General features: G+C 57.9%; 58 protein-coding genes, 1 tRNA gene and 2 pseudogenes (1 of these 61 cut by a window edge). 17 read left to right on the top strand and 44 right to left on the bottom strand.

All coding sequences use genetic code 11. From position 1 onward, the window contains the following. Positions 1-389 precede the first annotated feature (389 nt). Positions 390-1448 (top strand): EAL and HDOD domain-containing protein, encoded by a 1059-nt coding sequence (locus tag DES54_RS08480; RefSeq protein ID WP_240634977.1) that lies wholly within the window; start codon positions 390-392, stop codon positions 1446-1448. Between the two features lie 68 nt (positions 1449-1516). On the opposite strand, the gene DES54_RS08485 is transcribed toward DES54_RS08480, so the two are convergent. The 4 genes from DES54_RS08485 to DES54_RS19260 form a co-directional block, all read right to left on the bottom strand. Then, a complete protein-coding gene (locus tag DES54_RS08485) occupies positions 1517-10135 on the bottom strand; it encodes a glycoside hydrolase family 94 protein (RefSeq protein ID WP_113866420.1) in 8619 nt (2872 codons plus the stop codon). Positions 10136-10412: 277 nt separating this feature from the next. After that, positions 10413-11336, bottom strand: a complete 924-nt coding sequence (gene lpxL / locus DES54_RS08490) for an LpxL/LpxP family Kdo(2)-lipid IV(A) lauroyl/palmitoleoyl acyltransferase (protein ID WP_113866422.1) — start codon at positions 11334-11336, stop codon at positions 10413-10415. A 170-nt stretch (positions 11337-11506) separates the two neighbouring features. Beyond that, complete coding sequence (locus tag DES54_RS18575) at positions 11507-11665, bottom strand: hypothetical protein (protein WP_169050448.1); 159 nt, start codon at positions 11663-11665, stop codon at positions 11507-11509. Positions 11666-11738: 73 nt separating this feature from the next. Further along, positions 11739-11900, bottom strand: a complete 162-nt coding sequence (locus DES54_RS19260; RefSeq protein WP_369126806.1) for a YnfU family zinc-binding protein — start codon at positions 11898-11900, stop codon at positions 11739-11741. A 118-nt stretch (positions 11901-12018) separates the two neighbouring features. Between DES54_RS19260 and DES54_RS08495 the strand changes: the two genes are divergently transcribed. The 4 genes from DES54_RS08495 to cmoB all read left to right on the top strand — a co-directional run bounded on the left by DES54_RS08495 (position 12019) and on the right by cmoB (position 15291). Next, on the top strand, positions 12019-12834 hold the full coding sequence (locus DES54_RS08495) for a DUF72 domain-containing protein (RefSeq protein ID WP_113866424.1): 816 nt from the start codon (positions 12019-12021) through the stop codon (positions 12832-12834). Between the two features lie 165 nt (positions 12835-12999). Further along, positions 13000-13395: an MAPEG family protein gene (locus tag DES54_RS08500; protein ID WP_113866426.1), complete on the top strand. Its 396-nt coding sequence runs from the start codon at positions 13000-13002 to the stop codon at positions 13393-13395. Positions 13396-13579: 184 nt separating this feature from the next. Next, a complete protein-coding gene (cmoA, locus tag DES54_RS08505) occupies positions 13580-14323 on the top strand; it encodes a carboxy-S-adenosyl-L-methionine synthase CmoA (RefSeq protein WP_113866428.1) in 744 nt (247 codons plus the stop codon). After that, entirely contained in the window at positions 14320-15291 is a 972-nt protein-coding gene (gene cmoB / locus DES54_RS08510; protein WP_113866430.1) for a tRNA 5-methoxyuridine(34)/uridine 5-oxyacetic acid(34) synthase CmoB, read from the top strand. The genes cmoA and cmoB overlap by 4 nt, the downstream gene beginning before the upstream one ends. A 226-nt stretch (positions 15292-15517) precedes the next feature. Here cmoB and cutC read toward each other — a convergent pair whose 3' ends face one another. Both cutC and DES54_RS08520 read right to left on the bottom strand, forming a co-directional pair. After that, complete coding sequence (gene cutC, locus DES54_RS08515; protein WP_113866528.1) at positions 15518-16279, bottom strand: copper homeostasis protein CutC; 762 nt, start codon at positions 16277-16279, stop codon at positions 15518-15520. A 207-nt stretch (positions 16280-16486) separates the two neighbouring features. After that, positions 16487-17032, bottom strand: a complete 546-nt coding sequence (locus DES54_RS08520) for a VOC family protein (protein WP_113866432.1) — start codon at positions 17030-17032, stop codon at positions 16487-16489. Between the two features lie 630 nt (positions 17033-17662). Between DES54_RS08520 and argS the strand changes: the two genes are divergently transcribed. Further along, entirely contained in the window at positions 17663-19393 is a 1731-nt protein-coding gene (gene argS / locus DES54_RS08525) for an arginine--tRNA ligase (protein WP_113866434.1), read from the top strand. 68 nt (positions 19394-19461) lie between these two features. On the opposite strand, the gene murJ is transcribed toward argS, so the two are convergent. Together murJ and rimJ are read right to left on the bottom strand one after the other, a co-directional pair. Continuing rightward, positions 19462-21000 (bottom strand): murein biosynthesis integral membrane protein MurJ, encoded by a 1539-nt coding sequence (murJ, locus tag DES54_RS08530; protein ID WP_113866435.1) that lies wholly within the window; start codon positions 20998-21000, stop codon positions 19462-19464. 253 nt (positions 21001-21253) lie between these two features. After that, a complete protein-coding gene (gene rimJ / locus DES54_RS08535) occupies positions 21254-21838 on the bottom strand; it encodes a ribosomal protein S5-alanine N-acetyltransferase (RefSeq protein ID WP_113866437.1) in 585 nt (194 codons plus the stop codon). A 312-nt stretch (positions 21839-22150) separates the two neighbouring features. Between rimJ and mdtH the strand changes: the two are divergent. From mdtH to DES54_RS08550, 3 genes and pseudogenes are all read left to right on the top strand, one after another. Beyond that, positions 22151-23356: pseudogene (mdtH, locus tag DES54_RS08540) on the top strand (multidrug efflux MFS transporter MdtH). A gap of 238 nt (positions 23357-23594) precedes the next feature. Then, a complete protein-coding gene (gene grxB, locus DES54_RS08545; protein ID WP_113866440.1) occupies positions 23595-24242 on the top strand; it encodes a glutaredoxin 2 in 648 nt (215 codons plus the stop codon). Between the two features lie 213 nt (positions 24243-24455). Then, complete coding sequence (locus DES54_RS08550) at positions 24456-25019, top strand: lipoprotein (RefSeq protein WP_113866530.1); 564 nt, start codon at positions 24456-24458, stop codon at positions 25017-25019. 59 nt (positions 25020-25078) lie between these two features. Here DES54_RS08550 and DES54_RS08555 read toward each other — a convergent pair whose 3' ends face one another. Further along, positions 25079-25654: a TorD/DmsD family molecular chaperone gene (locus DES54_RS08555; protein WP_113866442.1), complete on the bottom strand. Its 576-nt coding sequence runs from the start codon at positions 25652-25654 to the stop codon at positions 25079-25081. Between the two features lie 31 nt (positions 25655-25685). After that, positions 25686-25976, bottom strand: a pseudogene (locus tag DES54_RS08560) (phosphatase); the annotation flags it as partial. 248 nt (positions 25977-26224) lie between these two features. Between DES54_RS08560 and DES54_RS08565 the strand changes: the two are divergent. Beyond that, positions 26225-26314 (top strand) — tRNA-Ser (locus tag DES54_RS08565). On the opposite strand, the gene DES54_RS08570 is transcribed toward DES54_RS08565, so the two are convergent. The 7 genes from DES54_RS08570 to DES54_RS08605 all read right to left on the bottom strand — a co-directional run bounded on the left by DES54_RS08570 (position 26306) and on the right by DES54_RS08605 (position 30889). Next, complete coding sequence (locus DES54_RS08570) at positions 26306-27574, bottom strand: recombinase family protein (protein WP_205680196.1); 1269 nt, start codon at positions 27572-27574, stop codon at positions 26306-26308. The two genes, DES54_RS08565 and DES54_RS08570, sit on opposite strands and share 9 nt — an antisense overlap. A gap of 91 nt (positions 27575-27665) precedes the next feature. Then, positions 27666-28208 (bottom strand): DUF2285 domain-containing protein, encoded by a 543-nt coding sequence (locus DES54_RS08575; RefSeq protein ID WP_205680197.1) that lies wholly within the window; start codon positions 28206-28208, stop codon positions 27666-27668. A 40-nt stretch (positions 28209-28248) separates the two neighbouring features. After that, the gene (locus tag DES54_RS08580; RefSeq protein WP_113866446.1) at positions 28249-28452 is read right to left on the bottom strand and encodes a transcriptional regulator domain-containing protein; all 204 of its coding nucleotides are present in this window, start codon (positions 28450-28452) and stop codon (positions 28249-28251) included. Positions 28453-28588: 136 nt separating this feature from the next. Next, positions 28589-29137 carry a YbhB/YbcL family Raf kinase inhibitor-like protein gene (locus DES54_RS08585; protein ID WP_113866448.1) on the bottom strand — a complete coding sequence of 183 codons (549 nt, stop codon included), beginning with the start codon at positions 29135-29137 and terminating at the stop codon, positions 28589-28591. 98 nt (positions 29138-29235) lie between these two features. Continuing rightward, positions 29236-30060, bottom strand: coding sequence for a helix-turn-helix transcriptional regulator (locus tag DES54_RS08590; protein WP_113866450.1), 825 nt, complete (start codon positions 30058-30060; stop codon positions 29236-29238). 234 nt (positions 30061-30294) lie between these two features. Continuing rightward, complete coding sequence (locus tag DES54_RS08600; protein WP_113866454.1) at positions 30295-30561, bottom strand: conjugal transfer protein TraD; 267 nt, start codon at positions 30559-30561, stop codon at positions 30295-30297. Position 30562: 1 nt separating this feature from the next. Then, positions 30563-30889: a conjugal transfer protein TraD gene (locus DES54_RS08605; protein WP_205680198.1), complete on the bottom strand. Its 327-nt coding sequence runs from the start codon at positions 30887-30889 to the stop codon at positions 30563-30565. Between the two features lie 180 nt (positions 30890-31069). On the opposite strand from DES54_RS08605, the gene traA reads away from it, so the two are divergent. Then, entirely contained in the window at positions 31070-34069 is a 3000-nt protein-coding gene (gene traA, locus DES54_RS08610) for a Ti-type conjugative transfer relaxase TraA (protein ID WP_113866458.1), read from the top strand. Between the two features lie 180 nt (positions 34070-34249). On the opposite strand, the gene DES54_RS08615 is transcribed toward traA, so the two are convergent. Beyond that, positions 34250-34996: an SAM-dependent methyltransferase gene (locus DES54_RS08615; protein WP_113866532.1), complete on the bottom strand. Its 747-nt coding sequence runs from the start codon at positions 34994-34996 to the stop codon at positions 34250-34252. 411 nt (positions 34997-35407) lie between these two features. Here DES54_RS08615 and DES54_RS08620 point away from each other — a divergent pair, with 411 nt between their 5' ends. Continuing rightward, on the top strand, positions 35408-35626 hold the full coding sequence (locus tag DES54_RS08620; protein ID WP_113866460.1) for a helix-turn-helix transcriptional regulator: 219 nt from the start codon (positions 35408-35410) through the stop codon (positions 35624-35626). Further along, positions 35616-35870, top strand: coding sequence for a hypothetical protein (locus DES54_RS08625; protein WP_113866462.1), 255 nt, complete (start codon positions 35616-35618; stop codon positions 35868-35870). The genes DES54_RS08620 and DES54_RS08625 overlap by 11 nt, the downstream gene beginning before the upstream one ends. A gap of 2 nt (positions 35871-35872) precedes the next feature. Here the strand turns inward: DES54_RS08625 and DES54_RS08630 are convergent, their stop codons facing one another. Then, the gene (locus DES54_RS08630) at positions 35873-36124 is read right to left on the bottom strand and encodes a toxin-antitoxin system HicB family antitoxin (RefSeq protein ID WP_113866464.1); all 252 of its coding nucleotides are present in this window, start codon (positions 36122-36124) and stop codon (positions 35873-35875) included. Next, entirely contained in the window at positions 36121-36549 is a 429-nt protein-coding gene (locus DES54_RS08635; protein WP_113866466.1) for a putative toxin-antitoxin system toxin component, PIN family, read from the bottom strand. The genes DES54_RS08630 and DES54_RS08635 overlap by 4 nt, the downstream gene beginning before the upstream one ends. Positions 36550-36650: 101 nt before the next feature. Here DES54_RS08635 and DES54_RS08640 point away from each other — a divergent pair, with 101 nt between their 5' ends. After that, positions 36651-38288 carry a recombinase family protein gene (locus DES54_RS08640; RefSeq protein ID WP_113866468.1) on the top strand — a complete coding sequence of 546 codons (1638 nt, stop codon included), beginning with the start codon at positions 36651-36653 and terminating at the stop codon, positions 38286-38288. Here the strand turns inward: DES54_RS08640 and DES54_RS08645 are convergent. The 19 genes from DES54_RS08645 to DES54_RS08730 form a co-directional block, all read right to left on the bottom strand. Beyond that, positions 38260-38634, bottom strand: a complete 375-nt coding sequence (locus tag DES54_RS08645) for a recombinase family protein (RefSeq protein ID WP_205680200.1) — start codon at positions 38632-38634, stop codon at positions 38260-38262. The two genes, DES54_RS08640 and DES54_RS08645, sit on opposite strands and share 29 nt — an antisense overlap. Beyond that, positions 38631-39029, bottom strand: coding sequence for an HVO_A0114 family putative DNA-binding protein (locus tag DES54_RS08650; protein ID WP_113866470.1), 399 nt, complete (start codon positions 39027-39029; stop codon positions 38631-38633). Before DES54_RS08650 ends, DES54_RS08645 begins: the two co-directional genes overlap by 4 nt. A gap of 146 nt (positions 39030-39175) precedes the next feature. After that, positions 39176-39517: a hypothetical protein gene (locus DES54_RS08655; RefSeq protein ID WP_113866472.1), complete on the bottom strand. Its 342-nt coding sequence runs from the start codon at positions 39515-39517 to the stop codon at positions 39176-39178. Positions 39518-39607: 90 nt separating this feature from the next. Next, the gene (locus tag DES54_RS08660; RefSeq protein WP_113866474.1) at positions 39608-39850 is read right to left on the bottom strand and encodes a DUF2274 domain-containing protein; all 243 of its coding nucleotides are present in this window, start codon (positions 39848-39850) and stop codon (positions 39608-39610) included. Beyond that, complete coding sequence (locus DES54_RS18880; RefSeq protein WP_240634978.1) at positions 39847-40407, bottom strand: TraB/TrbI/VirB10 family type IV secretion system protein; 561 nt, start codon at positions 40405-40407, stop codon at positions 39847-39849. Before DES54_RS18880 ends, DES54_RS08660 begins: the two co-directional genes overlap by 4 nt. Further along, entirely contained in the window at positions 40371-41021 is a 651-nt protein-coding gene (locus DES54_RS18885; RefSeq protein WP_240634979.1) for a hypothetical protein, read from the bottom strand. Before DES54_RS18885 ends, DES54_RS18880 begins: the two co-directional genes overlap by 37 nt. Beyond that, positions 41018-42094, bottom strand: coding sequence for a P-type conjugative transfer protein TrbG (gene trbG, locus DES54_RS08670; RefSeq protein WP_113866477.1), 1077 nt, complete (start codon positions 42092-42094; stop codon positions 41018-41020). Before trbG ends, DES54_RS18885 begins: the two co-directional genes overlap by 4 nt. Next, the gene (gene trbF, locus DES54_RS08675; RefSeq protein ID WP_240634980.1) at positions 42091-42618 is read right to left on the bottom strand and encodes a conjugal transfer protein TrbF; all 528 of its coding nucleotides are present in this window, start codon (positions 42616-42618) and stop codon (positions 42091-42093) included. The genes trbG and trbF overlap by 4 nt, the downstream gene beginning before the upstream one ends. Positions 42619-43031: 413 nt before the next feature. Beyond that, positions 43032-43868, bottom strand: a complete 837-nt coding sequence (locus DES54_RS08680; RefSeq protein WP_205680202.1) for a lytic transglycosylase domain-containing protein — start codon at positions 43866-43868, stop codon at positions 43032-43034. A 4-nt stretch (positions 43869-43872) separates the two neighbouring features. Further along, complete coding sequence (locus tag DES54_RS08685) at positions 43873-44208, bottom strand: DUF736 domain-containing protein (RefSeq protein WP_113866481.1); 336 nt, start codon at positions 44206-44208, stop codon at positions 43873-43875. 44 nt (positions 44209-44252) lie between these two features. Next, entirely contained in the window at positions 44253-45080 is an 828-nt protein-coding gene (locus DES54_RS19365; RefSeq protein ID WP_113866483.1) for a DUF2840 domain-containing protein, read from the bottom strand. Next, on the bottom strand, positions 45077-45331 hold the full coding sequence (locus DES54_RS08695) for a hypothetical protein (protein WP_113866485.1): 255 nt from the start codon (positions 45329-45331) through the stop codon (positions 45077-45079). The genes DES54_RS19365 and DES54_RS08695 overlap by 4 nt, the downstream gene beginning before the upstream one ends. Further along, the gene (gene parA / locus DES54_RS08700; RefSeq protein WP_113866487.1) at positions 45328-45966 is read right to left on the bottom strand and encodes a ParA family partition ATPase; all 639 of its coding nucleotides are present in this window, start codon (positions 45964-45966) and stop codon (positions 45328-45330) included. The genes DES54_RS08695 and parA overlap by 4 nt, the downstream gene beginning before the upstream one ends. Beyond that, the gene (locus DES54_RS08705; protein ID WP_113866489.1) at positions 45963-47057 is read right to left on the bottom strand and encodes a replication initiator protein A; all 1095 of its coding nucleotides are present in this window, start codon (positions 47055-47057) and stop codon (positions 45963-45965) included. The genes parA and DES54_RS08705 overlap by 4 nt, the downstream gene beginning before the upstream one ends. Further along, complete coding sequence (locus DES54_RS08710) at positions 47058-47327, bottom strand: helix-turn-helix transcriptional regulator (RefSeq protein ID WP_113866491.1); 270 nt, start codon at positions 47325-47327, stop codon at positions 47058-47060. It lies immediately after the preceding gene. A gap of 191 nt (positions 47328-47518) precedes the next feature. After that, a complete protein-coding gene (locus tag DES54_RS08715; RefSeq protein ID WP_113866493.1) occupies positions 47519-48010 on the bottom strand; it encodes a DUF2285 domain-containing protein in 492 nt (163 codons plus the stop codon). A 46-nt stretch (positions 48011-48056) separates the two neighbouring features. Beyond that, entirely contained in the window at positions 48057-48311 is a 255-nt protein-coding gene (locus DES54_RS19275) for a transcriptional regulator domain-containing protein (protein WP_113866495.1), read from the bottom strand. A gap of 299 nt (positions 48312-48610) precedes the next feature. Next, positions 48611-49453 (bottom strand): DUF932 domain-containing protein, encoded by an 843-nt coding sequence (locus DES54_RS08725; RefSeq protein ID WP_113866496.1) that lies wholly within the window; start codon positions 49451-49453, stop codon positions 48611-48613. Positions 49454-49845: 392 nt separating this feature from the next. Further along, positions 49846-50169: a DUF736 domain-containing protein gene (locus DES54_RS08730; protein WP_113866498.1), complete on the bottom strand. Its 324-nt coding sequence runs from the start codon at positions 50167-50169 to the stop codon at positions 49846-49848. Here DES54_RS08730 and DES54_RS08735 point away from each other — a divergent pair. Continuing rightward, positions 50169-50363: a hypothetical protein gene (locus DES54_RS08735; protein WP_113866500.1), complete on the top strand. Its 195-nt coding sequence runs from the start codon at positions 50169-50171 to the stop codon at positions 50361-50363. The genes DES54_RS08730 and DES54_RS08735 overlap by 1 nt on opposite strands. Positions 50364-50905: 542 nt before the next feature. On the opposite strand, the gene DES54_RS08740 is transcribed toward DES54_RS08735, so the two are convergent. The 5 genes from DES54_RS08740 to DES54_RS18675 all read right to left on the bottom strand — a co-directional run bounded on the left by DES54_RS08740 (position 50906) and on the right by DES54_RS18675 (position 54719). Beyond that, on the bottom strand, positions 50906-51454 hold the full coding sequence (locus DES54_RS08740) for a hypothetical protein (protein ID WP_205680203.1): 549 nt from the start codon (positions 51452-51454) through the stop codon (positions 50906-50908). A gap of 25 nt (positions 51455-51479) precedes the next feature. Then, a complete protein-coding gene (locus tag DES54_RS08745) occupies positions 51480-52028 on the bottom strand; it encodes a hypothetical protein (protein ID WP_113866504.1) in 549 nt (182 codons plus the stop codon). A 78-nt stretch (positions 52029-52106) separates the two neighbouring features. Continuing rightward, a complete protein-coding gene (locus DES54_RS08750) occupies positions 52107-52523 on the bottom strand; it encodes a hypothetical protein (RefSeq protein WP_113866506.1) in 417 nt (138 codons plus the stop codon). Between the two features lie 145 nt (positions 52524-52668). Then, on the bottom strand, positions 52669-54216 hold the full coding sequence (locus DES54_RS08755; protein ID WP_205680204.1) for a hypothetical protein: 1548 nt from the start codon (positions 54214-54216) through the stop codon (positions 52669-52671). Continuing rightward, positions 54192-54719, bottom strand: coding sequence for a ParB/RepB/Spo0J family partition protein (locus DES54_RS18675; protein ID WP_205680205.1), 528 nt, complete (start codon positions 54717-54719; stop codon positions 54192-54194). The genes DES54_RS08755 and DES54_RS18675 overlap by 25 nt, the downstream gene beginning before the upstream one ends. A 478-nt stretch (positions 54720-55197) precedes the next feature. Here DES54_RS18675 and DES54_RS08760 point away from each other — a divergent pair, with 478 nt between their 5' ends. Both DES54_RS08760 and DES54_RS18680 read left to right on the top strand, forming a co-directional pair. Further along, a complete protein-coding gene (locus tag DES54_RS08760) occupies positions 55198-55416 on the top strand; it encodes a ribbon-helix-helix protein, CopG family (protein WP_113866508.1) in 219 nt (72 codons plus the stop codon). Beyond that, a protein-coding gene (locus DES54_RS18680; RefSeq protein WP_205680206.1) for a DNA methyltransferase crosses the window boundary here: on the top strand, positions 55413-55648 show its 5' portion. It continues 172 nt past the right edge of the window; 236 of the gene's 408 nt are visible here — the first part of the coding sequence; it begins with the start codon at positions 55413-55415; its stop codon lies off the right edge, out of view. Before DES54_RS08760 ends, DES54_RS18680 begins: the two co-directional genes overlap by 4 nt.

Raw genomic sequence — 55648 nt, forward strand, 5'->3', positions numbered from 1 at the left:
TGAATGCTATGATCGGCATAACTCAGTCCGGTTGGTGATTTGTTTTGATTTGGCGATTGATCAGATCGCTCAAACCGGATTGAGTTCCCTTCAGTGATCTACTATTAGGCGCAGTTATTTAGAATTAGGATTTACGAATTTTCCCTGCACGATTACACAATGAAAGCTAACGCGTCATCACCAAGATTCACAGGAGTGGCTAATGTGAATATGATACATGGAGCCTGATTATGTATTCCTTTGTTGCCCGCCAACCCATATTAAACCAGCGTCTGCAAACCGTTGCCTATGAGCTTTTTTTTCGCATTGATATCACCAATAAATTCCCGGATGTCAGTGCTGAATTCGCCACCTCCCAACTGATAGCCGACCAGTTTTTAACCAGCCCGTTGACTAAACTGGTCGGCGAAAAACTTTGTTACGTCAATTTTCCCTATGAAATGTTGATAAGCGGTCAAGCGGAAGTATTGCCTCCCGATAAGGTGGTTATTGAGATCCTGGAAAATGCCACGCCCGATAATGAATTACTCCGGGCAATAAAGAAAATGAAAAAGAAAGGATTCATATTCGCACTTGATGATTTTACGATGAGCTCCGAATGGAACAAATTTCTGCCTTATGTTGACATCATCAAGTTTGATTTAAATCAATCGACATTCGATGAAATTGAAAGCTTCATCAATAAAACCAGGCACCATAACCTGACCTATCTTGCTGAAAAAGTAGAAAAACATGAGCAATACATTCAGAGCAAAAAGATAGGTATCTCATTGTTTCAAGGCTATTTTTTCAGTGTGCAGGAGGTGATGAAATCTAAAAGATTGATTAACAACTCAAATAGCACCATCAACCTGTTGAAAGAAATCAATCAGCCCGAACTGAACTATGCAAGAATTGAAGAATTAATCTGTGCTGATTTATCGCTATATTATAAATTAATGCGCTATGTCACCAACATTAAATATCATACTCGTTTCGGTATCACCGCCTCTGCCATGTCTTTTCGCGCCATTGCGATATTGCTGGGACAAAAGGAGCTTAAACGTTTTGTTTCTCTGGTGAGTATCACGAACTGCAATGCGAAAAAACCCAGCGAGCTTTATCGCATCAGTTTAATCCGCGCCCGATTGCTGGAATTATTACACCTCAAACTTGAAGATGAAGGTGATGCGACCGAAGCGTTCCTGTGTGGATTATTATCACTGTTGGATGCGGTGCTGGATTATCCAATGCCTTTATTACTCTCTGAGATAACGTTATCCGATAAGATAAATCAAGCGTTGTTGCATAATATCGGTGAGTTCGCTGTCTATCTGACCGTGGCTTATGAATATGAACAACAGGAATGGGTACACCTGAGTGGCTATCTGGGTTGCCTTGGAATCAATGAAACCGATTTTTTCCATATGATAATGCAGGCGACGCAGTGGGCGGATGAAATCCTATAATTTTAAGAGTCTATGTTGAGTGCTCGTCTACACGCACACTCAACATGAAGCTCAATCATTACCCTCTTTTACAACCTGAGTTGAAGATGGTGCTCCCCTTTCATTAATTCAATCTTAATCTGTTTTTGTTCGCCATTAAGCGGCATTTCCACCTCATCCAGCATGACCTGAATTATTCCCTGACAACGGTGATGATCATTCGTCACACTGATGAGATAGCGGCAATCCCCCAGAGTTACCCGCGCCTCAAAACCGGGCCAGTCATCAGGGATACAGGGACTCAGCACCAGCAGGTTGCCTTCACGACGGATCCCCAGTATCCCTTCAACGCCGGCGCGGTACATCCACCCAGCCGAACCGGTATACCAGGTCCAGCCGCCGCGTCCGCTATGCGGCGCGACGGAATACACATCGGCGGCAATGACATAAGGTTCAACGCGGTAGCGGGCCACCTGCTCCGCTGTCGAACCATGATTAATCGGGTTGAGCAAGGCAAACAGTTCAGCCGCCTTATTCCCGTCGCCCAATTGGGTAAAAGCGAGCACCGACCACATCGACGCATGGGTGTATTGACCACCATTTTCACGTAATCCCGGCGGATAGCCTTTGATATAACCGGGATCGTGCGCAGTGCGATCAAAAGGCGGCGTAAACAACAGCGCCAACCCGTCATCCCAACGAAGAAGATATTTTTCCAGCGATATCATGGCCGTCGCTGCCCGTTCACTATCCGCAGCCCCGGAGAGCACCGCCCAGGATTGCGCGATGGAATCAATGACGCATTCATCATTACTGCTGCTGCCCAGCCAGGTGCCGTCATCAAACGTCGCCCGACGATACCAGGCGCCATCCCATGCCGAGGCTTCAATAGCCGCCCTGACGGATTCGGCATGCTGCCGCCAGCGCGCCGCACGCACGGCATCATACTGCTCAGCCAATGGCGCAAAGCACGCTATGGTATGAATCAGCAACCAGCCAAGCCAGACGCTCTCGCCTTTTCCACCCTCACCGACACGATTCATGCCGTCGTTCCAGTCCCCTCCCCCGATAAGCGGTAAACCATGCTCCCCCGTCAATTGCAGGCATTGATCCAGACCGCGAGCGCAATGTTCAAATAGCGTGGCGGTTTGGGCGGATTGCATCGGTTGGAAGAACGCATCATGCTCTCCCGCGGCGACCGGCGGGCCTTCGAGAAAACCGACCTGTTCGTTAAGCACGTCATAATCCTGACTCACCTGCACATAGGTGGCGGTCGCGAACGCCAGCCACACCCGATCATCAGAGATGTGTGTTCTCACCCCGGCGCCGGAATGCGGCAGCCACCAATGCTGCACATCTCCCTCGGCGAATTGTCGGCCCGCGGCGCGTAATAAATGTTGCCGCGTCGCCTCAGGTTGCGAAAAGGTTAAGGCCATGCCGTCCTGAAGCTGGTCGCGAAAACCATAAGCGCCGCTTGCCTGATAAAATCCGCAACGGGCCTGAATACGACAAGTCAGGGTTTGATACAACAGCCACCCATTAAGCATGATATCCATCGCGCTATCGGGCGTTTTCACCCTGATCGCCCCCGTCACGGTTTCCCAGTGTGCTTCAACGTCGCGCAGAACCTGATCCAGATCGCACTGACGATATTTCCCAATCAGATCGCCGACCTGTTCAACCGAGGCTTCCTGACCGATAAACCAGACGACCTCGACCTGCTCTCCTGGCGCGATGCTGACCGTGGTCTGTAGCGCGCCACAGGGATCCCCTCCCGCCGCGGTATTTCCGGTTAACCGGCGATGTTTCACCAACGCCGCCGGCGCCCGCATGTGCCCGTTTCGCCCCAGAAACTCCGTTCTGTCTGCGGTGAACGATGACTGCGCGCCCGACAAATCTGCGAAACCGATCCGTCCGGGGAAACCGCCCGACCAGGGATTCCGTACCAATATGGCCCCGGTTTGCGCATCCACATGACTTAACAGATAAGGCGCGCTGGCGCTGCGCGAAGCGCCCAACACCCATTCCGCATAAGCCGTGATCGTCAGTTGCCGCGCCTGCGTTGAGGTATTGCGCAACCGCAAACGGGAGATTTTTATCGGGTCAGCCAGCGGAACATATTGCAGTAATTCGGACTCAATATCATTGGCCTGGTGAGTAAAACGGCTATAACCGAAACCATGACGCGCAACATAACATCCGCCGTCATTAACGGGCCACGCTGTCGGCGTCCATAACACGCCGCTCATATCGTCATGGATATAAAACGCCTCGCCGCCGGGATCAATCACCGCATCATTCCCCCAGGGCGTCAGTTGGTTTTCACGGCTATTTTCCGCCCAGGTGTAACCGCTTCCCTGCGCGGAAACCTGAAACCCAAACGTTGGATTGGCGATAACATTAATCCACGGCGCTGGCGTGGTATGTTGCGCATCTAGTACGGTGACATATTCCCGCCCTTGCCGATCAAATCCGCCAATACCGTTAAAAAACGCCAGTTCCTCTGGATATGGCGTCTGACCAGGCAGTCCCTTTGATGGCGCGGCGTTTTCCGATTGGATCTCGCGCGGCGCATGCGGAACCAATTCCAACTGATAGGAAATAGGGCCTCGGCGGGCAATCAGCGATACCCGTGCGATTGACAGCAACAACGCCCTTGATTCCGTCGACATTAAATCAGCGCGCAGCGCAAATACCTCGCCGCGCGTTGACGCGCCGCCCAAACGCGGCCTTGATTGACTGCTGCGGATGGCGGTTTCAATGGCTATCTGCAAATCCTGAATATAAGACGACGAACGCTCATTGACGATAACCAAATCCACATTCAGTAACTTCATACGCCAGTATTCGTGGGCTCTCAGTAACTGATGCACCTGCGCCATATCATCGATATCATCAATGCGCAGCAATACAATCGGCAGATCGCCGGAAATCGACATTGACCACAGCCCGGATTGCTTGCCCGCGCCATCCACGATAGACGCCGACGGCGCACGAAAACGCGGGTCGGTATAAATGATGGGCGCCGCCAAACGCTGAAAGTCCGCGGCTTCTTCTGATTTCACCCCCAGATGGCGCAATTGCACCTGAGCTTGCGTCCAGGCAAAGGTTTTGTCTCGCTCATAGGCGCTGCGATCGTGATGTTTATCAATCACATCAATCAGTGCCTCGCGCGATGCGGCGACCACGGTCCAAAATGCCACCCGCACTGTTTTACCGGCGGGAATGCGCACCTGCTGGCGTAGTGAAAAAATGGGATCGAGCACGGTGCCGGTGGTATTGGATAACGCCTGATGCCCGACAATGGCATCCGCCGTCATAACCGACTGCCCTTTGCCAATAAACCGGGCCCGGTCTGATTCATACTGCATTTTGCTGCCGACCGCCCCTTCCAACACGGCGAAATGGGCCGCCCAGACTGGGGGTTCACCCGGTGAACGAGGGCGTCGGGTCGCAATCAGAGCGGAGAACTCCGCCAGATATTCCGTTTGCACAAACAGGCGGGAAAACGCCGTATGCGCGATGTCGGCGCTGGGTGGGGCCAACACGATTTCCGCATAGGAAGTCAGTTCGATATCACGCCGCCGCCGTCCGCTATTCGTCAAGGTTACCCGACGAACTTCGCCATCGCTTTCTCCTGATACCAGCACATCAAGCGTGGTGGTCAGCGAACGTTCATGACGAATGTAAGACGCGTGATCTTCGCCAAAAACCACTTCATAACGATGTGCCGGTGCGCCGATGCTGCTGATCATGCCGGATGAAACCGGCAAATTGCCTGCCGACTCACTTAACTGGCGTTGCTCGCCCGCAGACCAGATTCGATTGCTGCGCATATCACGCAGCAGCACAAAACTGCCCCATGCATCCTGGGTGCTGTCCTCCCGCCAACGCGTAATCGCTAATTCGCGCCAGTGGCTATAGCCGGAACCGGTGGTGGTTAGCATCACCGCATAGCGGCCATTCGACAGCAAATGGGTGATTGGCGCGCCAGTGGGCGAGGAGGAGAAGCGGCGCAACATCGCCGTTTCATTACGCCTTTCACCGCCGCCAACTTTCACCTCTTCCACCTGCGGTTCGGCAAGCGCGACATGTACCGGCAGGCTTTCCTGCAACAAAAGCTCACATGACTGGATAACGGGTTCGCGGTGGAAGCGGCGGCGCATATTGCCGTTATGCAACGTGTTGGCGATAGCAACCAACGTCATTCCCTGATGGTGCGCCATAAAACTGTAAACGATAGCGAATTTTTCATTATCCGGCAGACGGGAAGGCGTGAAATCCAGCGCTTCATAGAAACCGTAGCGTCCTGACGCGCCCAGCGTCGCTAAACGCGCATAATTTCGACAGGCGGCCACCGGGTCAACCATCGTAGCTAAACCGGTGGCATAAGGCGCCACCACCAGATTATCCGCCAGCCCGCGTTTCAACCCCAAACCCGGCACACCAAAGTTTGAGTATTGATAGGTAAAATCAATATCTCGCGCATTATAAGCTGATTCTGAAATACCCCACGGCACGGATAACGCCCGACCATATGCCTGTTGTTGCGCGACGATCGCACGCGTGGTTTGTTCCAGCACGCTCCCCATCGGCGCGCGCATCACCAGCGACGGCATCAAATACTCAAACATCGATCCTGACCAGGACATTAGCGCGGCCCCTTTACCGGTGCGAACCGCTGAACGCCCCAGCCGAAACCAGTGGCGGGAACTGACATCGCCTTTCGCAATGGCAAACAGGCTGGCTAGCCGGGCTTCAGAGGCCAGCAGATCGTAACAACTGACATCAAGTTGGTTTTCTGACATTAAATAGCCGATCGACAACAGTTTGCGTTCCGGATCGATAAGAAAGGCAAAATCCATTTCCATCGCCATCTTCCGCGCACGCAACGCCAGTACTTGCAGCCGTTCAATCAGGGATGCGTTTTCAGCGGCGGAATATTGCCGCTCACGTTCATGCGCTACAAGCATCGTGTGGGTTGCATCAATCCAGAAAAATGGCTCCGCCACGCTCCCATCATCCGCGGGCGGCAATAACTTATCGGCCTGCCGCCGCAATTGTTCAAGTTGCAAAATTGCTTCCGGCAACAAGCGCTCCGCCGACAGATGACGATTCAGCGACATGCCGATTTTCGCCAACGGCCTGAATAGCGCGGTTTCGCCCCGCGTTTCTTTATGCGACAACAGCGATTCACGAATCAGTAGCAGGTGATCGGCCAGCGGTTCCCGCCAATTTTGTAAACGCTTTTCTTCCAGCCATAACTCGCAAGCATTTGCCAGGACAATCAAATTACCCGCCAGGTTGCCGCTATCAACCGAGGAAACATAAGCCGGATGCAGGGTTTGCAGATCCTGTGTATCATACCAATTAAAAAAATGGCCTTTAAAGCGCGGTAGTCGTTCCATCGTGGTCAATGTCGCGCTGAGCCGGTCGAGCATCTCAGTTAGACTTATCCAGCCGAAATCCCGCGCCGCCACGGTAGAGATCAAATACAGACCGATATTCGTCGGCGAAGTACGGTGCGCCACTACCGGTCGTGGTTGCTCCTGGAAGTTATCCGGCGGCAGGTGATGCTCTTGTTGCGTGACAAAGGTGGTGAAAAAACGCCAGGTACGACGGGCGATTAAGCGTAATGTTTGTTTATCCGCATCATCAATATTTTCCTGACGAGTCATCGTGCGCCCGCCGCTCACCCACAGCGCCAGCGCCGGGGCGGTCAACCACAACACGCCCAACGGCAACCATAGCGGCCAGTTCTGCGGCGACGCCAGCAATGCCCATCCCACAACCGCGCCCCCCAGCGCCACCCCACCGATCATCTGACGGTAAAACCCCGTCAATGTCAGACGCGGGCGGCTACCAGACTGGGCCGCCGTGGTCCATTCCAGCAGATGCCGCCGGGTAACCGTTAACCGCGCCAACGTGCGAACGAACGCATCAATGGCGCGCCAACTTTGATCGGCCAAAAAGGATAAGGTGAGGACAACCTGGAACAACGCCAGTTTGAGGTCGCTGAGCAAATGACGAAAAGGTTGGCTCTGACTAAGCGGTTGTTGTCGGGTCAAGCCGCGCAGCCCACGTGACGCGGCATCCCACACGGCGGGCAGACAGGCGGGAAACGCCAGTATCAGCAGTACGATCACCATGCCTTTCCATGCCGCGCTTAGCGGCAACGCGGCACAACATATCAGCATCAATAACAGCGTGGGCGCGAACAACGCACGCCGCAAATTGTCGATCATTTTCCAGCGGCCAACCGCGGGTAAACGTACTTTTTCACCTGACGCCGTGCGCACCAGCCCCAAAATCCAGGGCAGAAGTTGCCAGTCGCCGCGCGTCCAGCGATGTTGCCGTTTTACGATGACGTCATAGCGCGAAGGAAAGGTTTCCACCAGTTCAACATCGGAAGCCAGCCCCGCGCGCGCATAAACGCCTTCAAACAGGTCGTGACTGAGCAGTCTGTTTTCAGGAATACGCCCTTGAAGCGCACGCTCGAACGCGTCAACATCATAGATGCCTTTTCCGGTATAGGAACCTTCGCCGAACAAATCCTGATAAACATCGGACACGGCGGCTTCGTAAGGGTTGATGCCCCCCGGTGCGGAGAAAATACGCTGATAGAGCGACGTTTCATGTCCCGCCGGCAGAGAAGGGGTAATCCGGGGTTGCAGAATGGCGTAACCGGCCACTATATTCTCACCAACGCTATCCCAGCGAGGCTGGTTAAGCGGGTGAGCCATTTTACCCACCAACTTCAGGGCGGTATCGCGCGGTAAACGGGTATCGGCATCCAGCGTAATCACGTAGCGAACATCGGCAGGCACCTGGATGGGATGATCATTTATCGGCGTAAAACTGGTATCCGTCGCGCCGCGTAACAACCGGTTAAGCTCATGCAGTTTTCCCCGTTTACGCTCCCACCCCATCCATACTTTTTCACTGGGATTGAACAATCTTCTGCGGTGCAACAACAGAAATCGCTCACTGGCAGGTCCTGCCCCATAACGCTCATTAAGTTGTTGTAGCGCCAGCAATGCCTGCGTTAACAGGTGTTGATCGCCGGCCAGGATTTCCGTTTCGGCATCCACGCCGTCGGTCAACAGGGCAAAGGTCATATCCCCTTCTCCACTGGAGAGATAATGCACCTCCAATTGTTCCACCTGTTGCAGCATGTCCTGTTCGCTGGTCAACAGGGTTGGCACCACCACCAGCGTCCGGCAATGCCTCGGCACGCCATGCAACAACGCCAGCCCAGGCAGAGGCGCTGCGCCAAATAGCCAGGTGATAAGCCGGTTGACCCACGCCGTGGCGACTTCAGAAAAGGGAATGATGCTGATAACACCAATCAATAACAGCCAACCGTTCGAAACGGAGGATGCGGACAGAATGATCCCGGCGCCTGCCAGCAGGAGTGCGGTAAAAAATCCGATCATCGCGATGTAGCCTGCCATTCCAACACGCAGGGTAAATCGATTAAATCGCAGTAAAAACGCGGGACGAAAACCAATCGCGGCTTCAAGTTGCGGCCGACCTTCCGCGATCAGATAGTAGCCGGGCTCACGCTTACGTTCGCCCGGATCATCAGATAACGGGGAAACCGGCACTTGCTGCGCCAACAGCAACGCTTGTTCCGTAATATCAAGCTCAGTGCATGGCGCTTGCCGGGCGAGTTGCTCAATCGCGCTACGATATAAATTACGGGTGGAAAAATCCATCGCCGCAAACTCGCTGCCAGCGCGTAAACGCGCATCCACCAGGCTGACACTTTCAAAAAATGTCGCCCAGTCGATATCAGAAATCAATCGCATGCTGGTAATAATATTGCGCACCGTGACGTTAGAGACGCCCAGACGCTGTTGCGCATGTTGCACCACGTCTTCCATTGAGCTTCCCTGCTGTTTAAGCCGCTGTTCAAGCCAGCCCAACGCGGGTGTGGTTCTGGGATCATGATCGCGTAATCGCTTACTCAGTTGAGCGGCAAACGTCTCAGACAACGGCGCATCGTTATAAGACGCAAGGATATCGGAAGCAAGGGGATAGCTCGCCGCATCAGCGCGTATATCGCCCGTGCGCAACAGGTTATTCGCCAACCGCTCGGCCTTGGCGCGCTCCTTTCTACCCACGGTCATTTGATCGGCCAGACGTCGCAGATTTTCTATCAATACGATACGCAGAGTGATGGCGACCGCCCAGAGTTCACCTATCGTCAAAGGCTGAACTTCCTGATAGGCCATAATGAAGCGGCGTAAGGCTTCAGGATCGACATGGCTGTCAGTATGGGCGATGAACGCCCACACCAGGCCAAATACCCGCGGATAACCGGTAAAAGGCCCCTGCGACAATTTAGGCAATTGTCGGTAATAACGTGGAGGCAAATCTTCACGAATTTCACGAATTTGCGCCGCAACCAGATGATAGTTATCCAATAACCACTCGGCAGCAGGTACAACGTTACCGCCTTCCTCCAATTCGTGGGCGCTGGCGCGGTAAGCGGCCAGCAACACTTTCGCATTGTTATTTAAGCGATGGTGTAACGAGGTAACATGCGGAGGAGATAACGTGACGGGCTGGGCAGCGGCCAGAGTGCGACCATGCTGCTCCAGGCGCTCCATGCCAAACAGATCACCTCTGACAGGTCGAATATCATTCCAGGGTGACGCTTCATCTTGACGTAAGAAGGGAAATGCGCGGAAAAATATTTTCATAATCGCCTTTCAGCCTCAACGTAGAAATACGCAAGGCCACTTTGAAGGTAACGTCCAAAAGCTGGCAAACCTTATTGGCGCAGGATTGTCGGCACTTGATACAGGAAATACGTGTTCAATTTGCTCAGGCCGTGAAAAAACGACAACCGAGATCAGCGTGGCAGAAAATGAGTATAGTTGATAAATGTCAGGCCATTAAACATTGGCTCGAAACAGAAACAGGCAACAAAACCGGAGAAATCGGAACGCACAATAAACAGTATTGAAAAATAATGAATTAGGTATACAGCGGGGGATCACCTTGAGGCCGGGTTTTAAAACGCCGATGTAACCAAAGATATTGCTCTGGCGCGCGCATAATTTCATCTTCAATCGTTTTATTCAGATAATCCGCCGCCGACAGGCTGTCATCATAGGGATAATTTTCCAATACAGAAGAAATGATCAATTGATAGCCCTGTACGCCGGGTTTGCGGATCACCACCGCTGTCACTAATTCAGGTCTGGCATGCTTAACGATAATAAATGTCCCATTACTGGTGGCGGCACGATCCACCCCCAAAAAGGGGACAAATACGCTGCCCTTTATCCCCGGATCCTGATCGGGAGCAAACCACACCACCCCGCCATTTTTTAATGCATGAACCATCAAGACCAATTTTTTTCGGTCAACCAGGATATTTCCCGATCTTGAACGTCCCCATTTTTGCACCAGTTCCATGACTTTATTGTTATGAGGCCGATACATAACGATCATCGGTTTACAATGACCCAAAATACGAAAATGTAATTCCAGCGTCATGAAATGCATACCAATAACGATAACGCCGTTGCGTTTATTTTCTGCTGCGTGCAGATGCGCCAACCCCACGATATCAAACCACTTCTTGATGCGTCGATCGGACCAGAACCATGCCATACCCGTCTCCAGCAATGCGATGCCCAGAGAGGAAAAATTATCGGTTAATTTAATTTCGAGTTGCCGGGGAGTGATATCAGGAAAGCAAAGGGTTAGATTGCGTCGGGCAATCGCCGCGCGGCGCGTTAAAAAACGCATCGATTGGCGTCCCAGCCAACCGCCAAATCTGACCAGTGCGGGATAAGGTAATTGAACCAACAGAAACAACAATTCCAGACCAAACCATAATAACCAGTAGCGGGGATGAGCATAGTTAAAAAATACTTTGCAGCGGTTAATCATCATGCTTATCTCTAATTATCAGTCTGTTATCTACCGCGTGATATTTTAATGAAATAAAATTACTTCCGAATGACATTTACAATTTACGCCCGGTAATTTTTTTAATGGAAAGAAAAATCCTTTTTATTCATGTGTACATTTGTTCCGGGCAGGATGAAATAAAAATATTTTCATTCGCGTAATTTTTCGTATTCTTCCGCCAGCAATTCATAAACTTTGCTAAATCGCTGCTGAATAATCAACGGTTGCCCTTCCCTTGCCGCCAGTACGCCGGAAAGAATCACACAAGTCTGTGTAAACAAAAATACTTTCAGTTCTTCTTCTGTCATAGGAATATTCCTGTGTTGGAGGGGATTAAGCCTGTACGGTGACCGATGGAAAATGAATCAGGAGCGATATTTTTTATTTATCTCTCGGCAGGAAATACAAACCACATTTAGGACAAATAATCGTGATGTTTTCACGCAGTCGGTTTCTGTTTTGCTCAGTGACATGAGCGCATATGGGACAAGCTATTTTAACTGATCCGTTACTGAACATCCGAAGGACATTCAAAATATACATTTTTTTACCTTATGACTGTATGGATATTCAGTATACACCTTAATTTCACCAATAGCTCCTGATACATTCTTGGTATATAAAACGAGTCATGCAATTTTAGCGAAGAAGATCGAGGATTATGTTATTTGTCGGTTTACCGCAGTGGCAGCATGCGGCCTGGAGCCGTTTAGGACTGTACGATCTGGCTGATTACGCCCGCTATTTTAACTGTGTGGAAGGCAATACCACATTCTATGCCCTGCCTTCCCGCGAAGTGGTGTTGCGTTGGCGTGATATGACGCACGATGATTTTCGCTTCTGCTTTAAATTTCCCTCCAGCATCAGCCATCAGGCGGCGTTACAGCATTGTGATAACGACGTGCTGAGTTTCTATCAGTCTCTGGAACCTTTGGCCGAGCGCATCGGACAACTGTGGATCCAACTGCCTGCCGGGTTCAGCCCGCCGCAACTGCCTGTACTGTGGCAGTTTCTCGATAACTTGCCGCAGAACTTCTGCTACGCGGTGGAGGTCAGGCATCCGCTGTTTTTCGCCAAAGGCGATGAGGAGCGCCGCCTGAATCAGGGTTTGCAACAGCGCGGCGTCAATCGCGTCATTCTTGATAGCCGCCCGGTCCACCATGCGGCGCCTGACAGCCTTGCCATGCGTGAGGCCCAGCGCAAAAAGCCCCGTCTGCCGGTACATGCCGTGTTAACCGCGGTGCAACCGATCATTCGCTTTATTGGCAGTGAGAATGCCCAGGAGAATCGGCATTGGTTCCAATCGTGGCTGAATAAGCTACCGCAGTGGCAATCCGCACAACCATTTTTATTTATTCATACCCCCGATATCGGCAACGCGCCCCGACTGGCCCAGCAACTCTGGCCCTTGTTGGCTGACGTCCTGCCTGCCGTCCCCCCGATACCTGGCTGGCCCCAGCAGGCTTCGCTGTTTTAAACATGTCGTTTTCGCCTGTCGCCTCCGTAGCCGGCCATGCTATTTATCTATGGTCGGATACGTGTCATATAATTCAGATAAAAATAATTGGCTTGGCAGGCGACAGTTCTCTCAGGGAAAGCTATTATTCGGCAAACCGTTTTCGGTTAGGTTATGGAGTGAAAAATGGTAAGCGCGATCTACGTAGTGCTTGGCGCATTGTTGTTGGTAAAGCTGTCTCTTGATGTCGTAAAACTCAGAATGCAGTACCGCGTAGCCTATGGTGATGGCGGTTTTTATGAACTTCAAACGGCCATTCGCGTGCATGGTAATGCCGTGGAATACATTCCCATTGGCGCTATCTTGTTGGTTCTGATGGAAATGAATGGCGCGATGGTGGCGATGGTTCATGTCTGCGGGCTATTGCTGATTGTCGGGCGTTTATTTCACTATCACGGCTTGCGTCATCGTGAATTCCGCTGGCGGCGGGCGGGCATGATGGCCACCTATGTGTCGCTGGTATTGATGACGTTGATCAATCTCTATTATTTACCCTGGGAACTGATTTTTACCTTGTACTAATCCGCGACTCACCAGTAAATCACTCAGCGCTACGGATGAAACCGCCCTCCCTCATCCGTTTTGTGCGGGCCATTTGCCTCGCACCGTCATGACCTTTCGCATTGCCGGGACAACAGCGCATGCTTTATTGTCTCATTCTGCTAGAATACCGCTCTTCGATTATTTGCTCAGTCCTATTTCCGTCATGCCAAACCGCGATATGCTTTTTTCCGCCCCTATTGCCAATCTGGGCGACTGGACCTTCGATGAACGGGTCGCCGAGGTGTTTCCCGACATGATTCAGCGTTCTGTTCCCGGCTATTCCAACATTATCTCCATGATTGGCATGCTTGCCGAACGCTTTGTTCAGCCTGAAAGTCAGGTTTACGATCTGGGTTGCGCTTTGGGTGCGGCCACGCTGTCGATGAGACGAAACATTCGCGTGCCGGGATGCAAAATTATCGCGGTCGATAACTCGCCGGCGATGATCAGGCGTTGCCGCAACCACATTGACGCTTTCCGTTCCGCTACGCCGGTGGACATCATTGAGTCCGATATTCTGGATATCGACATAGAAAACGCCTCGATGGTAGTGCTGAACTTTACACTCCAGTTTCTGGAAAACGCCAACCGGCAATTGCTGTTGAACCGCATCTATCAGGGGCTCAATCCCGGCGGCGTGTTGGTGCTGTCGGAAAAATTCAGTTTTTCCGATGCCGAAATCGGCGAGTTGCTGTTCAACATGCATCTTGATTTCAAACGGGCAAACGGTTACAGCGAATTAGAAATCAGTCAGAAACGCAGCATGCTGGAAAATGTGATGCTGACAGATTCAGTGGAAACCCATAAAGAACGTTTAAAACTGGCCGGTTTCGAGCATCGTGAAGTCTGGTTCCAATGCTTTAATTTCGGTTCTTTATTGGCCGTTAAAACAGGGAAGTCAGCATGATCGATTTCGGCAATTTTTATCAGCAAATCGCCAAAGGACCGTTAAGTCACTGGCTGAATACGATGCCGCCGCAATTGAGCCGCTGGCAGCAAGAGTCGCTGCATGGGAAATTCAAGCTGTGGTTTAACACACTTGAGCATCTTCCCGCATTAACACCAACTTCGCTGGATCTGACGCACAGCGTCACCGCCCGCATGGAACCCGATATTTCCACCGGGCAGCGTGAAGGCATCGAAATGCTGTTACGTAATCTGATGCCCTGGCGCAAAGGCCCGTTTTCTCTTTATGGCGTAGATATCAACACCGAATGGCGCTCTGACTGGAAATGGACGCGCGTGTTGCCACACATCAGTCCGTTAAAAGATCGTCTAATCCTTGATGTCGGTTGCGGCAGCGGTTATCACCTGTGGCGCATGGTGGGAGAAGGCGCACGCATGGCGATCGGCATCGATCCCATGCAGTTATTTTTGTGTCAGTTTGAAGCGGTTCGCAAGCTGCTTGGCGAGGATCAACGCGCTCACGTATTGCCGCTTGGCATTGAGCAATTACCTGAACTGGCCGCATTTGATACCGTGCTCTCGATGGGCGTGCTCTATCACCGCCGTTCACCGCTCGACCATCTGTGGCAGTTGAAAAATCAACTGACATCGGGCGGTGAATTAGTACTGGAAACGCTGGTGGTTGAAGGTGATGAGCATCAGGTGCTGGTGCCCGGAGAACGTTATGCGCAGATGCGCAACGTCTATTTCATTCCTTCCGCTGCGGCCCTGACTAACTGGCTGGAAAAATGCGGCTTCACCGATGTGCGGGTGGTGGATGTCTGTGCCACCACCACGCAGGAACAGCGCTGCACTGATTGGATGATCACCGAATCACTGGCGGATTTTCTTGATCCCAACGATCAAACCAAGACGGTGGAAGGCTACCCGGCCCCGCTGCGCGCAGTATTGGTTGCCCGTAAACCTTAGTTATCGCGCAGGCAATAAACGTCTCAGCGTCGCTATTCTCAGGAACCTTGGTGAAATTTTGCCGTCTTTATGCTGAGGCGGGTGGAGAAAAGAAAAAAAGCCCCGGCAACACGCCGGGGCCTGGTACTCGCAAGCACACCGAATGGCATGCTGCGCGGCAAGGGATAAATGAGTGATCACGAGACAGACATTGTCAGTCTCGCTGACGCTAACTTACAGACAAACATCACGAAACGGATGAGGTTTCACGATCCGGGCTCAACGCCCGCTTCATGGCGGCTACCACGTCAGCATCCACGCTATACCGACTGAACTCATCCATATCGGTATTATCTCCACACATGGAAACGCCGATTTTTCGGTAGCGCATCGCGGATGTCGTCCACTGTCCGGCTGAACTGTGCAACTCCTGAATGCCGCTTTGCTGGAACTTTTGCAGGTTGGTGAGACGAACACCGGAACCAGCCATAATGATTGGACCACGACTAGCCTGAGTTAGTTCACGTAATAACAGCAATCCATTTTCCGCCGTCTGCTGCTGCCCCGACGTCAGGATGCGGGATACGCCCAAATCCGTTAGTTGCTCTAAAGCCAGATGCGGGTTGAGACACATATCGAAAGCACGATGAAATGTCACCGACATACCTTGCGCCAGCGACATGATTTGCTTCATTCGGGGCAAATCAATGTGACCTTCGGGGTCCAGCATCCCCACCACCAGCCCCGGAAATCCCATCGCCTTGATTTGTTCCACCTCATATTTGATCGTTGCAAATTCTGTTTCGCTATAACAGAAATCACCGCCGCGGGGCCGCACAATCGGATGAACGGGAATCGTTACCTGGTCACGGGCAAGACGCAACATGCCGTATCCGGGCGTTAATCCGCCCTCTCGTTGTCCCGCGCAAAGCTCAATACGATCCGCGCCAGATTGCGCCGCCGTTATCGCGCACTCGACGCTGTAACAACATACCTCCAGTTTTGTCATAGCCACCTCCATTTCAAACCAATGAACATCAAATATATTTCCTTAAAGGGAATAGATAACTATGACATTCAGGTTAGTTTCATGAGTAGACAAATGTCACAACGAATGTGATGCCCGGCAAAATAAATATGACATAAACCACAATTTCGTTAATGTATCCGCTTCAGTTCGTTATGATCTAAACGACCTGCAACCATTCTTTATTGCCTATTCGCCATTTTCGCTGCCGACAATATCGCGAATATCATGAGGATGAAATTTGATGGTGACTTTTCCCCTGCTAACCGCCAACGTTGGATTGGGAAGCCACTCATTCTCACCTTGCGGCGAACTGAATTTAAGCTTTATCCCTGGCGCGCGTAATGCTTCATCAGATAAACAAGCCAACGCCCGTTGATGCAATGTTGTTGCATCGCCCGGTAATACCAGCTCTATATGCTCCCACCCTTCATGGGAGTAATATTGCTTACCCGGCCAGGGTAATTCAATACAATCAATTTCCCAAGGGCCGATTTTGATGACCGCGTCTAATATGAAAAGACAGATAACGCGGCCATTAATCATCTTCTCGGATAGCAGTGTGCCGTTACCCGACAGTTCGGTTTTCCAGCGTTCCGCCGTGCTATGCTGATGACAGCGCAGAGAGAGGTGATCGGCATGAAATGACGTTAAATCAAGTTGAAGATCCTCCGCCAATGCCATGAGCTCCTGTTCAAAACGCGCCAAGTCCTGGGTTAATGTTTCAGACAGCATACAAAAAACTCCTAACTGATTTTTAACGATTTCTTATATAAATCCATACATTAATCACATCCAGATTCATAAAGTTCTTTGATGTAATCAGTAAATGATTTTTATCTTAAATCTATTTAATTAAAAAAATAAAACGTTAAATACAACAGGATAAAAAGTCCAACAGAATGATTAATAACCGAAAAAATTTATCTACCTTGGATAATTGAGATAACTCTTATCATTTTTTCTGGGAGTTATCTTAAATAAAAAGCGCCCCATTGTACGATTAAAAAAAACAAGATACTCTGATTCGAGTAATATACAGAGAGAGTGAACGATATGATTTTGTTAATTATTTCAATATTGCTGGTGATAATTGCAGCATATGCGATTTTTCGTCACTTTAAAACCAGAAATGAGCTTAAAATCGGCGCAACCCCCCGCAACCGAAAACGTTAAATAAATAATTAATTATTCTGCCGCATTCCGTTCCACACTAATAAAAATAATCCGCTTTTTACTTCCTTATCATCCATTTTCCACTTCATTGCAAGTCTGTCATTTTCTGCTGCAAATACCCCCCGTTTGCTGACTCATAAAGGCAAATATGGTATAAGCAGGGCTTGGTTTTTTATTTAAGGTAACCCGGTGAATATTCAGGCTCTTCTCTCCGAAAAAGTCAGTCAGGCATTGGCCGCGGCGGGTGCGCCGCTCAACAGCGAAGCGCAGGTCCGTCAGTCCGCAAAAGCACAGTTTGGCGATTACCAAGCGAATGGCGTTATGGCTGTGGCAAAGACACTTGGCATGCCGCCACGCCAGTTGGCGGAAAAGGTACTCCAGCATTTAACGCTGGATGGCGTTGCCGCGAAAACAGAAATCGCTGGCCCAGGTTTTATCAATATTTTTCTCGATAAACAATGGGTCGCCAGTCAGGTAGAGAACGTGCTGAACGCGCCAAAACTTGGGGTCGCCCCGATTGAGCCGCAAACCATTGTTATCGACTATTCCGCGCCCAACGTGGCCAAAGAGATGCACGTCGGTCACCTGCGCTCCACCATCATCGGTGACGTGGCTGTCCGCACATTGACGTTTCTTGGCCATAATGTGATTCGCGCCAACCATGTCGGCGACTGGGGTACGCAGTTTGGCATGTTAATCGCCTATCTTGAGAAAGTGCAGAATGAAAACGCCAGCGAGATGGATCTGTCGGATCTTGAGGCATTCTATCGTGAAGCGAAAAAACACTATGACGAAGATACCGAATTTGCCGCGCGCGCGCGCGCCTATGTGGTAAAACTTCAGGGCGGCGATGAGTATTGCCGTCAGATGTGGCGCAAGCTCGTCGATATCACCATGACCCAGAACCAGCTTAATTATGAGCGCCTCAATGTCACGTTGACCAAAGACGATGTAATGGGCGAAAGCCTGTACAACAGTATGTTGCCGGGCATTGTGGCCGATCTTAAAGCGAAAGGTCTGGCGGTTGAAAGCGAAGGCGCGACAGTCGTATTTCTTGATGAATTTAAAAACAAGGAAGGCGAAGCGATGGGCGTCATCATCCAGAAAAAAGATGGCGGCTACCTTTACACCACCACAGATATCGCCTGCGCGAAATATCGCTACGAAACGCTGCATGCCGATCGTGTGCTTTATTACATCGATTCCCGTCAGCACCAGCACTTGATGCAAGCCTGGACCATTGTGCGTAAAGCAGGTTATGTTCCAGACAGCGTCAGCCTGGAGCATCACATGTTCGGCATGATGCTGGGTAAAGACGGCAAACCATTTAAAACCCGTGCCGGCGGCACCATCAAGCTGGTCGATTTGCTGGATGAGGCCTACGAGCGGGCCTATAAGCTTATCGCCGCCAAAAATCCGGAGATGTCCGCGGATGAGTTAAGCGCATTGGCGAACGTGGTTTCCATCGGCGCCATCAAATATGCCGACCTGTCGAAAAGCCGCACCACCGATTACGTGTTTGACTGGGACAATATGCTGGCGTTTGAGGGCAACACCGCTCCTTATATGCAATACGCCTATACCCGCGTGGCATCGATCTTTAAACGCGCCAACGTGCAGGAAGCGGCGCTGACTCAGCCCGTTCGACTGACCGAGGATCGCGAATTGGCGCTGGCTACGCGTTTACTGCAATTTGAAGAAATAATCACCACCGTGGCGCGTGAGGGTACGCCGCACGTCATGTGCGCCTATCTTTACGATGTGGCGGGTCTGTTCTCCGGCTTCTATGAGCATTGTCCGATCCTGAATGCGGAAAATGAGGATGTCCGTCAGAACCGCCTGAAACTGGCGTTGCTGACCGCCAAAACGCTGAAACAAGGTCTGGATACATTGGGTATCGACACTGTCGAGAAGATGTAACGCCAGATTGTCCGGCATGAACAGCAAAAACCGTTGGCGGTGCCAATGGCTTTTGCTTATGCAGCGTTTCAGCCAGCAATATGACGGGCAAAATCCCGCGGACGAAACCCTAACAGCGCCAGCGTAACGAAGTACGCGCCGGCCCCCGCAACCACCATGACCATCAGCCGCGCGATACGATGCGTCATGTTGCCGATATCCCAGGCCGGCATCCACCACAATAGGCCGATAAGCACCAGCGCCATCACCACAACCGCCACGCACAGTTTTAGCAAAAAACGCGTCCAACCCGGCTGCGGATGAAAAATATCCTGCTTACGCAGTTGCCAGAACAGCAAGCCCGCATTGATACAAGACGCCAGCCCGATAGATAACGCCAACCCCGCGTGCTGCAACGGCCCGATGAAAATCAGGTTCATTATCTGCGTCAGAATCAATGTGACGATCGCAATTTTCACCGGCGTTTTGATATCCTGCCGTGAGTAAAATCCAGGCACCAGAACCTTGACGACGATCAACCCCATCAGCCCCACCGAATAGGCAATCAGCGCGCGCTGCGTCATCGCCGCGTCAAAGGCGTTAAATTCGCCGTACTGAAACAGCGATACAGTCAATGGCTGCGCCAAAATGCCTAACGCCACCGCACTCGGCAGCGCCAGAACGAAGCACAGCCGCAATCCCCAATCCATCAAGCGCGAATATTCATCAACGTTGCCGCTGGCAAAGCTTTTCGCCAGCGATGGCAGCAGAATGGTGCCCAACGCCACCCCAAGCACCCCGGAAGGAAACTCCATCAACCGGTCGGCGTAATACATCCATGACACCGAACCTTGAACCAGAAAGGAGGCGAAAATGGTGTTGATAATCAGTGAAATCTGGCTGACGGAGACGCCAAGAATAGCTGGCCCCATCAGCCTCATCACTCGCCAAACGCCTGGCTCGCGCCACTTGATACGCGGCAACACCAGCATGCCAATCTTTTTCAGATAGGGTAGTTGGTAGCCCAACTGGAGCAGGCCGCCAACCAGCACGGCCCACGCCAGCGCCATGACCGGCGGATTGAAATATGGCGCGGCAAACAGCGAAAAACCAATCATGCTGACATTGAGCAGCGTGGGGGCAAACGCAGGTACGGAGAAACGGTTCCAGTTATTCAGTACCGAGCCCGCCATTGAAGCCAGCGAAATCAGCAAGATATAAGGGAACGTCACGCGCAACAGCGCGGTGGTCAGTTCAAAACGCTCCGGCGTGGCGGCGAAACCGGGCGCGGTCACCATAATCACCCAGGGCGCGGCCAGCATGCCTGCGATAGTCACCAACGCCAGCACCAGCGTCAACATACCGGAGACATAGGCAAGAAAGGTGCGCGTCGCCTCTTCCCCCTGCTGGCTCTTGTACTCCGCCAGAATAGGGACAAAAGCCTGAGAAAATGCCCCTTCGGCAAAAATGCGCCGCAGCAAATTAGGCAGTTTAAATGCGATAAAGAAGGAGTCCGCCACCATGCCGGCCCCAAACACGCGGGCGATAATGGCATCACGCGCGAAACCTAAAATGCGTGACAGCATAGTCATGGCGCTGACGGCGCTCAGTGATTTAAGTAAATTCATCCGATTAATTCTGAAATGTCCGGGGACGATTATTGACCACGTTGGGATCATCCTGATTGCGGGATCCGGTTAGTCTACGCATTGCGTGTGTAATAGCTACCGAACATTGTCACCATCGCTGAATATTTCAGCTTTTTCTCAGCTTTTTTTTTCGATCGTCGGTAACGCGTTTCCCCGGCGGCGACCGCTTTTCCAACAGACAGCCAATCATACTGGCTGCTCATACACATAGCTGATATTACAGCATTATTCCTTAGCGCTGGTGTTTCCACTCATGGTTGATCAGCACGGTTAAAACATGATCCTGCCATTTGCCGTCAATCAACAGATAGTCTTTCGCGTAACCTTCGCGTTCGAACCCCAGTCGGGCCAGCAAATTACCGCTACGATGATTATGCGGCATATGGTTAGCCATGATCCTGTGCATATGCTGTTGGCGCTGCATGTAACGTAATGCGGGTTTCAGCGCCTCATACATCAGCCCCTGCCCTTGCCATTTTTCCCCCAGCGAGTAGCCAAGATAGCAGGCATGAAATGCGCCGCGCAGCACATTGCTAAAATTGGCCACGCCCATGACCTCATTTTCATTGGGATCCAGCAGCAAAAAATAGTAGGCGCTGCCCTGTTTATGCATATCGTTGATGACGCTCAAACGCGCCTGCCAGCCGGATGGGTAACAATGGCTGACATCACGCACCGGTTCCCAGGGCCTGAGAAAATCGCGATTTTCCGCATAGTACTCAGCCAGTCGCCATGCATCACGCTCATGAGCCAAACGCACTATCAGCCGGTCAGTGACTAAATGAACTTTTGCTGGCATAGAACGATAGCCAAACATTCCTTCCCCCCCAAATATCCGTTGCTTCGATAAGTAAAATTTATCGGGGTAAAAAACAAATATTTTCTGACAGCAGAAAATACCGCATATGGCCGATGATACTCACTATAACCGCATAAATTCTCTGGCGTAAAATCCCTATCGCCGAGTTATTGTCCAATCGAATCGGTAAAATTATTTTTTATACTGAAAGTGCTACTCAGATAACGTTCCGTCGATAAAAAAATATTATCTATTAACGGGCTATCCCAAAGAGGAAATAGGGTACAAAATAATCACGTCGGTTATTTTCTTTCATTTTTGTGGTGATACATGCCGCTGATGTCGCGAGCTCGGAGTCTGGGCAAATATTTTTTATTGCTGGATAATATGCTGGTGGTTCTGGGGTTTTTCGTTGTTTTTCCCCTTATTTCCATTCATTTTGTCGATTAACTTGGCTGGGCGGCATTGTTAGTCGGTATTGCGCTGGGATTACGCCAGTTGATACAACAAGGGCTGGGCATTTTCGGCGGCGCCATTTCCGACCGCTTCGGCGCCAGGCCTATGATTGCCGCCGGTATGTTGTTACGCGCCGTCAGTTTCATTTTCATGGCGATTGCCGACGAACCCTGGCTATTGTGGCTCTCCTGCCTCCTGTCTGGTTTGGGCGGAACGCTTTTCGATCCGCCACGCACCGCGTTGGTCATCAAACTGGTTCGTCCGCATGAGCGTGGCCGATTTTACTCCCTGCTGATGGTGCAGGATAGCGCGGGCGCGGTGATCGGCGCCCTGCTCGGCAGTTGGCTGCTTCAGTACGATTTCGACATCGTCTGCTGGGTGGGCGCGGTGATCTTCGTCCTGGCGGCCATAGTAAATCTGTGGTTGTTGCCCGCATACCGTATCTCGACGGTTAGAACCCCTATTCTGGAAGGCATGACACGCGTTATCCGCGATCGGCGCTTCCTGACCTATGTGCTGACCCTGACCGGTTATTATATGTTGGCGACGCAGGTGCTGTTGATGTTGCCTCTGATGGTAAATGAAATCGCCGGCGCCCCCAGCGCAGTAAAATGGATGTATGCGATTGAAGCGACGCTATCGCTTACGCTGCTCTACCCCCTCGCACGCTGGAGCGAAAAACGTTTCCGGCTGGAACAACGCCTGATGGCCGGCCTGTTTATCATGTCAATCAGCATGTTCCCGATCGGCCTGACCACCGGTCTGCAAACGTTGCTGATGCTCATCAGCTTGTTTTATCTCGGCGCCATTATTGCGGAGCCCGCGCGTGAAACGCTAAGCGCTTCACTGGCCGATGCCCGCGCCAGAGGTAGTTATATGGGATTCAGTCGTCTTGGGTTGGCGCTGGGCGGCATGATTGGCTATAGCGGCGGTGGCTGGCTGTTCGATACCGGGCATGCCCTGAATCAGCCGGAACTCCCCTGGTTTATGCTGAGCGCCATTGGTTTTCTCACGCTGGCGGCGCTTCATTGGCAGTTCAATCAACGCCGCATCGAACCGGCGATGCTGAGTGGCCGCTAAGTTGCGGCTTTACCGATGATTTGATCTCACCAATAAAGCACTTCATAATTTCCTAATACATTCAAATAATTGTTATCGCTTATTTGTGGAGTATATGCCCGGCCGCGTAGGCGGCCATTGTCTCATACCCTGCATCGTGATGTGACGTCCTGCCGGTATTCCGCGCACACCGGCCATGCGGAAACATGCCGCTACATCGCAGACAACGGGTGCATCAGTGAACCAAAGGATAACCAGTATGAAGTTATATATTTATGATCACTGCCCCTTTTGTGTAAAAGCCCGGATGATTTTCGGCCTGAAGAATATCCCTGTTGAACTGCAAATATTAGCCAATGACGATGAGGCGACGCCCAAGAAAACGATTGGCGAGAAAATGGTGCCTATCCTGCAAAAAGACGATGGCAGCTTCATGCCTGAAAGTATGGATATTGTTCATTTCATCGATAATTACGACCAGAAACCGCTCCTGACCGGCCCGACCAATCCGGCAATCGCCGCCTGGTTGCGCAAAGTGTCCGATTATACGACGCGTCTGATTATTCCGCGTTTTGCTCAGGCGGCATTCGAGGAGTTTGCAGCGGCTTCCGCCCGTCAGCACTTCATCAGCAAAAAAGAAGCCCAGATTGGCAGTTTTGCGGAACACCTTGATCATTCACCCGGTTTGATTAAAAAGCTGAACAACGACTTACAAGAACTAGAACCGCTGATCGTTCGACCTAATGGCTGCAATGGCGAACTTTCGACGGACGATATCCACCTGTTCCCGCTGCTGCGCTCTCTGTCGATTGTAGCTGGCGTCACGCCGCCGTCACGGGTTGCCGCCTACCGAGACAACATGGCCAAACAGACTCAGGTCACCTTGCTGAGCAGTCTGGCGCAATAAATCTTGACGCAATAAAATCCTGTTTTGCCGTTTCGCCATGAAGCGGCATTTTCCGTCCCACACAGGATAATGTTTACCATCGCACTGTCCACACGCGCCGGACTCGTTATTTTCAGTGCTATCTGATTGGTCTGGCCGAGGTAAACATGCACGCTGTGCTTGCATTTGAATAACTGGATTACACACCAAAAAAGCCTGATTGAGGTTAATGAAATGAAGAAGTTAGGATTAGCGGCAACGGCATTGCTACTTGCTTTTTCGCTAAGCGGTTGCAACAAACTGACGCAATACACACTGAGCGAACAGGAAGTCAATGAGTACCTGCAAAAGCACAATGATTACAAAAAACAGTTGGGCGTCCCCGGTGTGGTGGATGCCAATATCGTGCTGACCGAGTTAGCCAGTCAGATTGGCAGAGCCGAACCGGGGAAAATCACCTTGTCGGGCAACGCTAGAGTGGACATCAGCTCGCTGCTTGGCAACCAGAACGCTGACCTGAAACTGACCCTGAAAGCCCAGCCAGTGTTCGATAAAACCAAGGGCGCGATTTATCTCAAAGAGATGGAATTGGTGGATTACACCGTCCAGCCGGAAAAAATGCAGACAATGATAAAGACTATAAGTCCTTATCTGGATCAATCGCTAAAAAGTTATTTTGATCAAAAGCCAGCTTACGTTCTGAATGCGGATAACAGCGCCACCGAAGCGCTGGCGAAGAAAATGGCTAAAGGCATTGAAATCAAACCGGGACAAATTGTGATTCTTTTCACCGACTAACCGCGACCGTTCAACGGCGTTGGCGGAATGATTTTCGCCAACGCCATTTAATGTTCCTGCTATTCTGCGTCGTTATCCGCCGCGTTATTAACGTCCTCTTCCAACTCATCGCGCATGGCGTCCAGCGCCTCACGGCAAACTATCGCCAGTGTGCGATAAAATGGCGTCACGGCATGACTTTCCACCTTACCCAGAAAACGATGACTCCAGGGCAGCAAATAATCATCAAACAAGGTGATCTGTGCCGCTGTTTCATTTTCCTGCGAGTGGTCCTCCAGCCAGGATGCCGCCAGCAACAGCGCGCCAACGTGATCGATCGCTCCACTATTCAGCGGCATACCGCGCGTTTGCAAAAAGCTGCGCACATCCGTCTGTTTATCGTCAGTTTCGTAGGCAGAACGCCAGGGCGGTACGGCGCAATCGTCACCGACAAACAACGCCTCATAATCCGCTGCCATCGCAGTGAGATCGACGGCTTTTTCCAGCCTTTCCAGCAAGGCTTCCTGTTCCAGCGGCCAATGCTGCTGAAGTTGGCCCTCTTCAATGAGCGTGAGCACCGGCGCCAATACCGGATCTTGCGGCTGACGATAAAACAAGGTGCCCAATATGCGGCACACGATAGAAAACTCATTCATTCAGAAACCTGTTAATTATTAAGTGACAGTGTCATAAATCAGCTAGCTCGGCGATTGCCGGTCTGCCTCGCTGTTCGAGAAAATCCAGCACTCGTCGGGGGCTTACGTTTAAAATCCTCGCCTGCGGAAAATTCACTTGCTGCAAAATACGTTCGTAGTGGGTGAAGTCTCCCAGAGAAAAGGCAATATGGGAATCAGAACCTAAAGAAAGTACCCCGCCGGCATCACGTACGGCTTTGGCAATCGCACGACAATTCGGTTCGCTTCCCGGGCGGGAAAGCAGAGGTAAATCTACGGGATACATATTTTCTCCTGGGCCAGAATTATATCTGGAACATAGTATTTTTGGCTTTACCACACCGCCAACATACAAACAAATAACTTAAAATTAACACAATTAAAACATTATTATAAAAGGTGGTTAAACGATAAAAACAGATGAACTGGCGAGTAAAGCGACAAATTGCCTTAAGTTTAGCTAAACGCGCGCATCAGGGGCAGAAGTTTGTTGACGCTATTACACAATTTCCCTACATTAGCGCCGTTGCGGTACAACGTACCGATGACGCCGGTGAGGTGTCCGAGAGGCTTAAGGAGCACGCCTGGAAAGTGTGTATACGTGAAAACGTATCGAGGGTTCGAATCCCTCCCTTACCGCCACTTCAGTCCCAAGCTGGGCACGTCGATTCCCGCCGATTTCCCTCCGGAAACGGCGGTGAGCGTGCGCAGCAGCTCTCCCTTCGATCCCATGATGCGAACTTCGGCCTCTCCGACCTCGACCCGCTGGGCGAAGGCGCGCAGGTGATCCCGCCGATAACCGCCCCCGTCGAGCCTGATGCGCTGCCGGGCCACGTCGGCGAACCGGCGCACGGTGGCGGGCGTCACCGCCCGATTGCCGGAGCTTTCGAGCATGGCCTGCGCCCGCTCGGCATCGACCTGCGCCTGGTCGCGAAGCGCCTTCAGACCCGCGATACGGTCTTTCAGCGCGGGGTCGCTAATATCGGCCACACCTGATTCGATCGCGTCATAGAGGCGCTTGAGCCGCAGTTCGGTCTCAGCCGCCCGGCGGTTCAGTTCGGCGATATGGTCCTGCCGGCGTTCAGCGCGTTCGTGCCGGCGGTCGAGGACCGAGGCCAGTACCTCCTCCAGCCGGTCGGGCTGGAGCAGCCGATCCTCGATATGGCTGGCGACGATGGTGTCGAGCTTCTCCATCGGGATCGAGCGGCCCGAACAGCCGGTCTCGCCCTGCCGCGCCTTGATCGAGCAGGTGTAGTAGCGATAACGCCCGCCCTTGCCGGTGCGGATGGTCATGGCTCCACCGCACTTCTCGCAGAAGCAGATACCCGTCAGCAGGGTCGGGCCGCTGACCACGCGCGGCGGCGTGACCTTGGGATTGCGGGCCTTCAGATGCGCCTGAACGGCGTCGAAGGTCTCAAGGTCGATCAGCGGCGGCACGGGCACCGTGACGATCTCGCTGATGGGCTTCAGTTCCTTGGTCTTGGAGCGCTTGTTGAACTCGTGCTCGCCGATATAGGTGCGCCGCGTCAGGATGCGGTGGAGCTGGCCGATGCCCCAGCGCCCTCCGTCGCGGGTGAAGATGCGGCGCGCGTTCAGATGGGACACGATCGCCTTGACGCCCATCGGCCCGGACATGCCGTTCCCTTCCAGCGCCAGCCGGTAGATCAGCCGCACGGTGTCGGCGTGCAGCGGATCGATCTCCAGCTTCTTCTTGGTCTTGGCCCCGCGCTGCTCGGCCGCGACGATGCGGTAGCCGATCGGCGGCAGCGCGCCGTTCCAGAAGCCTTGCCGAGCGTTCTCCTTCAGGGCGCGCATGACGTGCTTGCCGTTCTCCTTGGACTGATACTCGTCGAACAGCGCCATGATCTGGCGCATCATGACGTGCATCGGATCGTCGCCCATCTCCTGCCAGATGGCACTTCCAGCATAAGTCGATCACCATTTCCGTTTGAGCAGAGGGAACACGATGAAACAGATTGGGTTCGATGCCCGTTCAGCGCCGCCCATCTGCTTTGATGGGATAGTGCAGCAGGAGACGATAACCGCCCTGCATCATCCTGATGCCGTGGGCAACGAGGCGGCGGGCCTTGTTCTTGCGCGGATCGACTTCCCAATCCTCTTTGCTGCCGCTGAAGCCGAGCAGCGCTTCGGCGATGGTGCGGTAGCTCGCGCCGTGCCTCCGTGCGTCCAAGGCTCTTAGCGACAGGATATGCCACTGGCGGAGCAGGTCGGGCATGACCCGAAACTCCGGCCCCGGTCGGCGACCCGCGACGGAGCGCCAGAAACGCCGGGCAGCATGGGATCGCAGTTCGTAGAAAGTATCCGAGGGTAAAAACGTGCCGTAGAAGGTCACAGCGTCGGGATTGCTGCGGGGCAGCCACAATTGATGCGCGATGCCATCGGCCCGCCATATGCCGTGCCAGCCATCGGCCGCGCGGCGCAGGTCGAGGCCGTCGAGTTGGGCGAGCTTGATGGTCGGACCACTGGCGTCAATTATATGCGCGACCGGCAACAGCATGAAGGCATTCGGATACACGCGCGGCGACCAGAGCGGAGCTCGCAAATCAGCTGCCGTGTCAGGGTCGCTTGGGAAACAGTAAACCCCAGCGATGCGCAAACGATCTCAGTTGTCTCGCGTCCTGTCTTCCGGTTAGCGCCAACGTCTGGCAATCGTGGCGATATTCGTCGTTGCGGCGCAGATACTCCCAAGCGAAACCGGAGGCGGCAAGCTGCCACATGTACCCGTAGGTTGCATGGTGCCACCATTCGATATCCAGCATGGCGTCACTCCTCCATGCCGCGCCTTGATTGGATGAGCGACGCGAGGGGAATGCGCGAACCCAATTGGGTCGGCACTCCCCATGGACGGTCGGTCATCGGTGCTGAATGCCGCCGTCGCCGCATTACAGATTCGCCCTAGCGGCTATAGACGGCAGTAATACGGGTGCTCTGGATCTTATTCGCACCGATCATGAACCCGACCAAGGCGTTGCTCGGGTTCTCCGGCAATTCCAACTGCTCCGTCGAAAGAGCATGCACGGTGAATATGTAGCGATGCACTTCACCCGGAGGCGGACAAGCGCCACCGAAACCCGCCGCCCCGTAGTCATTGGTGATTTCGATGGTGCCTTCCGGCATCGTTCCGTTTCCGCTCGCGCCAAGCTCGACGGAGGTTACGGATGCAGGGATGTTAACCGCATTCCAATGCCACCAGCCCGAACCCGTCGGTGCGTCCGGATCATATGCAGTGATCGCGAAGCTCCGCGTGCCGTCGGGCGCACCCGACCACGAGAGCTGCGGCGAAACATTGTCACCGTCACATCCGAAGCCTGCGAAGACATAGGTGTTCTCAAGTTGCGCGCCTTCAGCGATCGATGTGCTGGACAAGCGGAAGTCCTGCGCGCTGGCGGTTGTAGCCGTCGCCCCGGCAAGTAGCAGACCGGCAATGAGGGTTTTTTGAAGCATGATTAGGCTCCTTGGCCAAGGGGTTGAACATGCTCCAGAGATAGTCGGTCGCCGCATGTCGCGCTTCCGGCAAACATGCAAAGATTGTCGAAAAACGATCAATGTTCCGCTGACCGGATCAATTTTGGCTTGATCCCGAACCTTTTCCGAAAGGAGTCGGAAAAGTGAGAGGGTGTTTTGAACCCGCATTCCAGCGCGATCTGCGAAACAGGAACATCTGTCGTCTGCAACAGGGTGAGACCCCTTTCGAGACGTGTGTTCAGCAGAATCCGCGCGAAGCCGTGTCCCGATTTCGCAAGCCAGCGGCGCAGGCTTGCCTCGCTCATGGCAAAGTGCCCCGCCACTTCCGAGATGCGCCACGGATGGCTAAGATCGGCTTCGATCAGACGCCGCACTTTGCTAAGGGGCAGTTCTTCATCTCGGGCTGGAAGACTCACCCCGTTGTGCCGCAACCAGATCAGGGGTTCGAGAAGTCTATGCTGCCTGATCGGCGGCGGCAGGCCTTCGTTGTCGAGCGTATCCCTGATAAGATGGAGTATTTGAAACGGTCGGTGGGGAATTGCGCGCAAGACCTGGATGCCCGGCGTGCCGTTCCGTGGCCGTTGGTCGGAGAAAACGGCATCGACCAGTTCATGCGTGAAGCACACGCCATCGGCCCTGTAGCTGTCTTTCAGGATCGGGCGATTTTCCATCGTCACCACAGAACCGGGCGGAAAAATCATCAGATCTCCTGCTTCGCCGATCAGCTCCCCATTGTGTGGACAAAGAACTCTTTTGGACCCGGCTTGAACAAAAAACAAAAACGTCAGTCTGAAGTATAGTTCCGTAAACGTGGCCGTCGTAGCTTGAGTGATAGGAAGGATTGAAACGTCGGAAACCGAGATAGGAGAGTAAATGCAGCCGTTACGTCCACTATGTTCCATGCAACCCTATCCTCTGAACGAGGGCTTCGGTCTGCATGAGACTATCAGATGAGGCGTTGAAGGACACGGGTGGATTTTTCGGCGGGCCGGGTCCGGTTTGGTCTCGCCGTCCGTGGCCGTGCGGAACGGAAGAGCCTTGTTCGTTGCGCTTCGCCTCGTCGGCTTTGCGCGGCGTTGCCGCGCGATGGCGGGCTGCGCTGCGATATGTGGGGTCTCCGCGCCGCCCGCCATCGGTCATGCCCGATCCTGCGGCGGTTGAGTTCTGTCATGCGCACCTGCTGAACGTTCCTCTACGAATGCCTCTTTCCCCTTTCCGGCCCACAGTTCTTGCGCCCGCTCTCTGTCTTCACTTTTGAGCTTTTCGGCCATCCAGATGAGAGCGCCGTAGATCACGGCGCGGTCATCGCCGGTCAGGTCCACGATGCCCGCCTTGACGACGAGGCCGCCGAGTTCGATCAGATGCCGCGTTCGCTTGCGGCGCTCGACCTGCCAGCTTCGCATGTCATGCCGCACCCGTTGTGCCTGATGTCGGTTGCGCGCCGCCCGGTTGCGCTTGAGCGCCGCCATTGTCGCGGTCAGGCGTTGGCGCAGATCGCCGCGACCGACCCCGAAAGAACGCAATACCGCGCTTCGCCCACGCCTCCCTCTTTCCGGCATCGGTGGTTTCCGCCAACACGATCAGCGCGCCCGCCAGTTCCTCGGCGGTGAAGGCATCGGCCCCGGTGGCGATCACCAGTTCGCCGAGTTGCTGCACTTTACGGGTTTTCAGTTCCCGCGCCTTGTCCTCCAGCGCCTTCAGTTCCGCGTCATAGTCCCGTGGCTTGCGCATCGTCATCTCCATCGTGTCTGCAAGCTGTTGATGCAGCGATGATAGTTGCGCAGGCCGCTGAACGCAGTATTGTTGCCGGGACGGTGTGGCACGGCCCGGTTCACCCCGAGATTTTTTCGAGGGAGGGCGCGCTTATACGTCGTTCCGACGTGCGCTTCGCCGTGGCAATGCTTGATCGCAATGGCGATCTATCATCTTCACGTCAAGGTCATCGGCCGCAAGGCCGGAAGCAGTGCGGTGGCGTCCGCCGCCTACCGCTCGGCCTCGCGGATGCGCGACGAGCGCATCGACCGCGTGCAGGATTTTACCAGCAAGCGCGGCGTCGTCCATTCCCAGGTGCTTCTGCCAGAGAATGCACCGGAGGCATGGAACGACCGCGAACGGCTCTGGAACGATGTGGAGGCGTTCGAGGTCAGGAAGGATGCCCAGCTTGCCCGCGAGGTGGAGTTCGCCATTCCGCGCGAGATGACACAGGCGCCGGGCATCGAACTCGCCCGCGACTTCGCACAGGCCGAATTTGTCGATCAGGGCATGATCGCTGATCTCAACGTGCATTGGGACATCGGCGAGGACGGGATGCCAAAGCCCCATGCCCATGTCATGCTCACCATGCGCAGTGTGGACGAGAACGGGTTCGGCCAGAAGGTGCGGGACTGGAATGCTACCCAGATGGTCGAGCGCTGGCGGGAACGCTGGGCCGAGCACGTCAACGAGCGGCTAGCAGAACTCGACATTGATGCCCGGATCGACCATCGCAGCCTTGAGGCGCAGGGCATCGGGCTGGAGCCGCAAAGCCAGATCGGCGCAACGGCGCAGCGCATCGAGGGTGAAGGGATCGAAGCTGCCGACCGCGCGGACATGCACAGGGAGATCGCGCGCAACAACGGCGACAGGATCATCGCCGATCCTTCGGTGGCTCTGGACGCGATCACGCAACAGCAATCGACGTTCACGCGCCGGGACATGGCGATGTTCGCACACCGGCACAGCGACGGCCTCGACCAGTTCAACGAGGTCATGGGCGCGATGCGCAATGCGCCTGATCTGGTGGAATTGGGCAAGGACGGACGCGGCGAGGATCGGTTCACTACGCGCGACATGATCGAGGCCGAACAGCGGCTTCATCGCGCTGCCGAGATGATGGCGGAACGCGAACGACATGACATGAACGACGCCGAGAGAGAGGCAGCACTTGCGCGCGCCGAACAGCGCGGCCTTGTCCTGTCCGGTGAGCAGGTGGATGCACTGGCACATGTCACGGACGGGCGAGACCTTGGCATCGTCGTCGGCTATGCCGGGACGGGAAAGAGCGCCATGCTGGGCGTTGCGCGGGAGGCTTGGGAAGCGGCAGGCTACGAGGTGCGCGGCGTGGCGCTGTCCGGCATAGCCGCCGAGAATCTGGAAAGCGGATCGGGCATCGCGTCCCGCACCATCGCCAGCATGGAGCATGGTTGGGCGCAGGGCCGCGATATGCTCACATCCAGCGATGTTCTGGTTATTGACGAGGCGGGCATGGTTGGCACCCGCCAGTTGGAGCGTGTGCTGTCCCATGCCGCCGACGCCGGAGCCAAGGTCGTGCTGGTCGGCGATCCGCAGCAGTTGCAATCCATCGAGGCGGGTGCGGCCTTCCGATCTAGCCACGAGCGTCATGGCGGCGTGGAAATCCATGAAGTGCGCCGCCAGCGTGAGGACTGGCAGCGTGACGCCACCCGCGACTTGGCGACCGGCAGAACCGGCGATGCGATCAGCGCCTATGACCGTCACGGCATGGTGCATTCCGCTGAAACACGCGAGCAGGCGCGCGGCGATCTGATCGAGAATTGGGATCGCGACCGGCAGGCAGCACCGGACAGCAGTCGCATCATCCTCACCCACACCAATGCCGAGGTGCGAGAACTCAACGAGGCGGCGCGCGAGCGGATGCGGGAGGCGGGCGATCTGGGCGAGGACGTGCGCGTGACGGTCGAGCGGGGCGCACGCAGCTTCGCCAGCGGGGATCGCGTCATGTTCCTGCAAAACGAGCGCGGGCTGGGCGTAAAGAACGGCACGCTCGGCACCATCGAGGAAGTCAGCACGCAGAGCATGACGGTGCGCACCGATGACGGGCGCGGCGTCAGCTTCGATTTGAAGGATTACGACCGCATCGACCACGGTTATGCCGCGACCATCCACAAGGCGCAGGGCATGACCGTAGACCGGACGCATATGCTGGCAACGCCCGGCATGGACGCCCACGGCAGCTATGTGGCTCTGTCGCGTCACCGCGACGGCATGGACCTGCATTACGGTCGCGACGACTTCGCCAGTCAGGACAAGCTCATCAACACCCTGTCGCGCGACCGGGCCAAGGACATGGCGACCGACTACGAGCAGATCGACCCGGCACAGGACTACGCGGCGCGGCGCGGCATCACCTTCCGCGCCCGTGTCGCCGAGATCATGCGCAAGCTGGTGCCCGAACGACTGCGCGATGCCGTCGATGGCATGCTGGACGGATTGCGCCAGCCCGGCGACGGTGCGCCTGGTGCCGACGCCGCGCGGCAGCGGGAAAGGGAAAGATCGGTTGCGGACGGTGTGCAGCGCGAAGCCGCAGCACCGGCAGGCGATGCGGCCGAGGACCGGGAGAACGCCTTGCGCCGCGCCCGCAGGCAGGCGCTCATCCGTCACGCCCGCGCCTCCGATGCCATCCTTGAAGCCAAGCATCATGGCCTTGCGCCTTCCGACAAACAGCGGCGCGAGCTTGGCGCGGCAAGACGTGCATTCGCTGAAGTGCGGCCCAACGGCTGGCAGGACGCCGAAGCCGCCTACAGCAAGGACAACAGCCTTGCCCGCGAGGCGGCAACGGGCGATTCCGGACGCGCTATCCGCGCGCTCCGGCGCGAAACCGAAATCCGCACCGAACCCCAGCGCCGTGCGGATCGCTTCGTGGAGCGCTGGCAGGAACTCAAGGAGACCGGCCAGCGCCAGTATGAGGCGGGCAACATCTCCGGCTACAGGTCCACGAAATCCGTCATGGGCGACATGGCGAAAAGCCTGCAACGCGATCCGCAACTGGAATCGCTGCTCGCCAATCGCAAGGCCGAACTCGGCATCCAGATCGAATCAGGCCGCCGGCTGGGTCAGGAACTCGCCTTCACCCACGGCATCGACCTCGGCAGGGGTCGGGGGCTTGGACTGTAGAATTGGCCCGTTTGCTGCCGCCACACCTTGTCGCACATCACGTTGCAAGTGCTTTTCTATCTGCAACAAAGATATAAGACACGAAAATCCCTGCTTCTCCGCGCCGAACTGATCTGACGGGGATTTTAGAAGTCATGCGACAACATAGCACTGTGGTTTGATGGCGCGATGCTGATCTCATCATCGCGCCATCAGCGCGAACACGCCCCAACCGAGGTATTCGCGCGTGTACGTGGCATAGCGTTTGGGTTCCAAAGTCAGTTGGGCCCGAACGTCTTTCGCGAAGTCGTCGTCGGGGTTCGCTTCGAGCCATCGACGCATGGTGAGCCACTTGGCCGCCTCGTACCTGTCCCAGCCGTCTTGGTTCGCCAGAACCATCTCGACAACGTCGTAGTCGAGATTGCCGAAAGACGCGATAAGCTCGGGAAGCACCAGAAAATCGGAGACCGAACCGGCAAGGCACCCCTTCGCAACGTCTTCCGTGGGCGGCAACCGCAGCCAATAGGGCTCGCCAATGAGGATAATCCCTCCGGGGAGAAGACTCTTGGCCAGAAGCTCGATGGTGCCGGCGACTCCCCCACCGATCCACGTAGCGCCGACACAGGCTGCCACTCCAACCTTTTCGTCAGCGACATAGCCGGCAGCGTCATCGTGTATGAACTCCACTTGATCGGCGACCCCGAGTTCTTCAGCGCGCAGCTTCGCTTGCTCGGTGAACAACTGGCTCATGTCGATGCCAGTGCCGCTGATCCCGTAGTCGCATGCCCATGTGCACAGCATCTCGCCCGAACCGCTGCCGAGGTCCAGCACACGGGTCTCCGGTTCCAGCCGCAAGGCCACGCCGAGCGTGGCAAACTTGTCGGCGGTGAACGGGTTATGGATGCGGTGAGCGCTTTCAGTGATGTTGAAAATCCGTGGAATGTCCAATGTAGAAACGCCTTTCTTACGTATAGCGAGGGCAGAGTAGATTTTCGCAAAAGTCCCAGAACCTGCAAGAGTCGCGGGCCGGAACGCCAAGAGGGCACTGCCTCCCCGTCACGGCGCATCCCCATGACGATGCCAAAACACGGCGCGATCCTCAACCGGAAGCCATCCTAGCAAGTGCAAGCAGGAATACGGTATTCCGGTCGAATCATGACGCTGGATCAGCGCTTGACTCGTTTTCATCCATAGCATCGAAGTCACCATGAGCGGAAATCGCGCCGAAGAACCATCCTATTTACCGCCGTTTCTACGCTATACTACTACGACGCCTAAATATCTGTTGCAAAACGATAAATCGTTGCCTTGTTTGGTCTCTGCAATCGTCAGAAACGACCAGAAGGAGGCAGCGCGACCATGCGTCAACCAGACCGTATCATCCGCCTTGACACCGTCCGCGCCCGCACCGGCCTGTCCCGGTCCACCATCTATCGCAAGATCGCCGAAGGCACGTTCCCGGCCCAACTCAAGATCAGCACCAACGGCGCGGGCTGGCATGAATCCGACATCAACCGCTGGGTCGCCAACCCCGCCGGATGGCGGCCACGCGGCGAGTTCGACTTCGATGACTTCTGACCACGAGGATGACAAAGGGCAGCGGAGACCGGCGAACGACAACCGCCCGCCCGATGGACAGGATGCCGGGCGCGAAGCTGATGCGTCGGAGCGACTGGACGCGGTGGTGCTGTCCATCGCCCGCCTGATCGGCAGGCGCATGGCTCGCGAGGACTTCGAGAAGGCCATGCGCGCAGCCAATGATAACAAGTCCCCGAACACCGGGATCACGAAGGACGACGAGGACGACGAGGCCGAAACGTGAGATCAGCCGGGCAGTTCGTCACCCTTGACCGGCGGATTGTCCCTTCCGGCGCGGTTGAGAATATCGAGCGCCTTGGGAATATCGGCGCGGGCCGCGCGTTCCTGAAAGTAGCTCTCCGTGCGCAGCGCCGAGAGTTTTTCCGCGACCGCAACATTGATAAGCTGATTCAGCGCCACGCCCTCGTTTTCCGCGACCTTGCGGGCTTCATCGAGAAGCGAGGGCTGAAGCCTCAGCGCGAAATTGCTTTTCCTCATTTCCTTGCCTCCATCCGTTTCCATGCTTCGCCGGGCGAAACGACATCTATTCCGAACCGGCTCGCAGCCTTGCCGAAATCGCGGATATTGAACGTCACGATGGCTTGCGCATTGCCGTTCACCGCCGCTTCCAGCACCATATCGTCGTCAGGGTCGCGCACCATCGGCCGCCACAGGAAGGCGAGGCGCACATGTTCCGTGACGGCGGCCACCGCATCGAGCAACGCATCCACGTCCTCGACCGACAGCCCGGACGCTTCCAGATGTTCGGGTCGCGTCATGACCGCCTGATACTCGATCATCAGCGGCACGGAGGCCAGCAGCGTGAAACGCCGTTCCAGCGCCGCGACCAGCAGGCGGCGGGACGCTCCCGCATCGCTGCGAATGGCGGCGACCATGGTCGCCGTGTCGAGTATCAACCTCATGGAAGATATGATGGGGACTCGCGAATGATATTGCAAGCGATATTGCAAAAAGTCGAGAAATTTGCTACTGTCTTGCCATCAAGCAATAGGAGTCCGCCCCCATGTTCCGCATTGCCCTTTACGCCCGCTATTCCTCCGAGAACCAGCGTGACGCCTCCATCGAGGACCAGTTGCGCCAGTGCCGCGAGAGGGCGGCGCGCGAGGGCTGGACCGTGGTGGAGACCTATTCCGACCGCGCCATCTCCGGGTCGTCCATGTTCCGGGCCGGCATCCGGGCGCTTCTGGCCGATGCGCAGGCGGGCCGCTTCGACATGGTGCTGTCCGAAGCGCTGGACCGCATCAGCCGCGATCAGGAGGATGTGGCCGCCGTGTTCAAGCGCCTGCGCTTCGCGGGCGTTTCCATCGTCACCCTGTCCGAAGGCGAGATCAACGAGCTTCATGTCGGCCTCAAGGGCACCATGAACGCCCTGTTTATCAAAGACCTCGCCATCAAGACCCATCGCGGCCAGCGCGGGCGCGTGGAGAACGGCAAGGCCGGCAGCGGTCGAGCCGCTTATGGCTACCGTGTCATCCATCAGCTCGACGCCAATGGCGAGCCGATCAGGGGCGAGCGCGCGATTGTCGAAGAAGAAGCCGGGATCGTGCGCCGCATCTTCCGCGAATACGCTTCGGGCAGAAGCCCCAAGGAGATCGCATTCCAGTTGAACCGCGAGGGTGTTCCCGGTCTTCGCAACCGTCCTTGGATCGACGCCACCATCAGGGGCAATCCTGTTGCCGGAACAGGCATCCTCAACAATGAGCTTTATGCCGGTGTTCTCGCGTGGAACCGGCAGCGCTTTATCAAGAACCCCGAGACCGGCACTCGCATATCGCGCATCAACCCGGAAAGCGCGTGGATCAGGACCGAGGTTCCGCACTTGAGGATCGTGGACGATGCGCTCTGGCAGGCGGTGCGCGAGCGCCAGCGCGGCATATCCGCCCTGTTCGGTCCCAACCTCGCCAACACCCGCGAAGGCCGGGCGCAGAAGCTGCATCTGACCAACCGGCCCGTCACCCTCCTTTCCGGCCTGCTCACCTGCGGCTGCTGTGGTGGCAGGATCAGCATGGTGATGACCGACCGCTATGCCTGCCGCAACCATCTGCGCAAGGGCATTTGCGCCAACAGCCGCACCATCCGCCGCGACGTGATCGAGGCGCGCGTTCTGGGTGGCCTGAAAGAAAAGCTGGTGTCGTCCGGGGCGGTCGCGGAGGCGGTGCGCGCCTACGCCAAGGAAACCAACCGACTGAACCGTGACAGGAGAGCGCAGGCCGAGACGGACCAGAAGGCGCTACAGAAGATCGAGCGCGCTATCGTCGGCATCATGGCGGCTATCGAGGACGGTCTGTATCAGCCGTCGATGAAGGCGCGTATGGCCGAGCTTGAGCGGGGTAAGTCAGAAATCATCGCCCGCATGGCGGAGGCTCCCGCCGCTATCCCGGACGTGCATCCGAACATTGCCAGCGTCTATCGCCGAAACGTGGAGCGGTTTACCGAAGCCCTCAACTATCCCGATGGTGGCCGGGAGGCCGCCGAGACGCTGCGTTCGCTCATCGGCGAGATCGTGCTGACCCCCGGCCCGAAGCGCGGCGAGGTCCATGCCGAGCTACGCGGCGAGCTTATGGGCATCCTCGCCTTCGCCACGGACCAAAAGACCAAGCAGGCCGTCCGTATTATGCCGCCAGTTGCATCTTGTGGGTGATCGAGACCAGCTTGACGCCGTTTTTGGCCAGCTTGCGGACGTAGAATTCCAGCTCGAAGTGGTCGCGGAAGAAGCGGCTGAACGAGTGGACGACGACGATATCGAAGGGCGCGGGCTTGGTGGTGCCGGCCTCGATCAGGCGCTGGAACTCGGGGCGGCGATCGTTGGTGGCGGTCGCGCCCGGTTCCACGAAGGTGTCGATGAGCTGATAGCCGCGCGACAGGCAGTAGGCCTCACCTTGGCGCTTCTGGTCGGGGATCGAAACGTCATGCTCGGCCTGCCGCGCGGTCGAGACGCGCAGATAGAGAGCGGCCCGCGTGGCGATGCTGAGTGTTTCAGCGTTCATGATCGGTCTCCCACTGCCGTGGCGGTTCGCTTTCGAGATTCTTTCAGCGGCAAGTCCAGCACGACGCGATCGTGGATCAGCTTCGGTGCCAGCTTTCGCCCGCTTCGCTCCATGCGGATCAGGCCGTAGCCGATCATCGTCTTCAGTGTGCGCGACAGGTTGGACTTGGCCCGGTCGGTGAGCGCCGCCAGTTCGTCAAGCGAGTCCGGGGCCTGCTCTGCAATGATGCGCAGCATCTCGCGATTGGGAGCCGAAAGAATGCGGGCAAAGGATTCGGTCGAGGCGAACCAGGTGGTTGGATCGCTTGGCGACGGCTTCTCCTCACCTCGTGCAATTCGCAGTGTGCGGGCTTTCATCTCCTCGGGATCGGCGATGCCGACCTTCAGCGTCGTCATGGCGTATTGCCTCCGTCTGGCGCCCGTCAGGCCGGACGAAGGTCTCAGGCGACGGATCGGAAAATCACCGCCTATAGTTATCATCACAGAGCAACTGATTCAAGTGAAAATATGCCCGGATGGGCATCATACGGGCCGACTGCGGCTCATTTGGACGGGCCGAACAGTTCGTCGAAGATGTCGCCGAACCATGCCTCGAACAAGTCGATCTCGGCCTCCGTCACCGGCACGCGCTCGGGCCAGTCGTCGGTGACGGTCCAGGTCTCGATATCGTGTTTGGGGGGTCGGCCGATGCGCGGGGCCGGCGTCTCGATGTCGTCCTGCGGGATATAGTCGTAGAGGTCGTCGGGCAAAGCGCCGGACACGATATGGAGCCGGCGTTGCGGGCGATCAGCGACGCGCCGGGACATGGGAATCACGTTCTGTGAGATGACCAACCGTAACGACACTCGATCCTTCGCCCTGATGCCGCGCAATTCTTCCAGCATCGGCGGATTGCGCGAACTGTGAAGACGGCGCGCTGCGATACGTCGATCGTATTCTGCGATCGGTCCCGCGATGATGGGTGGGCGTCGGCATTATGATGGCCTGCCCCCGCTCGCCGACGTGCTGCGCTTCGCTTTGGCGAACGCCCGATCGGTGGCGATGAACCGCTCCAGCATGGGTACGATCAGGCGAACGGGATCGGTCGGCGGATTGCCGTTCTCGCGGCCCAGCACATCGGCATAGGCCGTGAGATCGCGATGCAGGTTGGCGGGCAGTTCGACAGTTACCTTCACCGGCTTGTCGTCGGCAATCGGGCCGAGCTTGAGCTTGGTCATGGCGTGGCTCCATAGGGTTCGAGCACGAGATCGCGGATGACGATGACCCGGACGGGGAAGCCCGGCCGGATGGTGAGCGTCGGGGCGATGTTGAGCTGGCGCTGGACGATCTGCCGGCCTGTCTGGCCGATGCTGTCGGAAGCACCGTCGCGGATGGCGCTGAGCAAATCGCTTTCGTCGCTGGACGATCCCGTGTTGGCGCCGATGCTGAGCAGCGTCGAGAGCGCCGCCGCCTTGAACAGTTCCCCCCAATGATAGTCGACGCCATCCTCCAGCCCCGCATAGCCCTCGGCGTCGGCGCCCGGCTGGCGCTCCAGCACGATCGACCGTCCATTGGGCATGATGAGCCGGTTCCAGACCAGCAGCACCCGGCGCTGCCCGAAGCCGACGCCGTTGTCGTACTGGCCGATCAGCCGCGTGCCCTGCGGCAGGAGCAGGATGCGGCCGGTCGGGCTGTCATAGACATTCTCCGTCACCTGAGCGGTGATCTGGCCGGGCAGATCGGAGCGAATGCCGGTGATCAGCGCCGCCGGAATGACCGCACCGGCCTGAAGCACGTTCGGCGATGCGGGCGCTGCGACGGCTGTGGTGCCAAGCCAAGGCTGGTCAGGTCCGGCACGGACGGCGTAGCATTGGCGGCCGTGGTGGCGGACGGCGCGGTAGTCCGCGTCTCGGTCGAAGCGAACAGCTTGCCGGTTCGCGCCGCTTCGATTTCCTGAAGCCGGCGCTGCTCTTCGGCGCTGAGACCCGGCGGAGTCGCGGCGGGTGTGCCAATGCCCGGCGTGGGCACGGGCTGGCCGCGGTTCTGCGCGTCGAGGATCGGGCGGCCGAGATCTCCGGGCAAAGCGGGTCCGAGGATCGGGCCGGTATAGTCGCGCGGCAGACCATTGAGCCCATCAGCGGTCGCGCGGTTCTCGGTCGAATAAAGTTCGGTGTTGCCGCCGCCACCATCACGGGTCTGGAGCGCATAGATCAGCGCGCCGCCAATTCCGACGCTGGCCACCAGGCCGAGGCCGGCGAGAACCTTGCGCGATAGGCGGGTGACGCGCGGCGGCTCGGCCCGCAGGCGCATGGGCGCCACCGGCTCGCCGGTCAGCGGCTTGGCATCATCGTCATTCGGCCCGGGCGTCGGCCCAGGCTTGGCGCTTTTGTCGGGATCGATGTCGCTCACGATGCCGGCCTCCCGTCCGTGCGGGTGATGCGAACGCGCTTCTGATTGTCGCCCGTGCCGAAGCGCAGTTCGGCGGCGGCGAACAGCCGGTCGACGATCATGTGTCGGCCGCGCACCCGGTAGTTCACCAATTCGGAGGTGTTACCCTCGGCACCGACGACGAACAGCGGCGGCATCTCGCCCTGCGCGATGCCGCGCGGGAACTCGATGAACACCTGCCGGCCGTCGTCGAAGGCGCGCAGAGGCCGCCACGGCGCGCGGTCGCCCTCGATCACATAGCGGAAGGAGACGTTGGCGAGATCGACGCCGGATGCGACCGGTTGCGCGGCCTCGGCCTGTTGGTTCTGCCGGCGCAGCGCGATGAGCTGGTCCTGCGGATACTGCCAGGACACCGAGGCCATGTAAGTGCGTTCGGTCGAGCGCAGTTCCATGTGATAGGTGCGCAGGTTGGTGTTGATGACGAGGTTGGTCATCAGCTCGGGCCGCGTCGGCTTGACCAGGATATGCACCTGCTGGGTCGCGCCGGAGCCGCTGAGCGTGTCGCCGATGATCCAGCGCACCGTGTCGCCGGCAGCAACCGGGCCGGAGCCGACGAGTGTTTCGCCGGGCTGGAGCGCGATGTCGGTGATCTGCCCGACGGCGGTATAGACCTGATAGAGCGCACCGCCGGTATAGGGATAGACCTGCATGGCGTTGATGAAGCCGTCGCGGACAGGCTGGATGCGGGCGGCGGCATTGGCCTGGTTGACACGGGCGGCGGGATCGGCCGGCTCCGGCGTCTGGCGCGAACGCTCCACCGGCTTCATCTGCCCCGGTAGCGGCAGAGGACGCGGCAGTTCGACGACGGTGACGGGCGCCGGCGGATCGACGGTCTGCACGGCGGGCGCGGCATCGTCGTAGGCGATCTCGGGGGGCTTCTGCGCCGTGGCGCAGCCGGCGAGCGCCGTTGCGGAGAGCAGTAGAAACGCCAATCCGGTTTTACGGAGAGACGTAGTCTCGCACCCGCCTTTCGGCTGTGGACGTGCGAAGCAGTTCGCCGGAGATCCGGCGGTCAGTTGAGACGGCCGGATCATTGTCCAAGCTCCTTCGACCAGTTGATGGCGTTGACGTAGATTCCGAGCGGGTTGGCCCGGAGCTTTTCGGCGTCACGCGGCGGCGCGACGGCGATGGTGAGAATGGCGGTCCAGCGCGAGGTCTCCGCGAGACTGCCATCCTGATAGCGGCGCTCGACCCAGGCGACGCGGAAGCTGTCGGGGGACGCCCGGATGACGGACGACACCTCGATGGCGATCTGTTGCTTGCCGACCTTGGTGAAGGGGTCGTTGACGCGGGCATAGTCATTGAGCGCCATCGCGCCGCGATCGGTGGTGAACTCGTAAGCGCGCAGCCAGTTCTGCCGGACGATGATCGCATCGGCTGGAATGCTGCGAACCTGCTCGATGAACCGCGCGAGGTGCCAGGCGATCTGCGGATCGGTCGGGCGATAGTCGGCGACGGCCGGGGCGATGGCCTGCGCCTGACCCAGCCGGTCGACCTGCACCACCCACGGCACGATCGAGCCGTTGGCCGATTGCCAGACCAGCGCCCCCGACGCCATGCTGGCGGGCGATCTTCCTGACCTTGGTGAGGAAGCTCTTCGCCTGACCCACCTTCGACGCATCGGAGCGAATGCGGCCGGGCCTGGGGCGAAACCGGTTGTTGTCGTCGTCGGCGCTCATCGGCGGAAATCCGCCCGAAAGCGCCGGTTTCGGGCGAGAGTGCCGTTAAAAACGTGGCGGATGCCGGGTTTGCGGCAACCGGCGGCACCATGCCGCCCTAACGGCGGTGCCGTCCCAAACAGTGTGCAGACAAGGGCTTGGCCCCCGGATCGGACCCATAGGGTGCCGTCCGCTTTAATCTTGCCCTCCCGCCTTCCTACCCCTTCTGCCCGTCCTGACCCTGATTCCTCCTGATCCGATCCAAATCCGCTGCACACTGGAAAGGACCGCCGGCCACACCCAACCACCATGCTCATCGCGGCCCTCCCGTTTCCGCGCGGGCCACGAACAGGCCGCCCGATTGTGGCCCGATCGCCGAGCCATCGCGCACGGGCGTTGCAGCCGAAGTGTCATTCGACCGCACGGGATCGGCGGACGATGTGCGCTCGGCCTGCGCAACGAACAGCGGCGCGCGGGTCCATGACAGCGGATCGGCCGCTGCGACTTCGACCGGCGTGGTGATCACGCCGCCGCCGACCAGCGGTGCGAGCGTGGCGACATAAGCGCGCGTTTCCGCTGGCAACGGACGGCCCGCGAGATGCTCTTCGTATCGACCGGGACCGGCATTGTAGGCGGCGAGAAACCCCGACGATCCGTAGCGGTCATGCAACTCGCGCAGATACGCTGCGCCCGCCATTATGTTGTCGCGCGGATCGTAGGGATCGCTGCCGAGCCGATGACGGGTGCGCAAATCCGCCCAGGTCGCGGGCATGATCTGCATCAGGCCCATCGCGCCCTTGGGCGAGATCGCCCGCACGTTGTTGGCGCTTTCGACGCGCATGACTGCCCTGATCCAGGCCGCCGGGATGCCGAACCGCTGCGCCGCCTCGGCGATATGCGCGGCATGAGGATCGGCCTGGGATGGGCGCTGGACCGGTTCCGGCTGCGCCGAACAGGGCAGCGGCATGGCGACGGAGAGCACGGCGGAAAGCAGAAGGACCGCCGATCGGACGGGTGTTCTGTCTCCGTATCGACACCAGCCTGCCGGCGGATCGTCGAGCGGGACGAAGGGATGAGACGGCCTGTTCGCGAACAAAGGGATGGGGCTTCGACGAGACAGCAGGTGCGGAATTCTGAAGGGATAGCGCATGGCATCACTCCCGCTCGGCGCGCTTGACCGGGCGCGTCCAGTGCAGCGACCAGGCGGCTCCGCCGTCGTCGTCGCGGAACAGGTTGGCGCGGATCGGCTGCGGCAAGGCCGGATCGTCGATCAGCAGCGAGATATATTCGCCCGCGCGCTCGCCGGTGCGTTTCCACCCTGCGCCGATCTCCGGGCCGTCGTCGGCGCCGTGATGGATGCGATAATCCGGCGCATTCTCGGCATCGGACGGCTCGGCCGGAACGATAGTGAGTTCGCGGAAAAGCGTGAGGGTATGGATGCGCCCGACGAAGCCGGTCGTCTCGCGCGTGAACTGGCCGATCTGCGGCATGGAAGTCTCCTGTGCTGGGGTTGGGAACGAGGTGCGGTGCGCCGTCAGCGTGTCGCGGCGCGCCAGACGAAGCGGCCATCGCCGTCCTCGTCGGTGTAGATCGGCGTTGCGCGGCCGATGACGGCGCTAACCGGGATCGGACCGAAATAGCGGCCGTCGAGGCTGTCGCGGACATCCGGATTCATCAGGAAAATCTCGTCTCCGGCGATGCGGCGGCAGCCCTGCCAGACCGGCAGGTCGCGACCCGTCCGGTCGCGGTCGAGCGCCGCGCCAAGCTCGATCCCATCGACCGTGATGGTGCGGCGGACGCGGCAGACCTCTTGCCCCGGCAGCGCCATGACGCGCTTGAGCAGCGGCACGCCGCGGCCGATATAACCGCGCTCCACCATGAATTCGGCGAGCGCTTCTGGAGGATCGACCGCGACCAGATCGGGGACAATGAGATCGCCGGGGAGATCGCCCGGCGGATCGATGTCGTAGAGGCCGATCGCCTGGATGGCGTCGATGTGGCGGAGCACCTGTTCGACCTTCGGCCAGCCTTCGATCTTCAGCAGGATGTCACCGCCGGGACGCACGAAGGGCAGCGTCTGATACGGTTCATGCGGCTCCACCGCGCGCACGATATCGATGCGCGAAATGATCGTGCCGAAGTCGTTGGAGGCCCACCGAACGAAGGCAAAGATGGTGTCCGGCCGGAATGCGAAGACGCGGCGGCGACGGTCGAGGATCTGTTCATGCGCTTCACGGCCGAACCTGATCCAGTTCTCGATCTTCTTCTCGACATGGGTGAGTTCGACGCGGGTCAGGCTGTCAGATGGAAGCGCTGACGGCACGGGGCCGCCGCGCACGCGGGGAGCCGCGTTGCCGGTCATGAGGGGTCTCCTTCGGTGGGTGGAAATTCGCGCGCGAGCAGATCGCGCAGCATGTTGGCGACGGTGATCCCGCGCCCGAACGCCACAATCTTGATGCGGCCGCGCAGCTCCGGCGCGATATCGATCGTCAGCCGGGCGGAGAACGCAGTGCCGCCGCCCGCGCGGGTCGATGACGGCTCGCTCGCCTTGATCCAGCTCTCGGGATCGGCTGGGCGTGCCGCAAAGCCGCGTTTCGGGGATCGTTCGCTCATGGTGCGAACCTGCCGATTTCGGCGGCGAGCGCGGCGATCTCGCGCGCAGCGAGACTGTCGGCATCGATCTCTGATGCGAGCCGCCCGGATTGCGCGGCGTCTGCGAAGACGACGCGCTGGCCGATGGTGCTGGCGAGCAAGGGCGGATCGTGGTCGGCCAGCGTCTCAGCCGTCTCACGGGCGATCATGGTGCGTGCGCCACAGCGATTGAGCACAAAGCGCGCGGCAAGCTCGGGCCGGTAGATGCGCGCCTCCGTCAGGAGCGCCAGCATCTCGGCCGAGGCCCAGCCGTCGAACGGTGACGGCTGCACCGGGATCAGCACGAGATCGGCGGCGAGCAAAGCCGAGCGCATCAGCCCGGCGACGCGGGGCGGTACGTCTATGACGATATGATCGACATGGCGCGCCAGCTCGGGAGCCTCGCGGTGCAAGGTGTCTCGGGCCACGCCGACGACGCCGAACAGCCGTGGGCGGCCCTCACGCCCCCGTTGCTGCGACCAGTCGAGCGCCGAGCCTTGCGGGTCCGCATCGATCAGCGTGACGCGATGGCCGGTCCTCGCCCATTCTCCGGCGAGATGCAGGGCCAGCGTGGTCTTGCCGACACCGCCCTTTTGATTGAGCAGGGCGACGATCATGGCACCCGCCTTGATCGTCCGGCGGCACCGGCACCATGGCTCGCGCCCGCGCGCGTCAAAGACAAAGAGTTAGAGTCTTGGTTAAACTCTAAGTTAGCGGTCGGATTCTGCGTTTCGGGACAAAGTGTTAACTGCGGTCCGTGCGCCCGAAATCCCGATAGTCCTGCGCCCGAAGTCCCGATACCGTTTGCGCCCGAAGTCACGAGCATTTCCACAGCCTCGTCCACAGGCACTGTGGATAACCGGGAGGGCCGGATTTGCAGCAGTTCGCGCCGCCCCTCGCGCCAAATGTCGAGGCGGTAGCCGGGCAGCGGCTGGCGGGCGACGATGCGGCGAATGTCGAGCGCGAAGTCGGACGGCCGCGCCAGGCTGCCGGACTTCTCGTGGTGATGGGCGACCTCGAAGACCCAGCCATGGACCTGACGGCCGGCGTGCTTGCGGGCGACGCGGTAGAGCCAGCGTTCGATGCCGCCGGTTAGCCGGAAATAGTCGGGGTCGATGGTCAGGACCAGCGAGCGGTCGATGACGCCGCGATAGAACCAGTCGGGCAGCACGAACTCCATGCCCTCGACGCGGCCGTCATGGGTGGTCATCTCCTCCCATTCGTTGATCCAGGAGAACTGGTGCCGCCGCCAGTGCTCGCCATGGCGGATGGTCGTGGCGATGACGGTCGATTGCAGGCGGGCGAAGGCGCCCTTGAGCAGCCGGTACTCGCGCGCGCCCGTTCCCCGGCCGATCGCCATCAGGAGCTGGTACGGCGTGAAGCGCAGGAAGCGCGATGTCTTCAGGCCGTGGTTCTCGGCCTCGACGATCTGCGAGGCCGCCCAGATCAGCACATCGGCGTCCCAGATGGTCGCCATGCCATGCTCGGGCATGGCGAAGACCTCGACGCGGACGCCGCCGGATTCGTAGAGGATCGGCGCCACGCGCTTGGCCTTGGCGAGCGAAAAGAACGGACGCTCCATCAGGTCGCGCTGGTCGCGGGGGCTGGCATCGCCCGTCGCGACGACGAAGGGATCGAGCCGCGCCCGCTCGCTGCCGGCAAGGCGCTGCGCGCGCCGTGCGGCGTCGTGGGAGGGACCGCCGGACATTCAGCGTGCGCCCCGCTCGGCGGGGGTCAGGGGACGGGCCGGAAAGACCCGCTCGGCGTCCTTGTCGGTGGTGGATTTGCGGGCGGCGACCGCCGTCCAGGCTTGCAGATCCTCCAGCGCATAGACGACGCGCCCGCCGATCTTGCGATAGGTCGGGCCGGTGCCGTAGGTACGGTGCTTCTCCAGCGTCCGTAGCGAGATGCCGAGAAAGCGGGCCGCATCGGGCGTGCGCAGGAATCGGGGCGGCAGCCCCGTCTTCGGGTCGATCATGATTGGACCTCCGGGTCGGGTTCGGCGGCTGTCGGCGGCGACAGCGGGCTATGGCGAACCGTGGCGGAGGATCGGCGGCTTGCAGCGTGCCGGAATCAGGGGGGTGTGAATTCGGCACCCGATGCCGGACTCAAAGGGTTGACGATCCGGCACCCCGGAGGTGTCGGCTCAAGCGCAGGCTACGCCGCTCTTCAGCGGCGGCGTGGCAGGCGGACGGGATAATGGAGCAACTCGCGATAGCCGCCGCGCATGTAGAACAGGCCGTCGGCGACGAGACGGCGGACCTGGTTCTTCAACGGGCTGACTTCCCAGTCATTCTTCGACCGACCGCGAAAGCCGAGCAGCGCCTCGGCGATGACGCGATAGCTGGCGCCGGCCAGTTTTGCGTCGAGCGCGCGCAGGATCAGGACGTGCCGATCGCGAGTTTGCGACGGAAGGTCGTGCCGCCGGTCACCGGGCGGGCGTCCGGCCAGCGCCAGCCAGAAGCGCAACGCGGCTTCGGCGCGCAACTCGAACAGCGTGTCGAGCGGCAGGATGACGACGAAGCCTGTCGGACCTTCGGGCGGAGCGTTCGCGAGCCAGAAGCGATGCTCCCCGTCCGATCCGCGCCATAGGCCGTGCCAGCCTCTGTCGACGGCCGCTCGTGCAGAGAGACCGGGAAGCCCCGGCAGCACGATGGGCATGGCGAAGTCACCGGGCGGATCACCCGAGGGGCAGAGTTCGAAGGCGTCAGGCTGAAGCGCGGGCGCCCAGAAGAGTGTGGCCCGATCGGCGGGCTGGTCCGGGTCCGCCGCGAAATCGCAACCCCCAGCGGTTAGCGAACGCGGTCTGCGCCCCGGTGTCGTGGCGCGGTTTCTGCTTCAGGCGATGGAAGTCGCGGCGATACTCTTCGTCGCGACGCAGATACTCCCAAGCAAAGCCGGCGGCGGGAATGCTCCGAGCATGTCCATAGGCGGCCGGCGCGCGCCAATCAGAACTCGGCATGGCGTCACCTCTTTTCTTCCAGCATGGGATCGGCGCTGGAAAGACGAAGTGTCCACAGCTTGAGATATGCTTTGAAGTCAGCGTTATCGGATATTTAGATCGCGCAAAGCGATCAATATTGGTGAATTTTTACTTAACATTGCGGACGTGTTTTGGCGAGCCGGGCGCAGCCCGGCGAGCGGCGGCCGTGGCGACGACACGGCCGCGCCGCCGATCCGGGTCCGCGGATCGGCGGAAAATCGGACAGCCGCAGACAGGGAAAGCCGTGCAGCTGGAAACCCGGCTGCACGGCTCCACGATCATCCGCGTTTCAGGCGCTGCATCCCTTCGGCCAGCGTCCACAGCGCACGGTTCAGACCGACATTCTGGTCGATGCCGTTGATGGCGCGGGTCTGGCTGCGACGGATACGGCCATCGGCATTGGTGCGCCGCCCCTCCAACCCGCCGCGTATCATGTTCTCCTGAATGACATTGAACGTGCTCCACAGGCTTTGCCCGACATCCTCGCGGCGGCGCGGGGCGATGATCTGATCGGGGCGGACGGGGCTTTCGTCCTCGCCATAGCGAGCGACAAGGCTCGCCTCGGCCAATACGCGCTGTTCGTCCTGCGACAGCCGGGTCTCCTTCATCGTCTCGGTCGCATCGATCAAACGGGGGAAGTCCTCCGCGACCGTATAGACGCCCTCGATGATCTGATCCTGAATGCCGCCCTTGTGGAGGACGCGGACTTCCTCGAAGCGCTCGCCTGCGATCATGCTGTTGGTGCAGACGAAGCGCAGCATCCCGGCGAACATCTGATACGCCGACGTCCCGTCATGGCTGTTGACGATGATGACTTCCGCCGCCTCCGGCTTGCCGATGCCGTCATCCCGGCGCAGGCGCAGCATGTGCTTGGCGTGGCCGTGGCGGCTGTCGTCGCGCGGCACGGACTGCACGGCAAAGAACGGAAACCATCCCTCCTTCCGCAGCCCCCCCACGATCTCGATGGTGGGGACGTACACATAGCGGTCCGACCGGCTGTCATGAGCCTCGCGGGCGAAGACGGACGGGACGTGTCGGTAAAGGGCTTCGTTGTCGAGGGCTTCGCGTCCGCTGATCTGGTGGCTGTTGCGGCCGAACCGGGTGGCGAGTTGATGATACATGATCTGTCTCCGTGGGGTCTGGGTTGGAGCGCAGCGCTGCGCTGCAACCCTGGCCGTCGCCGAGACCGGGGTAGCAAGGTGCAAGGGCGGCCGGGCCGGAGGGGGGATCACCCGGCCTGCACGGAACGGAGGAACGACGTGGAGGAAGGCCGGGGACACCGGCCCGGACGAGCGTCAGCGATCCCTTGCACCGCGCGGGGGCAGCGCCCCTAGCCAGACCCGCCAGGCATGAGCGCCAGCGGGCGCCGGGCATCAGGAGCTGATCGGGATGTGCAAAGCCGCAAACCCTGAAAACGCTACATCCTGATCGCCGTATTTCCTGACAGGTGGTGGCGGCCATGACCATGACGAAGCCCCGCTCGGGCGAGCGGGGCTTCGGGAGATGTCCGGTCTCAGTCGCCGTTGCGGCGGGACCAGATGAGATTGTGACCTTCGCCGTCCTCGCCCTCGACCAGGCTGGCGTAGATCGGTGCCGGGAAGCTCGGATCGTCCAGCTTGACGGAGAGATATTCGCGCTGCGTCTCGCGGGCGGTCTTCTTCCAGGCCGCGCCGAATTCCGTGGCCCCGGCGAAGATACGGAAGTCGGGGCCGCGCTCGCTGTCGCCCTCGGTCGGGACGAATTTCACGGTCTTGACGTTGAGGGTCAGGGTCTTGACCGCGCCGGTGAAGCCAGCCGAGCCGTTGTCGTTCTTGGTGAAGGTGCCGATGGTCGCCATTGCCGTGTTCCTTTTCGCATCCGGCCGCGCCTATCGCGACCTCGATGGTGGTCGTGCGACCGGGGACGATCGGCCCCGCACCCGGAGGGCTGGAACGCAGTGGAAGGCGTGCGGCGACGGCTTTTTTGCTTCGCGATGCAAAGCCGCAGGCGGCGGAAAAAAGCTGGCGACGGACGTTGCGGGAAGACGAGTGAGGCGCAGCCGGTCTTCGGTCAGACCCGATCCATTCGAGGACGCCGTGGCGTGGCTGTCAGGGAAACAGAGGAACACGGCACTGGTGGCGATCGGCCTCCGTGTCGGACCCGACTACGGCGGTGTATATCAGCTCGCGTCAATCTTACGCCTAACCTTCGACGGCAAGACCTTCACATCTCCCATGAGCAGACATGGCGCTTCCCGATCTTCACGTTCTTCGCAGCGCCATGGTTGGCGGGCCGGAGACGATCACCGATGGCGCAACGTGACCGTTCTCACCAACCGGCAATCCAAACTTGCGCGCGCACTACCCGACCGAAAATGTCGATCCCGAGAACGGAGATTACGGGCTCATGGTCCTGCCGTAGGTGCTGCGCGCGGATGTCTCCATGCCTTCGCTCACCCGAGCGAGGCTCCATCAGCGGAAGGGCTACCAACCGCCGCTCTTCGCGTTAGCGATTGAAGCCGAACGGCGGAAACGCGCCTTTCGCGTGGTCCCGGCGAAGCCGAAAGCGCGGCCCGTAAGGCAACGCCTGCATTTTTACTTCATTCTAAAGCGTGCCAACTCTCGAATTTTTTCGATGTAGGTCCGGGCAACCTCTTTCGCCCTACTGCGCCCGAGCCCTTCTTTTCTCATACGCTTAAAGACTCCATCAAAATACAACTTGTCCCAATGCGCTCGAAATCCGGTATCCGGAACTTCCAAAATCATCTTTGGCAGATTGAGATCATGTATCAATCTGTCTCCAACCTTTCCAGATTGGATATATAGCGCATTCGACTGAAGTATGTGCTCGACGAGAATGCCTTGTTTCGCGATATCGAACTCTATTACGGCGGCCCGTTCCGTTGGACGCTGAAACCGGAGAAAGAGGGCGACGTGATCGGGACGCTTCGGCAGGCCTCCCCATTGGACCACGACATCGCCTGCTGGAAAATGTGCCTGCACTCGGATGACTTCAGCCAAGTCGGGACGCTTTGTCGCATCCAAAATAATTAAAGGAATGAGCCGTCCATGCCCCGTACCGACAGTCGCGATTGCAGCGTCGCCAACTATCGGCACTACCTGCGCTTCCTCTGCGCTGTTCATATTAACTGCAGAGTATCGCTTTGGTCTAAGTCTCATCGCGATATTCCTGCACCAAGATTGGGGCAACGCTGACGTTCTCGCGGTGCGTGTCTGTCAGTATTAGGCGATAGGATTCTATATCTCGGTCGAGCAACATAGGGGCTGGGATATGAAAGCGAAGCCATCCTGAAATCGCATTGTGTGCCGATACTGATGCGGGAACAGCAAGGGTCTCGTCTTGTCCTTTTACAAAGGACGGGGCTAAGCGCTCGTTGGCTCGAATTTTCATCGTCATTTGTACCCGATCCGTTGTTAGGTACGTGATCGAGAGATCCACTTCCGCTACCGCGTTGTTACTGTCGGTCGGATTCGTCACTGTTATGAGGAAGGCATAGACCCGACCGTTGCCATCTTTAGCATCTTGGAAATATCCATTGACCAACGATGGGACCAAGCGAGGAAGGCGGCGCTTCTCTTGTTCATTCGCGAGCTTACGCCCCTGCCACGTAAAATATAAATTGACAATTGAGATGCAAAATCCAGCGACGGCAATGGTTCTTGTGAGGTCAAACCATTCTAGAAGGGGCGCAGTCATTCGTTGCTAATCCCTCTAGCGTTTAGGGTCGTCGGATTTATCGCAAACTTTGCTCAAAAAGAGAAGGCTTGCGCCGCGTCAACTCGACTTAGTATCCAACGGTGCCGACAATCGCATTAGCGCCGATATGCCGACCAAACCGCCGCCGATGATGCAGAATATCTGCCGCCAGATTTCGGACGGCACGGCCTCGCGCGTAACGCCGTGGACAAGGGCGTAGCCCGCGACGGCGGCGGGTGCAGCGAAGACCAGCGCTACGATCAGGCGCAGGACCGGCGAACGCAGGGACGCAAAGGCAAACATCAACAGGCCATAGGCTGCGGCCCCGGCGACAAGGCCGACAAGACCCGCGCTGATCAGGCCGGAACCGGTGGCGTAGGCGAAGCGCGCCGTTTCGACGGCGAGCATGAAGGGCAGCGCATAGACGGCGAGCGTATAGGCCAGGACGCTCAGTCCTGCGATCAGCGCTACGCTCATCAACATCACGGCGATCATGACGGTTCTCCATAGCGCCGAAGACGGTGGCCGTCATCGGACAGTCGAGGTCAGCCGGTAGCGCGGTGAACACCGCGCGACCGGAATTTCGGAGGTATCGGATGGGAGAAAGGCCGGGACCGCTGATGCGATCCCGGCCCGATCCTCACTCGGCGGCGATCTGGAAGGCGTCACCATCTTGGCCGTCCAGCCAAGCGGACGGTACGGTCCGCATGACACCGGGGAGCCATCCAGTCCCGGCCAGAAGCTGTTCGGCGGCTTCCGCCATCTCCGTCTTCTTCAAGCCCGCGATCCGCTCCGCCGCGTCGTAGCTGACGGTTTCGCGCACGGCGGCGAGGATATGCGCCTTGGTGACGCGGCCGAGATAGGTCCGCACGGTCGGCGTCCAATGCGCGGTCATGTCGAGGGCCACCGCCGTCGCCAGCTTGTCGGCCGTCGCATGGGCGTGGGGCTTGCGCTCCCAAGGCTGCTCAACCGCGTTGACAGTAAGGGAGGCGCAATGAGCAAACAGCGCCATGACGCTGGCATGGTCCAGACCGGCGATGAAGCCCCACAGGTCCGCCACATCACGTGGCATATCTGCCGCCCATCCGGCATGACGATCCGCAAGCGCCTTACCCGCCGCCGTGTCCTCGATGCCGTCCGCGTGAGAAGCGAGATAGCTGCTGGTCGGGCGGATTTCGAGGCAAGCGGCGTCCACACCGCGATAGAAGGTCTGCACCGCTAACGCATGCGTGACGGCGATCAGCGCCATATCCGGCTGCTCGCCAAGGGCAAGGCGAAGGCCCAGCGTCCGGTGCGAGGTCAAGTCACGGATGAGAACGTCCGACAGCGGCTTGCCTGCATCGCCTGCGTCCTCGTCCTCGGCCTCCGACACGGGAACGGTGTCGCCGTCCGCATCATGGTCGCCGTCTTCGATGATCTCGCCATCGCTGTTGACGCGAACGCCGTCCACCACGCTGCCGCCTTCGCCGCCCGCATCCTCTTCGGGTTCCGGCTTCTCGTCCTCGGCCCGAATGAAGCCCCGCTCGATACGGGCTTCCCCATCATGGGACAGGATGACGAACACACCGCCGCGCGCGATCTCGTCGGCATCATAGGCGTGACGCAGGGCGTCGATACGCTCGATCTCGGCTTCAAGCGCCCCGAACCGCTGATCCACGTCGTCGGGCAGTTCCTCGGCGCTGTCATACTGCTCGGTCAGCGCATCATATTCGCCCTGCGCGGCGGCATAGGCGGCCTCGTCTTTTTCCGACAATGCCACGGGATGCGGATAGGCGCGGCGCAGCCCGTTGCCGTGGGGATAGTCGATATGGACCGAAGCCCATTTCCAACCTTCCTCCGTCTTCACAGCTTCCGCGATCTCGTCCAGCTTCTCGATGACAACTCGGTCCAGAAGTGCCGCGTCCTCATAGAAACCGCCGCGATCCTCGGTGAACAGGTCGCGCAGGATCACGCCGCCCGCTTCGGTATAGGCCTCCGCGCCGACGAAGGTCGCCCGGCGATCCGTCGCCGCGATGTGCAGCCGGGTCAGGTCGCGGCGAATGGTCGAGGGGTCCTTGTTCCACGACAGGTTCTCGTAGACCTGCTCCTGCCGGGCCGGATCGTCCACGATGGCGAAGGCCATCAACTGCTCCAACGTCAGCCCGCCGTCTCGGTAGACCTGCATCAGCTTGGGGCTGACTGCACCCAACGCATCCGCTGCCGCACGACAGGGGCCGTGACGCCGAACCGGGCGGCGATTTCCTCCGCGCCCCAGCCGCGCGTTTCGGCAAGCTCCCGGAAGCGCTCGAACTGATCGGCGGGCGAGAGGTCTTCGCGGGTGACGTTCTCGTCCAGACTGATTTCGCTGGCGTCGTTCACGGTGTCGATGACGCACCGGATCGGTTCGGTCTTCTTGATCTGCTCGCGCTTAACGCGCAACAACTGTGCCAGCCTGCGGCCTTCACCGATGCTGACCAGATAGAAGCCGGTCGCAGCTCCGTGCGCATCTAGCTCCGGCTCCACCACGAGGTTCTGCAGGATGCCCTTGGCGTGGATGCTCGCCGCCTTCGCTTCGATGGACGCTTCGCTGTGCGGCGTCTTGCGGGCGTTGTTCGGATGCTTCTTGAGCTTGTTGAGCGGGATGAACACCTCTGTGCCGGTCACGGTCACAGCGGCGGGTGTGGCGGTCGTCTCGATGGCGATGGTCGTCATGATCTTGCTCCTATTGGGCTTGGGTTTCCGCGCAGCGGGAGCGCCGCGCTGAAACCCTGCCCGTCGGCGAGACTGGGGTAGCAGAGGGCAAGAGCGGGCGGACGGAGGGGGATCACCCAGCCTGCACGAACGGATTCCCGTCATTCGCAAGATGGCAAATCTTGATCCGTGAGGAAGGTTGGGGAGACCGACCGGCCGCTCTTGCCCGCCGCGAGGGCGGAGCCCTTAGCGAACAGCCCCGGCCAGAGCGGAGTGGAGGTCGGGCCGATGGATCGGATCAGGGTACTTGCTGCTGAAGCCTGAAATCCTATTTCCCTGATCACCGCACGTTCAGGACGATGTGCGGAAGGGGGGCAAACCGAAGCTTATGAAAACGCAGAGGAACAGTCTTTTCCTGCGAGTCAAAGTGATGCACTGTGTTGCAACTCGAATCACATTCCGCTAAGGTGAACAATAGGGGAACATCAGGAGGCCCGCCATGAGTGAACGATCAAAAAAGCTCGGCCCCCGGGTCACCGTTAGCGTCACGCCGGGAGACTACGACACGCTGAACACGCTCGCGAACAAGGATGATGTGTCCATTTCGTGGGTCATACGGCGCGCTATCAACGAATATTTGCGTCGGCATCATCAGCCGTCGCGGGCATTGGGGCGGCCGGCGCCCGAAAAGCGACCGGCGGCACCGGAGCGCACATGACACAAATGAAAATGCCGGGGGAGTCCGATCGCATGCCATACATTCAGCCCAGGCCACGCAGATCCGTGCCGTCGATGCCGGAAAAGTCCCTGGACGCGCTGTATCGGCGGCCGCTGGCCGCAAAGCGCAACGGTGCCCTTTACGGGGCCTTTCCGTACCCGACAAAAATCTCGCCGGAAGCGATTGCCCTCTATATCGCCGCCCACACAAAACCCGGCGACACCGTGTTCGA

The organism is Brenneria salicis ATCC 15712 = DSM 30166 (assembly GCF_003315515.1).
Classification (GTDB): Bacteria; Pseudomonadota; Gammaproteobacteria; order Enterobacterales; family Enterobacteriaceae; genus Brenneria; species Brenneria salicis.

Bases quoted from the DNA above. Each gene is read 5' to 3' on its own strand.
- DES54_RS08485 (WP_113866420.1), bottom strand. From the start codon at position 10,135: ATGAAAATATTTTTCCGCGCATTTCCCTTCTTACGTCAAGATGAAGCG.
- lpxL (WP_113866422.1), bottom strand. From the start codon at position 11,336: ATGATTAACCGCTGCAAAGTATTTTTTAACTATGCTCATCCCCGCTAC.
- DES54_RS18575 (WP_169050448.1), bottom strand. From the start codon at position 11,665: ATGACAGAAGAAGAACTGAAAGTATTTTTGTTTACACAGACTTGTGTG.
- DES54_RS19260 (WP_369126806.1), bottom strand. From the start codon at position 11,900: ATGTATATTTTGAATGTCCTTCGGATGTTCAGTAACGGATCAGTTAAA.
- DES54_RS08495 (WP_113866424.1), top strand. From the start codon at position 12,019: ATGTTATTTGTCGGTTTACCGCAGTGGCAGCATGCGGCCTGGAGCCGT.
- DES54_RS08500 (WP_113866426.1), top strand. From the start codon at position 13,000: ATGGTAAGCGCGATCTACGTAGTGCTTGGCGCATTGTTGTTGGTAAAG.
- cmoA (WP_113866428.1), top strand. From the start codon at position 13,580: ATGCCAAACCGCGATATGCTTTTTTCCGCCCCTATTGCCAATCTGGGC.
- cmoB (WP_113866430.1), top strand. From the start codon at position 14,320: ATGATCGATTTCGGCAATTTTTATCAGCAAATCGCCAAAGGACCGTTA.
- cutC (WP_113866528.1), bottom strand. From the start codon at position 16,279: ATGACAAAACTGGAGGTATGTTGTTACAGCGTCGAGTGCGCGATAACG.
- DES54_RS08520 (WP_113866432.1), bottom strand. From the start codon at position 17,032: ATGCTGTCTGAAACATTAACCCAGGACTTGGCGCGTTTTGAACAGGAG.
- murJ (WP_113866435.1), bottom strand. From the start codon at position 21,000: ATGAATTTACTTAAATCACTGAGCGCCGTCAGCGCCATGACTATGCTG.
- rimJ (WP_113866437.1), bottom strand. From the start codon at position 21,838: ATGTTTGGCTATCGTTCTATGCCAGCAAAAGTTCATTTAGTCACTGAC.
- grxB (WP_113866440.1), top strand. From the start codon at position 23,595: ATGAAGTTATATATTTATGATCACTGCCCCTTTTGTGTAAAAGCCCGG.
- DES54_RS08550 (WP_113866530.1), top strand. From the start codon at position 24,456: ATGAAGAAGTTAGGATTAGCGGCAACGGCATTGCTACTTGCTTTTTCG.
- DES54_RS08555 (WP_113866442.1), bottom strand. From the start codon at position 25,654: ATGAATGAGTTTTCTATCGTGTGCCGCATATTGGGCACCTTGTTTTAT.
- DES54_RS08570 (WP_205680196.1), bottom strand. From the start codon at position 27,574: ATGGGCGACGATCCGATGCACGTCATGATGCGCCAGATCATGGCGCTG.
- DES54_RS08580 (WP_113866446.1), bottom strand. From the start codon at position 28,452: ATGCTGGATATCGAATGGTGGCACCATGCAACCTACGGGTACATGTGG.
- DES54_RS08585 (WP_113866448.1), bottom strand. From the start codon at position 29,137: ATGCTTCAAAAAACCCTCATTGCCGGTCTGCTACTTGCCGGGGCGACG.
- DES54_RS08590 (WP_113866450.1), bottom strand. From the start codon at position 30,060: ATGGAACATAGTGGACGTAACGGCTGCATTTACTCTCCTATCTCGGTT.
- DES54_RS08600 (WP_113866454.1), bottom strand. From the start codon at position 30,561: ATGCGAAGCTGGCAGGTCGAGCGCCGCAAGCGAACGCGGCATCTGATC.
- DES54_RS08605 (WP_205680198.1), bottom strand. From the start codon at position 30,889: ATGCGCAAGCCACGGGACTATGACGCGGAACTGAAGGCGCTGGAGGAC.
- traA (WP_113866458.1), top strand. From the start codon at position 31,070: ATGGCGATCTATCATCTTCACGTCAAGGTCATCGGCCGCAAGGCCGGA.
- DES54_RS08620 (WP_113866460.1), top strand. From the start codon at position 35,408: ATGCGTCAACCAGACCGTATCATCCGCCTTGACACCGTCCGCGCCCGC.
- DES54_RS08625 (WP_113866462.1), top strand. From the start codon at position 35,616: ATGACTTCTGACCACGAGGATGACAAAGGGCAGCGGAGACCGGCGAAC.
- DES54_RS08630 (WP_113866464.1), bottom strand. From the start codon at position 36,124: ATGAGGAAAAGCAATTTCGCGCTGAGGCTTCAGCCCTCGCTTCTCGAT.
- DES54_RS08635 (WP_113866466.1), bottom strand. From the start codon at position 36,549: ATGAGGTTGATACTCGACACGGCGACCATGGTCGCCGCCATTCGCAGC.
- DES54_RS08640 (WP_113866468.1), top strand. From the start codon at position 36,651: ATGTTCCGCATTGCCCTTTACGCCCGCTATTCCTCCGAGAACCAGCGT.
- DES54_RS08645 (WP_205680200.1), bottom strand. From the start codon at position 38,634: ATGAACGCTGAAACACTCAGCATCGCCACGCGGGCCGCTCTCTATCTG.
- DES54_RS08650 (WP_113866470.1), bottom strand. From the start codon at position 39,029: ATGACGACGCTGAAGGTCGGCATCGCCGATCCCGAGGAGATGAAAGCC.
- DES54_RS08655 (WP_113866472.1), bottom strand. From the start codon at position 39,517: ATGCTGGAAGAATTGCGCGGCATCAGGGCGAAGGATCGAGTGTCGTTA.
- DES54_RS08660 (WP_113866474.1), bottom strand. From the start codon at position 39,850: ATGACCAAGCTCAAGCTCGGCCCGATTGCCGACGACAAGCCGGTGAAG.
- trbG (WP_113866477.1), bottom strand. From the start codon at position 42,094: ATGATCCGGCCGTCTCAACTGACCGCCGGATCTCCGGCGAACTGCTTC.
- trbF (WP_240634980.1), bottom strand. From the start codon at position 42,618: ATGGCGTCGGGGGCGCTGGTCTGGCAATCGGCCAACGGCTCGATCGTG.
- DES54_RS08680 (WP_205680202.1), bottom strand. From the start codon at position 43,868: ATGCGCTATCCCTTCAGAATTCCGCACCTGCTGTCTCGTCGAAGCCCC.
- DES54_RS08685 (WP_113866481.1), bottom strand. From the start codon at position 44,208: ATGCCGCAGATCGGCCAGTTCACGCGCGAGACGACCGGCTTCGTCGGG.
- DES54_RS19365 (WP_113866483.1), bottom strand. From the start codon at position 45,080: ATGACCGGCAACGCGGCTCCCCGCGTGCGCGGCGGCCCCGTGCCGTCA.
- DES54_RS08695 (WP_113866485.1), bottom strand. From the start codon at position 45,331: ATGAGCGAACGATCCCCGAAACGCGGCTTTGCGGCACGCCCAGCCGAT.
- parA (WP_113866487.1), bottom strand. From the start codon at position 45,966: ATGATCGTCGCCCTGCTCAATCAAAAGGGCGGTGTCGGCAAGACCACG.
- DES54_RS08705 (WP_113866489.1), bottom strand. From the start codon at position 47,057: ATGTCCGGCGGTCCCTCCCACGACGCCGCACGGCGCGCGCAGCGCCTT.
- DES54_RS08710 (WP_113866491.1), bottom strand. From the start codon at position 47,327: ATGATCGACCCGAAGACGGGGCTGCCGCCCCGATTCCTGCGCACGCCC.
- DES54_RS08715 (WP_113866493.1), bottom strand. From the start codon at position 48,010: ATGCCCATCGTGCTGCCGGGGCTTCCCGGTCTCTCTGCACGAGCGGCC.
- DES54_RS19275 (WP_113866495.1), bottom strand. From the start codon at position 48,311: ATGCCGAGTTCTGATTGGCGCGCGCCGGCCGCCTATGGACATGCTCGG.
- DES54_RS08725 (WP_113866496.1), bottom strand. From the start codon at position 49,453: ATGTATCATCAACTCGCCACCCGGTTCGGCCGCAACAGCCACCAGATC.
- DES54_RS08730 (WP_113866498.1), bottom strand. From the start codon at position 50,169: ATGGCGACCATCGGCACCTTCACCAAGAACGACAACGGCTCGGCTGGC.
- DES54_RS08740 (WP_205680203.1), bottom strand. From the start codon at position 51,454: ATGAACAGCGCAGAGGAAGCGCAGGTAGTGCCGATAGTTGGCGACGCT.
- DES54_RS08745 (WP_113866504.1), bottom strand. From the start codon at position 52,028: ATGACTGCGCCCCTTCTAGAATGGTTTGACCTCACAAGAACCATTGCC.
- DES54_RS08750 (WP_113866506.1), bottom strand. From the start codon at position 52,523: ATGATCGCCGTGATGTTGATGAGCGTAGCGCTGATCGCAGGACTGAGC.
- DES54_RS18675 (WP_205680205.1), bottom strand. From the start codon at position 54,719: ATGACGACCATCGCCATCGAGACGACCGCCACACCCGCCGCTGTGACC.
- DES54_RS08760 (WP_113866508.1), top strand. From the start codon at position 55,198: ATGAGTGAACGATCAAAAAAGCTCGGCCCCCGGGTCACCGTTAGCGTC.